This is a genomic window from Paenibacillus sp. PK4536 (assembly GCF_028594455.2).
GTDB classification, from domain to species: Bacteria; Bacillota; Bacilli; order Paenibacillales; family Paenibacillaceae; genus Saccharibacillus; species Saccharibacillus nuruki.
In genome coordinates this window covers 3,522,849-3,580,519 of the sequence record NZ_CP126313.1, presented here as the reverse complement: position 1 = coordinate 3,580,519, position 57,671 = coordinate 3,522,849, and the positions used below count along the sequence as shown (strand labels likewise).

The following is a 57,671-nucleotide window of genomic DNA, read 5'->3' as shown; positions in this document are numbered from 1 at the left end:
ATCGTAGATTCTTGATGATTCTGTATAGATACAACTTCATGAGATGTATTACTGTTTATTTCTTGAGATCGCAATGGTAATGAAACTGCTTGTTGAGGTGCTTCAATCCAGCACCTTTTCTGTTCAAAAGGATACGTTGGTAATGGTACACGTCGATAGTTCTTTTGGGCGTATACTTCTTGCCAAGCAATATCGGCTCCTTGTACATACTGTTCAGCTAATTGCTCTACAGCAAATAAGGTATCGATAGTCCCTTGATATTTAGAAGCAGAAGTTTGAATCAATTCTACTTTTCCTGCAAAAATCCCCGGCGCTGTTATTCCTTGTTGATGAAGTTGGGTTAACCGACTTAGGAGTTCGGTAGAAGACTGAGCTACGATAGCCACTCGATAATGTAAATGACTACGACCTGTATTAGCGGTATAACACACTTCATGTAAACGATCAGACATCGCAGGAGATTGTAAACATTCCGTATATTGCTCAATCAATTGTTGAAGTGCCTTTTCGGTTCGTGCTGATAATGTCAAAATCAAAGGATCGGTATTTATTTCTGTTCGATCCTGATCTTCAGGTTGTATATATTCTTCAAGTATCATATGGCAATTGGTACCACTGAATCCGAACGAACTCAACCCTGAACGTCTTGGTATACCATCCATAGATAGCCATGGTTGAAGCTTACGATTCACATACACAGGCGATTGTTCAAAAGCAATCTGCTGATTCGGTGTACGGAAATGAACCAATGGCGCAAGTTGTTGATGTTGTAACGACAAAACAGATTTAATGAGTCCTGCAATGCCTGCGGCTTCATAAAGATGACCAATATTACTTTTCACTGTACTGATTGCGCAAAATTGTTTCCGTGAAGTGTATGCTCGAAATGCACGACTGATGCCTTCGATTTCAACAGGATCACCTAAGCGAGTTCCTGTACCATGTGCTTCAATATAGCTAATCGTCTCGGGATCTATACCTGCATCTTCCCATGCTTGAGTAATCACTTCTGCCTGAGCCAATGCATTAGGAGCAGATATACCTACTGTACTTCCATCCTGATTGATTGCACTTCCTTTGATCACTGCTAGAATATGATCACCATCTATCTTCGCTTGTTCCAGAGACTTCAGAAACACCGCGCCTACGCCTTCTCCCCAACCTGTCCCATCTGAACTATCATCAAATGCACGTGCACGATCATCGGAAGATTCCATGCCTAGCCCTGCTTTTAATGGAAGCAAAATCGTTTTCACTCCACCAGCCAAAGCCATTTCACATTCGCCGCTTTGAATTGCTTTGCATGCCATGTGTACAGCTACAAGAGAGGAAGAACAAGCTGTATCAATAGTTACTGCCGGTCCTTTAAGATTGAGTAGATATGAGATACGACTTGGAATAATCGAAGATAGATTCCCTATCGCAAAATTAGAAATAGAAGCTGGTGTTACTTCACTAAGTAAACGCTCGTATTCAAAGCTTGTTTTGGAAAAGCCAACGTATACGCCTACCTTACGACCTGATAATATAGTGCCACCGTAACCTGCATTTTCAATCGTGCTCCAGACAGTCTGTAGAAATAAACGTTGATTAGGATCCATCAATGAAGCTTCACGTGGAGTTAATTTAAAAAAGGAATAATCGAACTTATCCACTTCATCTAAATAACCTCCATCTGCTAATTGCTGACTACGCCCCTCAGTATTCAATTGAGAAATAAAGAACTGTGCATCTGCTTGTCGTTGCTCGCTGTAACTCCCTACACAATCTTTGCCTTCCGCAATATTGCTCCAGAATTGTTCTAACGTTCTGGCTTGTGGGAATGTACCGTCCATTCCGATAATAGCAATATCTTTACTTGCGAGAGACGATGACATATTGGGTATAGACTTATGATCAGAAATATCTACTGACTCATCTCCATTTGCTAGATAATGAGCCAGTTTGGCTATGGTAGGATAGGAGAAAAAATCTGTGACTTCCACTTTCACATCGAATCGTTCTTCTAACTGATCTACGATTTGTACCATTTGTAATGAACTAACACCAATATCAAAGTAACTATCATGCACACCAATCGTATTTGTATTTAAAATATGCTGACAGATATCTACTAATTGGCGCTCCACTTCTGCTTGTTCTAGTGATGCGGATATAGAAGTGGGTAAAGAGATCTCCGATAGCAAAGAATCTGGTACAGTAGCAGATTGTAATAAATCTACTGGTAAAATAGTTTCCGCATCCTTTTGTTCTGGTATTTCTAATGTTTCTAATGGATGCAACAAAGGTTGTGTCATTACACTAGCAAATACACCTTGTGCATAATCTTCTGCTAATTTAAAGCGTTGCACTTTACCACTGGTTGTTTTGGGAATACGACGAATAGGCAATACTTCATGAACTTGCCATCCACCACGATAATTAAGATGGCTTTTCAAACGTTGAGCAATAGGGGCAAAATCAATAGACTGCTTTACATGCATCACAAATACAATCATTCGATCTTGTTGAATGCTCTCATCATAGACTCCACATACGGCTACTTTGCCGAGTTCAATGCCTTCAACTTCTTCTGCCACTCGCTCTACATCATGAGGATACACATTCTGTCCATTCACAAAAATAATATCTTTGGCTCTACCGGTAATAGTCAATCGGCCTGCGCACATAAAACCTAGATCGCCTGTAATTAGCCAACCATCTGAAGTGATCACTTTAGCAGTAGCTACAGGATTATTGTAATAGCCACTGGTTACATTTTTTCCACGAATATGAATATGACCAATATGAAGATCGGGTATAGGTTGATGATCTTGATCGCTGATACGTATTTCACAGTTTTCTAGCGCATATCCTACATCTGCAAAACTAATTCGATTCCGATCATTGTAAGCTACTTCAACAATAGCTTCTCCAATATTTAATTGATCTCGATGCAAATGGATAGATATTAATTCTTCATGAATCGGTGGATGACTAACACCCACACTTGCTTCTGCCATACCATATACAGCGATCATTGAAGATTTTTTTAAGTTATATTTGCTCATGGTTTCTAGAAATAGATCTGCTAATTCAATAGAGATCGGTTCTGCTCCATTTTGAATCATTTCTATCGTAGAAAGATCCCAATTCTGTGCATTTTCAGGTTTGTATTGAGCAAGGAAAAATTTGTAGCCGAAGTTAGGAGAGCAAATATGTGTCACTTGGTGCTCTGAAGATTTTTTGAGCCAAAGGGTAGGACGTCTTATGAATAAAGCAGTAGGCATAATATATTGGGTTGCATTCGAAACGAGACAAGTTAGATGAAAAGCAATCAATCCCATATCATGAGTTAAAGGCATCCATCCGAGATAAGCTTTGTTTTCGCCTAATTGAGTACCGTGGGCAATATCGCGTGTATTATAAATTAAGTTTTCGTGGGTAAGCATGACCCCTTTAGGGTCACCTGTAGATCCTGAAGAGAATTGAATAAATGCGAGATCTTCCGCTTGCACTTTCGCGGGGATTCCTGGCGTAAGATTTTTATAGTCTAGCGCATCAATAAATAATGTTTTATTGGCGATTTTCTGATAATCTTCACTTAATTCGTGTTGAACAGCATATTTTTCTAAATTTGAAAATGTTTTGGGGTCTGTGATCAGATAGGGATGATTTAACGTATTCCAAATTTTAAATAATTTCATTCGATGTTCTTCATTATTTCCAACCGTAACAGGTACAGGGATAATACCGCCTAGTAGACAGCCCCAAAATATATTCAAAAAAGAACGATTATCTTCGACTTGCATCAGTAACTCATCGCCTGCAACCATTCCTGCTGCTTGAAGTTCTCTGAGCACCAGTAAAGATTCTTCTTTTAACTGGCGATACGATTGATATTCTTCTACCGTATCCGCTGTAATATAAGTAATCCCATGGGATGCCAACCGGGCTTGATCTTCAAAAGCATCCAATAATGTCAGATAGTGCTTCATGCCAATCCCCCTACAAGCTGATGTATTAAAACGTCTTGTTGACTTGGTTTTTCACCTTTTTTGGTACGCAATATTTCAGTAAGACAACTAGACGCCTTTTCACGAATATTCGCTGCATGTAAATCATTCGTATTGGAGAGCGACACTTCGCTTAACATTTGTTTGAGTCGTTGAATAGGTTGAATTACACCTAATTCATATTCTTCTTCATTCCAATTGCAGTTAGGCAGAGATATGGATTGAGCAAGACATTCCTTAAGCCAACCATCTAAAGAATAATCTGTAATTAAGCGCTGTCTATCCTGATGTTTATCAAAAGCATAGCCGTGGGTCGTGGGAACAATATCCTCAGATAATCGTGTTAATATATTGCGCGGGCCGATTTCAATCGTTGTATGTACTCCCTCTGCTACCATGTATAACAGAGACTGTTGCCATTTGACTGCGCAAGTCATTTGATCTATTAATCCTTGCCGAATATGTACATCATTTGTGTATGGTTGTGCTGTAACATTAGAAATAATAGGCCAGCGACTTTGTTGAAATGTTTGCGTATGTAAAAAAGTTGCCAGGCGATCTGCTGCCTGTTCCATCAAAATAGTATGAAAAGGACCACTCACAGATAATAAATTCATCTGTACCTGTTGCTGTTCAAGTGATCTGTTTAACCTTTCCAGAGCCTGCGAGTGCCCTGCTACTACATGTTGAAGTTGAGAATTATAACAAGCAATCACGACAGGTTGTTCAGGTGTACTATGTTGTATACATAACCGTTCTAATTCATCGAGATCTATTCCTCGAATAGCGATCATGCTACCTGTACCATCTTTGGCAGTGTTCTCCATGAACTGACCACGTTGCTGAACAAGTCGTAATCCCTCTTGAAAAGATAAAGCCCCACTAGCAACCAGTGCTGAATATTCACCTAGGCTATGTCCGGCAGATAAAATAGGCTCTATTCCCACTTGGTGCATGTATGTTTGAAATGCGATCATACTCATCGTTAGTAACGCGGGCTGTGTGTAAGAAGTACGTGATAATTGTTCCATTTCGCCTGTAGAACATAATGTGTACATATCATAGCCAAGTATGTCGCTGGCTTCTTCCATGATCTGTTTTGTATGAGAGTCATATTTGTATGTGTTCACGCCCATTCCTTTATACTGCGAGCCCTGCCCAGGAAATAATAAAGCAATACCACTCATAACAAATCCCTTTCCTCTCTGTAGCACCCTATCTGTATCATTATAGATGGGCCTTTTTGCAAACAGTAAACATAACAGATAACGAGCTTTTTTAAATGACTCGCTATCTGTTTTTATTTTGAAATTATTTATTATTCCATAACAGTAGCATAATCTTGTTGTTGGTAATCCGTTGTTTGATGATCTAAATACTCAATTAAAGATTGTTTGATGATATTACATCCCTGTTGTAGATATTCAGTTTCTATCGTTAGAGCAGGCATCAATTTGATCACAGTATCATTACGACCTGCTCTCTCAATAATTAAGCCCAGTTCATAACAACGAGAAACCACGAATTTGGCGGCACCTTCTGCGTCTTTTAAACCACCAAGATCAATTCCCCAAATCAAACCAAGTCCACGAATTTCTATTGTAGAATGTAATATCGCTATCTCCTGATGTAAAAATGTATGAATCATTGCTTCTTTGCGTTTGACCACTTCTTCGAGATGAACAGACTCTCGATATTCCAAAGCTGCGGTTGCACCAATAAAAGCAAGTTGATTACCTCGGAAAGTACCATTATGCTCACCTGGTTTCCAAATATCCAGATTAGGTTGAATAAGTAATAATGACATCGGTAATCCATATCCACTGATTGACTTGGATAACACAACAAGATCGGGTTGTATACCTGCTCGTTCAAAAGAGAAGAATGAACCTGCTCGGCCACAACCTACTTGTATATCATCAACAATCATCAGAATTTCATGGCGCTTACATAACTCGCTTAAACGTTGTAGCCATTCAATAGGGGCAACAATCACGCCACCTTCAGCTTGTACCGTTTCCAAAATAATAGCAGCTGGCTTTTCTATGCCACTATTAGGATCAGTCAACACATTTTCTATGTATTCAATCGTATCAAAGCTCCCCATAAATCCATGAGGATAAGGCATAAAAGTTACATTTGGCAATGGAGCACCCGCTCCGTTACGGTTATAAAGATTACCTGTAACTGCCAAACTGCCGTAAGACATACCGTGAAATCCACCCATAAAAGAGAATATACCTGTACGCCCCGTTGTTTTACGCGCTAATTTCAAAGCCGCTTCAACTGCATTGGTTCCAGTAGGCCCACAAAATTGGATTTTATAATTCATTTCTTTAGGAATAAGAATAAGTTCGGTGAATGCATCAATAAATTTCCGTTTGGCTATTGTGTACATATCTAATCCATGAATAATACCATCTGATTCTAGATAATCAATCAACTGTTGCTTGATGAAATCAGGATTATGCCCATAATTTAGTGCTCCTGCTCCAGCAAAAAAGTCGATAAATTGTTTCCCTTCTTCAGTGACCATTGTTGAATTTTTAGCATATTGAAATACATCACCAAATGCTCTGCAATAAGACCTTACATTCGATTCCCAAAGCTCAAATGAATTCATTATTCATCCTCCATGTTTTTGGTATATTCAAAAGATTTTTGACATGTTGTGCCAAAATCGTAATACACATTTGCTTTAAATTAGATAGGATTAATTTTAGGAAGGTATGATAATTATTAGTGGAATAATTTAGCATGGGAAATAATACTCAAATGATTAAATAAAGAAATATTTAACAAATTAACTCATCTGCTAACCTAACTTGCATTCTTATGATAGATTAGTAACGAAGAGGATGTCAAACCATTAAATGGTAATTATTAATACTTATTTCATGTTCAAATAGCGTTTATAAGTAATTATTTTACATATAGTTTACAATGTCATTTTTAGAAAACATAAACAAAATAATAGACTTCTGACAATTCATGATATATACTCAAGCAGATCATTCCAGTATTTGGATAATAGAAAGGTGGATAATATGGCGAAGTCTATTGGTCATTATTTAAAAATTTTTGTTCCACTTGGTATTATTGCAGGCGTTTTGGTGTATGTATTAAATATGTTTGGCTTAGAAGTTCCGCTTGTTATTGGTAATAAAACTTATTATGGATCAGAAGCAGCTATCAGAGAATTAATAGCAGTTCCTGTAGGGTTTATTATTTTAGGCTTTATTGTAGGTATCCTTGTATACGCCTTCAGAAGCAAACAAACTTCTTAAATGTTCTTCTAACCACCTATTAATAACTTTTTTATTTAAAATCAATCGATCTGTTATGTACATAGCTAATTATTAAAAAAATCAGACAAATGGCTCAAATTGTCTGATTTTTTTATAATTTATTGACTATTATCTTTATTATAAATACTTTTATAAGTAACTATTTTACATATTTATCCTGTTAAATATATAAAAATATTATATATTTAATAATAAAAAGGATGTTATATTTCAAATTTATTCCTAATTTCATAGTGGATATATGGACAACATCATATAAAACTTTTGTCTCGTTATCATTAAATTAAAAATGCTTTTTCTAAACGTAATCGATCACGTTAGAAAAAGCATTTTTTAATAGTTAGTTCTATAGAGAAGATTGAATTCTAAAGGACAACTTAACATTAGAATAATGCGCTTGGTGATGTATTGATTTTCCAAAATCCGTTTACTAATTCGAACTTAACCAGCATACGCTCTACTGGATGTGCATCTTTAACATAAGGAACGGTCAAACGATATACACGAGCGGTATCAGTCATGCTGATCATTTTAGCAGTAGAACGGTTAAATTCTAACATACTAGCTTTTTCAGTGACCAATTGTGCAAGTTTACCATTGTTTTCGATGATATATTTTTGAATATACGCTTCACTCGCTTGTTGCGTATACGTTTCTTTCAAATAGGCTAACAATTTAGCATTTGTATCAATATCTGTAGACAAATAGCGATATGTTTTGTTATTTATAGAAAAAGTAGCGTTCGTTGTAGATGGTTTACCACCGGTGGATGTATATACATATCTTTTTTCAGCTTCGACAATCAGTGGAGTTACACTATCATGATTTAACTTTTTCACTCCAGTCCATACGCCATCTTTTGTATAATAAGAGACTGCTGGTGTTGTAGCAGTAGTTGTGGTGGATGCTGTTGCTTTAGATGCATTAGCAGCAGGTAATGCTGGAGTTGAAGATGCTGCTTGCACCGAATGTGCTGAATATAACGATGCCGTTACCAAAGCAGTAAGTGCCCAAGTGCCAATAGCCAGTTTGTTTACTTTTTTCATTATTTCATGTCCTCTCAAATGTGCTTTCTTTTATTTTGAAATCTGTAATCGTTACTATGTAACCTCTTTATTATGACATATACATAACCTATATACCACTTTCGCTCAATATTTAACCATTTATATCCATTAGGAGTAGTAAATGCAACTTTTTATTTTAGTTCACGTCTATTATAACGTTCTTATATTATAATTTACACATTTAGTCTACTAAAGGAGGTATAACAAATGATATATTCTATGATTCGCTCTACTGCCAAAATTGTTGCAATTGCCTTATTATCTAGCACTTTTTATGTCGTTCTATTCACTACTGTACATACAGATCAATCAGCAACTGCTTATGCTGAATCATCTACGTCTCAGTCTATTATTCAAGTCATGCTCAATGAAAGTAATATTACACAAGATCTTAAAACCTCACCTCTTATGATTCAAGGTTCAGTCTATTTGCCTTTGCGAGAAATCAGTCAAAAAGTAGGGATTCATACGTATTGGAATAGCTCTCAACATACCATTACACTAACTTATCCTAAATATTTAACAGAATTAAATCAGAAAAAAGGAACAGTGAAGATCAATAGTAAAATTAAAAATCTTCCACAAGCAATACGTACGATCAAAAATACTACGTATGTACCTGCCCGTATGATTGCAGAAGCTTCAGGTCAGCAAGTGATTTGGAATAGTAAAAAACAAGTCATTACATTCAAGTCCAATACCACCTATGCTAAAGCAAATAGCAAAACGGCTACTGTCTGGTTCAATAATCAAAATAATGAACTGTACTTCTCTTCTTCTTCTTTTGCCAAACCAGTTTTGGCAGGCAAATTGCAAGCCAAACTTGAACATCTGGTACGTCTTCAAGTCTATGATATCGGTACAAGCGGTCATACGGTTGAATGGTTAGATAATTTTGGTGAACCAATGATCAATTATGATTTTTATACAGCTTTTGTCAAAGATGATAAAATAGTTCGTCAGGCACACGCTGATTACTGGCAAAGGTATGATCAAAATGTTATCCAATACAAAGACAATGCTGTACTTGTTAATAAAGATACACTTGAATTTTTAGATTTTTCAGGCAAAGTCACTTCTCGTTATAACTTAGCCACCCTCACAGGTATACAAACTAATTACTCGGTAGTTGGAATCACTGATACGTATTTAATTGTTCGTCCTAATCATACAGGTCTTCTTACATTAATTGATTTACGAGATAAGTCTAGTGTTCTTCTATATAAAAAGTTGTTGAATAAAGAAGAACAAGAGTATTGTGAACTTAATGATGTGCCTTATCATGGAGATGATCTGATATTTACAGGTGAAAATACAAATGGAGCTTTGACTTTTGAAAATCATGGTTATTCAAAAAGCGGAGTGAAAAAGTATGTATATGTGATGAAAGATTGATATTACCCGTTTAGAAGAGATAGAATAATTGGATTCACTACAATCATTACTTTTTAGATTTTATGAAAAAGATAAATAAAACAAATTGCGTTATTATCAAAAAAATCGGCGATATCCAATCTATTCTTAAAGGAAATACCATTAATAGAATAAAAGCAAGATATAACCCTTGTACAATTGAAAATCTAACCGATTTCATATTGTTAAATAAAGAATCTACTAATATAGTCAGTAAAAAGAAAGATATGATAATAACACCAAAAAAGCATATCATGTTAATTTTTGCTGACCAACCGATAGTTTGAGAAACATTAATATATATAAAAATACTTAAAACGAAATACATAAGTACTACCATTACAGAAAATACGGGTCTAACTATTTTAATTGAAAACAATATAAACTGCTCTACAGTAGATACTTCTTGAATAGCTATAGGCATTTTATTTACCTCATTTTTAATAGCTATTTTTATCACATTCAAAGTCGCTTCTGAACGGTTACTATAGAATAATTCTATTTTGCTCCTTAATTTATAATCAAAATAGATGATACATTCGGAAAGCTTATTAATAAGTTCATTTTGATCTTGAAGGCTTCTACTGCTTTTTTCATAAATAGATAAACCTGCTTGTAACTTATAAAGTAATTCGTTCTTTTTAATAGCTACTGCCTGTATATTTTTATCATTTTCAGCATACATAGTCGCAAATGTTTTGTACATAAATACAAAAAAAGTCGCTACACCTGCAATCATAAATTTAGTACTGGCGCTCAATGTATTAAATTGCTCATACACCGCTTGAATATCGATCATCTGCATATTGTATCCCCTACTCTTATGTATTTATTATATTCACAGCAAAAAGGAATTGAATAAGAGCTATTCAATCCCCTCTACTATGCTTTTCTAACAATAACTTTGCTGTTCACTAAGTCATTTCATATGGGTACATATTAACTTTATTTATTGTATTAAGGTAACAACTGCTCAACAGCTTGACGAACATCGGGTTGATCGAGTTCTCGACCAAAGATTGATACGCTTCCGCTATCTTCACGGGAACGAATTAAGCGTCCCATACCCTGGCGAAGACGAAGTAACATATAAGGCATATCGACTTCTTCAAATGCATTAACAGCCTCAGCACGACGTGAAGCAAACAGTGGATCGTTAGATGGGAATGGTAATGACCAGACAATCACATTGGACAATGATGGTCCCGGAATATCTAATCCTTCCCATAGGGTGACTGCACATAATACACTGGTCTCATCTTGTTGGAAAGCAGAGATCAAATGACTAATTTCAGCCGATCCTTCGTACAAAATCCGATACTTAGCATATCCTGTAAGACTTTGTGTACTTTGACGGAAAGCGGCTAATTCTTCGATAGACGAGAATAAAATCAATGCACGTCCACCCGATTGATCTAACAATTCCAGTACACGTTCAGACTGAACATGGACTGCATTCAAGTCGAGCAATCCCAAAGAAGCTCCAGAAGTTGTTGTCACCCCTGGTAATACAGGCATTAGATTCGCTTGCATCTGCTCTTTGTAATCATAAGGAGATGCTACCGAGAAGGACAAATATTTATCAATTCCTAGACTATGCGCAATATAATCGAAAGAACCTTCTACCGATAAGGTAGCTGAAGAGAAAATAACAGGCATTTTTTTAGCAAATACTTTCTCATTCAGAATTTCTTTTACTTTTTTCGGCATAATCACTAAGGTAAGATCAGCTTCTTCCCCTGTCACCCAAGAGATCAATTGATCTTGTCTACGGCAAAGGTTAAGTGCAATTTGAATCATTTCTAGATGTTCTTCTACAATCTTCAACTGATAATCATCCAGTGTAAATAATGCACTTTCAAATACCAATTCTTCTTCAATGACAGCAATCTGTGCTTGCACACGTCCTACTTGATTCATAAGATCGGTATTCCAGTTGATTTCTTTCCGATCCGATGCAGGTACAGGCTGGCTATACTTCGCTAACTTCTCGAATAAGATATCACTTTCCAAAATCACTTCTTCAACAGCTAGCGCTAACGTCTCACGAACTTCGCCTTCTAACAAACGCACTACAATACTTTCAAAAAGCGAATGTTTTAATTTGTGTGTGAGTGCATTTTGAGCCGCTGTTTCAAGCAAATGCCCTTCATCAAAAACAACAGAGCTATGATCAGGTAGCAAAGGAAGTTGTCCTTCACGTTTACGTGCATCATATGTCCAGACATGTTCCATATAAAAGTCATGCGAACAAATAATCAAATCAGATGATTTGCGATAATGTTCACGCGATAATGTTTGCCCACAGCGATGACGTTGCGGACAGACCAGACAGTCTTGGAATACATCCCAACCAATTCGGCTCCATTCGCCATCGGTTAATTCAGGATATTCTTTACGATTCCCATACGGGTAAAAAGATTGCATCGTATCTGGATAGTGAACAAATTCAGGCAAACCTGCATAGATATCACGATAGACATCACTTTCAGTTGCATCGTCACGTACGACATCCAATTTGTTCAAGCAAATGTATTGGTCTGGCGATTTCCCAAGACGGGCATCGACGACCAAGTTCAAATGCTTAGCCAGTTTGCTAATATCGCCTTCTGGTTTTACCAACTGCTCGATCAACGACTCATCTGCACAAGCAATAATAGCAGGCTTACGTGTATACCGGGCATAAGCAATCGCATACAAAAGATACACTAATGTTTTACCTGTACCTACGCCAGCTTCTGCAAAAATAGTTTTCTTTTCGGCATATGCTTTTTCCAATTGAAAAGCCATATAAATCTGTTCGTCTCTTACCTCAAAGCCGGCTTCGGGTAAAATATCATAAAATACATCCGCGATCCAATCACTCGCTTGCTTAATAAATGGTTGTCCGGGATCAAATGTAAATGGATAAGTGTTCAATCCGTGTATTCCTCCAAATGATCTAATTTAGTGCATCCTTTCATTATACCTCAAATGTGAACAACAAGGTACAACTGATTATGAACAAATTTTTCACATTTCAAATCTTCTCTCTGCATATCGCAAAAAGTCGCACGATTCAGCGAATCATCCACTGAAAAGCACGACTTTTGTTTAACTTATATTCTTATTGAAATTAGCTTGCAAGAATATCTATTATTAGTGAATACCTCTTATTTCAATAATCCTTTTTGCTGTAAAAAGGCGGTTGCTACTTCAGATGCAGGCTTCCCTTCGACATCTACCTGATAATTCATGGCACGCATTTCATCATCAGTAATCTGACCGGATAAGCGCTCTAATGCTTCTGCCACTTCAGGATATTGCTTTAATGTCTCATCACGCATCAATGGGGCACCTTGATAGGGTGGAAATAATCCTTTGTCATCTTTGAGCACTTTTAGCTTATACCGTTGTAGTTCACTATCTGTCGAATACGCATCCATCAATTGAATATCACCGGATGCGATCGCACTATAACGGAGTTTGGGCTCCATCGTTTGCAAATTAGGGAAAGTGAATCCGTATAATTTGGTTATCCCAATATATCCATCATTACGATCGGCAAATTCGCGTGTAAATCCAACTTTAACTTGTGAAGATACATTTTGCAGATCAGACATGGTTTCCAATTGGTTCTGTTCTGCATATGCCTCTGGTACAGCTAATGTATACGTATTGTTATATTTCATCGGTGCTAGCATATCCATATTGAACTTTTTGGACATGCCTTCTTTGGCTTGATTGTATACTTCTGTACTATCTGTACTGACAGCATCTTCTTTAAGGAATTCTGCCAGAGCTGTACCTGTAAATTCAGGATAGATATCAATATTTTTATTTTTTAAAGCGTTGAATAAAAATGTAGTTTTACCCATGCCTGGCTTTAGTTCAACTGTTAAGCTTGTATCTTGTTCAATCAATTCTTTGTACATATTAATCAGAATTTCTGGTTCTGCACCCAGCTTACCTGCAATCACCAAATCTTTTTGCGTATTGTTGAACAACGGAATCACACTAACTGCAATTACAATTAATGCTGTAGCAGATAACCAGATGATCGATTGTCGGAATGATCTTTTTTCAATCACACGTAGTAATAGATCGAATATAATCGCAAGTAACGCTGCCGGTACCGCTCCTAAGATCAGTAATGCTGTATCATTGCGATCGATCCCTAGTAAAATAATATCTCCTAACCCACCTGCACCAATCAATGCAGCCAGTGTAGTTGTTCCAATAATAAGAACCATTGCTGTACGAATACCTGCCATAATAACAGGCATCGCTAAAGGCAACTCGACTTTGAACAATCTCTTCATTGGTGTCATACCCATAGCATCTGCGGCTTCGATTAAAGAAGGATCGACTTTTCGAATACCTGTATATGTATTACGCAAAATGGGCAACAATGCATAGATCACTATCGCTACAATAGCAGGTACAATACCAATCCCTAGTAACGGAATCAACAGACCAAGCAAAGCCAGTGAAGGAATCGTCTGTAATACAGCGGCAACGCCTAGCACTCCTTCTGATATTTTCAAATGACGAGCGATATAGATCCCTAAAGGAATGGCAATAATCAAAGCACATAATAGCGCTACAAAAGAAATCAGGATATGTTGAGTTAATGCTTGTAATAATTGATCCTGACGCTGAATCATGACTTCCCACAAATTATTCATTATTCAGCTTCTCCTTTGCTATATACAGACGTTTTTTGGAGTAGTGAAGGTAATGGATTGGATTCTACTTGTACCGAACCAAAAAATTCACTAACAAAAGGATCTGCTGGATGATGTAACAATTGTTCTGGTGTATCCGCTTGAATAATATGTCCTTCACGCATCACACCAATACGATCTCCTAATTTGAGCGCTTCTTGAATATCATGAGTTACAAATACAATCGTTTTCTGAATGGTCGCTTGTAGTTCTAACAGATCATTTTGCAATCGTTCTCTCGCCAAAGGATCAAGTGCACTGAAAGGTTCATCCATCAAAATAACGGGTGGATCAGCAGCCAGCGCACGTAATACACCAATCCGTTGTTGTTGCCCTCCAGATAATTCATCTGGTTTACGTGTACGGAACACTTTAGGATCAAGTCCAACCATATGAAGAAGTTCATCGATTCGTTGATCTGTTTTTTTACGATCCCATCCGCATAATTCAGGTGTGATCGCTATATTTTCTTCTACTGTCATATGTGGAAATAAAGCAATCTGTTGTAGCACATACCCTATTCCTTGTCGCAATTCATGTACAGGCATATGGTTCACTTGTTGGTCGTTGATTTCAATCGATCCTGAACTTGGTTCAATCAATCGATTGATCATTTTGAGTGTTGTTGTTTTACCACATCCACTAGGCCCAACCAGTACAAAAAATTCTCCTTTTTGGATATGTAAATTCATCGGATGTACAGCAATCGTACCGTCTTCATATTGCTTCGTGACTTGTTGTAACTTAATCATAAACGTGCCTCCTCTTTATCATCTATCTGATCTTTATAGGTTATGTATAATATCAGCGCCGAACCACTACATTCGACCGAGTTTTCATACAAAAAAATTTTGCGTAATCAAATAATGGCATATTGACTATATTTCACTTCTTTTACTATTACCCAAGTTATATCTAATGGAACACTTAAACAGAAATACGAAAAAAAGACTCTACAAGCGATTAGCTTATAGAGCCTTTTAAAGCATTAACGATACATAGCTTTATTATTGTTGTCTCAATAGTAACGACTTATTTTCTAGGTAAGTTCAACGGATCGCGCTCATCGCCAACTCGACCATCATTTAAATCAGGATCAACATTTACGTTATCAAGACCTGTTCCTGTTGTGGAAGCAGTCGTTGTTGTATCTGTATCATAATATCTAGTATTAGAAGCTTGATTTTTGCGGAAGATATCATATACAGTCACTTGACGACCTGTCTGCTCATCAACCAACACTAGAATTTGTCCTTCTTTTACATTGTTTTCGTATTCTTTTGCTTGATCTTCAGGAATACCCAGTCCGATAAGTCCACCAACAAGTCCGCCACCAGCAGCTCCTGCTGCAGCTCCTGCTAATGTTACTGCGATTGGACCTGCTGCCATGATAGGACCAAATACGGGAATAGCCATCATTCCGATACCTGCAAGAAGTCCTGCAACACCACCGATAGTACCGCCTGCTGCTGCTCCTGTTGCAATACCTTCAGGTGCTTTTGTTCCTGTTTCTTCACTAATATGCTTCAAGTCTTTTTTGTCTTTAGCAATAACAGAGATATTGTCTTTGTTAATACCGGATGCTTTTAGATCTTCGATAGCTTGACTCGCTTGTTGCTCGGTTTGAAATACGCCTACTAATTTATCGTTGTTCAATTCGTTGTTGTTTGTATTCAAATTATTGTTTTCCATGATGTTATCCTCCTTGGGATGTATACCAAATTTGTATTTAGATTTCGTGTGACTCTGATATAGATTTAACCGTATAAAAATATTTAAAACACTTAATTTGGATTATTTAGAATTATTTTGTAATTCATAAATGATATTTTTTGTTCATATAACAACGTATTTATTATCGTTGATTACGATGTAAAGGGTTAGTTGTATTCGCCGCTACATCTTCTTTGATAACAGGCTCATTGTCACGTGCTAGAAGTTCTTCTTGACGTAAACGTAGCGCTTGCTCTTCTTCTGTTACTTGTGAACGATCATGATTTGTGTGATCTGTTGTTACGGTATGATCCACAGGTGCACTTAAATGATCAGTTGTTGGGATAGTCGGAGAAGCTGAATCTTTGCGACCATAAAATCGACTATTTGAAGCATGGTTCGTGCGGAAAATATCATGAATTTGATCACGATGACCTGCTGACTCATCGACCAAGACTAGAATTTGTCCTTCATTAACATTGTTCTCGTATTCTGCTGCTTCATCTTCAGGAATACCAAGTCCAATAAGACCTCCTACTAGACCACCAGCACCGGCGCCTACTGCCGCACCTGTCAAAGCAACTACGATAGGGCCTGCTGCCATAATCGGTCCAAATACAGGAATAGCCATCATTCCTAAGCCTGCAAGAAGTCCTGCTGTACCGCCTAGTAATCCTCCAGCTGTTGCGCCTGTTGCAATACCTTCAGGAGCTTTTGTTCCTGTTTCATCACTAATATGTTTTAGATCTTTTTTATCTTTAGCAATAACAGAGATTCGATCGGTAGAAATACCTGCTGCTTTCAATTGCTCGATCGCTTGAGTCGCATGTTGCTCATCTACAAACATTCCTACAACTTTGTCATTTGTTTGTTCGTTATTCATCTCATTTACATGGTCATGGTTCATCATTTTCATTCGTCCTCCTCAGGATCAATACACATTTTGGAAAACCAGATTGTCATGAATATGTTTAAAATGTAGTTATAATTGTGCAAACAATAATATGCACTTTTTTTATATATGTTTTGGGTGTCTATTATAGTATTAACCGTATAAAAGTGATTAAATCAGCTAATATTGGTTTATATAGGCGGTATTTTGATCCTGTTGTTATCATTTTGAGCTTACCTATGCAGGTTCTCTGTTTAATGAGTATTTATAATTTTCGCTATTTATTTCCGTAATATTATACAAATACGTTCATAATTTATCTTTCATTTCTACTTTATGTATCCATAAAAATACGACTCTATAAAAAAAAGCGACAATCAATTCACTATATTATAGACAAAAATTAAATATTTCAATTTTGTCATTTATAGTGATAGATTATCGCTTTATCATATGGCTAATGATTAGGAATTTAAGCCTTTAGTCAGATCTTCTATTAAATCTTCTATATCTTCAATCCCTACAGAAATCCGTACAAGACCTGGCGTAATACCTAGCTCTGCTCTGCGTTCTGCTGGAATAGAAGCATGCGTCATACGTGCAGGCACCGAAATTAAGCTTTCCACTGCGCCTAGACTTTCAGCTAATGTGAAATACGTTAATTTTTTCAGTAATGCCGCTGCTTTCTCATCGCTACCTACATCAAATGAAATAATACCGCCAAAGCCAGCCGTTTGCTTTTTGGATAATTCATGTTGAGGATGAGAAGTAAGTCCGGGATAATACACTTTGCTTACTGCTGGATGCTCTGATAAAAAAGTAACAATTTCGTGTGCATTACGTTCTATCGCTTCCATACGTAGTCCTAATGTTTTGATACCCCGAATCAATAACCATGCATCTTGAGGACCCAAAATTCCACCAACAGCATTTTGAATAAAATGAATATCTTCAGCTAGCTTTTCATTATTGACAACGACCAAGCCTGCTACAAGATCACTATGACCACCCAAATATTTAGTCGCCGAGTGAAGTACAATGTCTGCACCTAAAGGAATCGGATTTTGCCAGTATGGTGTCGCAAAGGTATTATCGACTACAAATAATAGATCATGTTCATGAGCGACATCAGCTACTGCGCGAATATCGGTTACTTTAAGCAATGGATTGGTTGGTGTCTCCACATAGATTGCTTTCGTATTGGGCTGGATCGCTTGACGAATCGCTTCAAGATCAGTCGTATCTACAAAAGTAGACTCAATCCCAAGACGGGCCAATACTTTGGTGAAAATCCGATACGTACCGCCATAGACATCATCAGTTAACAGCACATGATCCCCTGTATTGAACAAAGTGAATACGGCATGAATAGCCGCCATACCTGAACCAAAAGCAAATCCTTTGAATCCTTCTTCCAAATCTTTGATCAATTCTTCTAAAGCAAATCGAGTTGGATTACCTGTACGTGAATACTCATATCCTTTGTGTACACCGATTTCTTCTTGCTTGTACGTACTGACTTGATAAATAGGAACGTTGACTGCGCCTGTATGTGGATCGCCGGAGATACCGCCGTGAATTAATTTTGTTTTGCGTTTCATAGTTAAATACCACCTTCATAAATTTGTTTACTCAAATAACGTTCACTGCTATCCGGAAAAATAGTAACAATATGTGCACCATCAGGCGCTGTTTCAGCTTCTAGTAGTGCTGCATGTAACGCTGATCCTGCGGAGCTTCCGATTAGTAGCCCTTCTAAGCGAGCCAATTCAGCGACACGGTTAAAAGCATCTTCATCACTGATGGTATGAATCGCATTGAAATAAGATTTATCCATAAATTCAGGAATCATCTCCATGCCAATGCCTTCTGTTTTGTGCGAACCGGATTCGCCACCATTGATAATAGAACCTTCTGGTTCAACGATCACTGTTTTAAGATTGGGATTTTGCTCTTTCAAATAACGACTTGTGCCCATAAATGTACCGCCTGAACCTGCACCGGCTACAAAAACATCAACTTTCCCTTCGAGATCGTTCCAAATCTCAGGTCCCATCGTTTGATAATACGTTTTGGGATTATCAGGATTGGTGAATTGTCCCGGACAATAAGCCCCGGGAATCTCTTCAACCAGTTCACGTGCTTTGTCGATTGCACCACGCATACCTTTAGCTGTCGGCGTATGGACAATTCGAGCGCCTAAAGCTTTCATAAGCGTCTGCTTTTCAATACTGAATTTCTCAGGCACTGCAAAAACAACAGAAATATCTTCATGGATCGCTGCCATCGCTAGACCGATCCCTGCATTTCCTGCTGTCGCTTCTACTAATGTACCGCCCGGTTTGATTTTGCCTGTAGCTAGTGCTTCATGAAGTAGTGCTTTACCTACACGATCTTTAACACTGCCTCCCGGATTCATAAACTCCAACTTAGCGAATAAACGAATACCTCGTGGTAATGTATAGGCATTGATCTCCACAAGAGGTGTATTTCCGATCAAATCCATCGTACTGCGATATAAAGCCATTCTATTTTGCTCCTTTAATTACGTAATCATTATATGATGTTATATGAACAATAATAACGAATATTACATTTTAAACCACTGGTCAATAAATAGAAAAATAAAAAAACCCATTAAACAAATAGGAATTATAAATCTATATTCTGAGTGTAGTAAGATTACGATTAAAAGTCAAATATCTTTACACTTATTCTCACTATGACATAAACTATTCAGCTCACTTTTAGAATTAAAAAAGGTCTATACACATTCACTATGTTACAGCGAATGTGTATAGACCTTTTGATAACGCACTCTTTTCAAGCCATCCTAAAGCTATTTCTCTTCTCCCGGAGAACGTCTGGCAAAATCAACAAATTGAAATTTGTCCAAGCGATGTCTGGATTCTGTGTACTGAAAAAGAGTCGTATCTTCCAAATGCACATAATTACGTACAACCACCACATGAGTGTACTGTTTTAAATCTAGCAATTCTTTATCCTCCGCTGTGGCATCTTCAACCGAGATCACTTTTTTGGCATAACTGATCTGCAAATCCAATTCATTTTCCAGATAAGCATAGATCGATCCACTCGCGATTTCCTTCGTTAGCAACGGGACAATATCTGAGCGAAAATAATCTTTGTCTAAAATGACTTTCTCGCCTTCAATATTGCGCGCGCGAATCACTTGCCATACCGTTGCATGTTTGTCAGTTTCCAGATGACGAGCTACAGCATGAGGAATAGGAATATGCTCTGTCGTATACACAATCGTTTGCGACTTCCGTCCAATCCGTTCTGACATTTCTTTAAAACTAACCAGACCACTTAATGGAAAGTTCATTCGCCCAAGATCCAAGACAAATGAACCTTTCCCTTTGATTTTATGAATAAAGCCATTCTCTGAAAGCAATTGAAGTGCTTTACGAACAGTTTCACGGGAGATACCATATTCTCTGGTTAGATCATTTTCAGACGGAAGCTTGGTGCCTGCGGCTATCTCGCCGGATTGTATACGTTCTGAATAATCATGATAAATTTGTAGAAAAATATTAGTATTCACTTGTCATCACCACATTTATTGTAGCACTTTTTAAATGATCTGAAATCAGCAAATTATTTTCTCCATTTTACCAACTGATTAATTCTACAGATTATTATTTAAGATGAATTTTTAAAATAAGAGATTGTAAGTCATTTACTGCACCAGGTAGTTCTTCAATCGACTCAATCATATCTTGACCATCAGGCACGATAATAGGAGTAATAATAGGATACCCTGCGGCACGAATCGTATCACGATCGAATTCAAGCAATAACTGCCCTGCTTCTACTTGATCACCTGTTGCTGCATGAACATTGAAGCCTTCGCCTTTGAGACCTACCGTATCAATCCCTACATGAATCAGAATCTGTACTCCTGTCGCATGCTCAAGAATCATCGCATGTTTACTGTTTGCCATAATATGAACGACGGTTCCAGCAAAAGGAGCTACAATCTTCCCATCTGTCGGTTCAATTGCGATCCCTTGACCCATTTGTCGCTCTGCAAAAGCAGGATCAGGCACTTGTTCCAACATCACAGCTTCACCTGTTACAGGAGCGAACACTTCCAAAACATCGACAGCATCTGCATCGCTTGTAGCTGTAGGCTTAGAACCAGATAATGCTTGTTGCGCAGAACCTTTTACCGATTCAGTAGTAGTTGGCATTGTTGCTTTGGATACTGTTTGGTTATCCTCTGCTGAAGCCTTATTTTGCTGACGACGTACTATAATCTTGCCGTAAATCAACGTTAACGTAAATGGAACGATCAATACAATCGCCATCCCGATAAAGAAGATGCCCCATTGATCCGGGAAAATAGACAAGAATCCAGGAATACCGCCGACCCCGATCGAATACGCCAATACATGATTAATCGTAAGCAATACACCTGCTATTGCTGAACCAATCATACCGAATACAAATGGATATTTGTAACGGATATTGACTCCAAAGATCGCGGGTTCTGTTACACCAAGAAAAGCAGACACAGACGATGTTATCGCTAGACCTTTACTTTTTTGATCTTTCAAAATCAATACCATCGCTAGTGCACCTGCACCTTGAGCAATATTAGACAGTGCTAACATCGGCCATAAGAACGTACCACCTTGTGTTCCGATCAACTGTACATCAACCGCAAGGAAGGTATGATGCATTCCTGTAATGACAAGTAGTGCATACAATCCACCATAGATCAGACCACCTAGAGCAGGCACAGTGTCAAATACATAAACAAAGCTACTTGTAATTACATTACCGATTGCAAAAGTAACCGGACCGATCACTGTAAACGCAAGGAAACCTGTAATTAACAACGTAATTGGAGCTAATAATAATAGCTTGAATGAATCGGCTATTCGCTTATTTAAAAAGATTTCAATACGTGATAATACGTAAGCGGATACAAGTACAGGCAACACTTGCCCTTGATAACCGATTTTGTTAATTTCCCAACCAAATAGATTCCATACAGGAACTGTACCGCTATTAACTGCATCAGCGTATTTGTAAGCACTCATCAAATCTGGATGAACCAGAATCAGACCGAGCACGATCCCGAGTAATGGACTACCGCCAAACCTCGTGGTGGCTGACCAACCAATCAGTACAGGTAGAAAGGTAAAGGCTGTACTTGCTATCGTATTTATAATAGAAGCAAAATCTTTCCACTGCGGATAGACATCGACCAAAGATAACCCTTCAAAGAAAATACCTGCACCGGTCAGAATATTATTAATCCCTAATAACAGACCTGCTGTCACAATCGCTGGCAAAATCGGAATAAATATATCTGCTAGTGTTTTGATGGCACGTTGGATCGGGTTTTGCTTTTTACTGGCTGCACTTTTAACATCGTCTTTGGAAGCACGGTTACCGCCCGTAATCGCTATCATTTCGTTGTACACTTTATCTACTAACCCCGGGCCAATAACGACCTGATACTGCCCTTGCGAAGAAAATTGCCCTTTTACCAGATCATTTTGATCCAGTGCATCTTTATCTACTAGACTATCATCATGCAAAGCAAATCGTAATCGTGTTACACAATGTGTAGCGACTTCGATATTTTCTTTGCCACCAACTGCGGCTATAATCTGCTCTACACTTTTTTTATCGATATCTGCCAACTGACCCCACTCCTTCAATATATCTACATTTCAATATACTAACCAAGTAGAACAGAAAGAATCTGCTCTACTTAGCTTATAACCATATACTTTGTTAATGGATAAGCCACATATAAGAAGCATAAGGTTCCAAAATCAGCGAATAACTTAGAGACGGCGTAGCCATAGTGTTACCAATTAATAAGCGAGCGGACTGTAATGATTCTGCACTATATTGTTGTGTGATCGAATCAGGTAGATTAAATATGGCTTGTTGCTCACTAAAATTAGAAATAACAATCATTCGCTCATGCTGATTACAACGTGTATACGCAAATATCTGAGGATGAGACTGATCTAATCGTTCATATGTACCATCCGTAAGCACTTCAATCTCCTGACGAAGTGTAATCAATTGACGATAATGATGATAGACGGAGAACGGATCATGAATTTGAGATTGTACATTAATGTCTGGATAACGCTCATCGACTTTGATCCACGGTGTTCCTGTCGTGAATCCTGCATGAAGACTATTATCCCATTGCATCGGTGTACGTGAATTGTCGCGTGAACGCTCACGAATAATGTCTAACGCTTCGGCTGCTGTTTTGCCTTGTTCCTGCAAAATACGATACATATTTGTAGACTCAATATCTCGAAATTCTTCAATACTGGACCACTGCGGATTAGGCATACCAATTTCTTCACCTTGAAAAACATAAGGTGTTCCTTGCAAACCATGTAAAGTGGTTGCTAATAATTTGGCGCTTTCTACTCGATACTGATCGTCATTCAAGAATCTTGATAAAGCTCTAGGTTGATCATGATTGTTGAAAAATAGAGCGTTCCATCCTCCTCCTTGTTGCATACCTATTTGCCAGTGGGATAATAACGATTTTAACGCTTCAAAATCATACGGCATTAATTCCCACTTCTGCCCTTGCGGATAATCAACTTTGAGATGATGAAAATTAAAGGTCATCGAAAATTCATTCTCTTCAGGATTAGAATAACGAATACAATGTTCTAATGTTGTAGATGACATTTCCCCTACCGTTACCGCTTGATAAGGTTCAAATACTTTCTCATACAACTCTTTCACATACTCATGTACTCGTGGCCCATCGGTATAAAATTTACGACCATCTCTTATCGCTAGCTCACCTTCGTCTGTATCGGTTGGGAAATTCTGATCTTTGGAGATCAAATTAATCACATCCATCCGAAATCCGCTAACACCCTTATTTGCCCAAAATGTGAGTAAGTTAATCACTTCTTGTCGAACTTTAGGATTTTCCCAGTTGAGATCTGCTTGCGTTTTATCAAATAACGTCAAAAAATATTGTCCACTTTGCTCATCATATTGCCATGCTGAACCGCCAAATTTGGACTGCCAGTTGTTAGGTACTCCACCATCTGGAGCAGGATCACGCCAGATATAATAATGACGATATGGATTATCTTTGGATTTCAAAGCTTCTCGGAACCAATAATGTTCTGTTGAGGAATGATTAACCACAATATCGGTCATCAAATACATATCTCGTGCTTTAATTTCGGCTATCAATTCTTCCATATCTTCCATCGTTCCATATTGAGGGTTGATCTGGTAGTAATCAGCTACATCGTAACCGTTATCATTTTGTGGGGAAACATATACAGGTTGCAACCAAACAATATCAATACCCAGTTGCTTCAAATAATCTAACTTTTGGGTTACGCCTTTGATATCGCCTTTGCCTTTACCTGTCGTATCATTAAAGCTTTGTGGATACACTTGATACACGACCGATTTACGCCACCAGTCTTTGCGAGTGATCTCTATAGATTGTGTAGATAAAGCATTCATAGTCTATTTCTCCTTAAGTAAGGTCACTATAGAATTTCTACAATAAGAACTTCTACAACAGCGCTTACAGTCAACTTGTATATACAGGATTATATTCTTGTATATACAAGTTGTCAACGACTATTTATTTTGTATATGTAGAGGGTATATCAGATTGCTAGATAGCAATCCATCAAAAAAGACGATCATACAGTTAACTTCCCTGTACAATCGTCTTTGGATGATCTTTATTCTTTACATTTCATCATATTGAGCATTAGAAGCATTATTTTTGCGGAAAATCTCGTAGATTTCGGCTCCACGTCCTGTTGATTCATCGACTAAGACTAATATAGCTCCTTCATTCACACGTTCATCATAATGGCGCGCATCTTCTTCAGGAACACCGTATCCTACTAATCCACCAGCCAGTCCACCTGCGCCCGCCCCTACAATCGCACCTGTAAAAGTAGCGGCTATCGGCCCAGCTGCCAGAATAGGACCTATTCCGGGAATGGTTAGTGCTCCTAATCCGATCAATAACCCTGCTACTCCACCTAACACTCCGCCTGTAGCGGCACCCGAAGCCATTCCTTCTGCGGTATCCATTTGAGTATCTTGTTCAATACGTTCAATCTCTTCATGATCTTTAGCAATCACAGAGATATCTTGTTCTGTAAATCCAGCCGTTTTCAGATCTTCTAATGTACGACTCACTTGAGTTTCATTATCAAATACCCCTACGATTTTATCCAACACTTTATCATTTTGATCCATGATTATCATCCTTTAGTGATCGAATTTAAAATATGTATTATACGAACTCAATAGATATATACCGTTACAAGGTATGGAGATATTTTAAACATAACCTCCTTTGGCTAAACATATAGCGATATACCATCATTAACCTTACATGTGTAAACGCATACAACTAACATTGATTATTTTTATTCATTTTGTAAGCGTTATTATATTTATAAAATAAGAATTAACTACTTTTTTAGCCAAAATCACTAATGATATGACAGCAAATTTTACATACTTATTGATCTTTTTAGAACCTATACCTACCCACTCTAACGTCTACAAACCCAGTAATGACAAGGAATATGCAGATTTTGCTGCACTACTTCATGATTCACATATTTACGCTTCACCGGTTATCTTCCTACAATAAGAGTATACACATAGCGATATACCGCTTCTTTATTATTCTACTGTTCCACAAGAAAGGAGGACTATGATGCAAAGAAATGTATCGAATACAATTCATAACGACTCGATTTCTGAAGTGACTGTCACTGAGCGACGCAAGTCTCTTTGGAAAAGAATTACACGTAATTGGGAATTGTATCTATTGATTGCTCCTGCGTTTTTGTACTTTCTTATCTTTCATTATGGACCTATGTATGGTATTCAGATCGCCTTCAAAAACTTTCTTCCTGCACGAGGTATAGCCGATAGCCCGTGGGTAGGCTTTACTCATTTCAAGCGTTTTTTTGAATCTTATTATTTCTGGGATTTATTATGGAATACATTAAGTATCTCCTTATACGAATTAGCAGTTGGTTTTCCTTTACCTATTTTATTAGCACTCGCTTTTAACGAAATTAAAAATGGATTTTTCAAACGTACGGTACAAACGGTAACATATGCACCTCACTTTATCTCAGTTGTAGTTATGGCTGGAATTATTATTACCTTCCTGTCTCCTTCTACAGGTATCATTATCAAATTTATAGAATGGGCAGGATTTAGTGCACCGAGTCTACTAACAGATCCCGCATGGTTCAAAACGATGTATGTCTTATCCGGTGTCTGGCAAAGCACAGGCTGGGGGACTATCATTTACCTTGCTGCACTGTCTGCGGTCGATCCACAGCTTCATGAAGCCGCTATTATGGATGGTGCAAGCCGTTTCCGCCGTATTATCAGTATCAATATTCCTACGATTATCCCTACGATTACGATTTTATTGATTTTGAGTATAGGAAGTATTCTCGGTGTTGGGTTTGAGAAGATTCTATTATTGCAAAATGCACTGAATATGAGTTCTTCTGATGTTATTGATACGTTTGTATATCGAACTGGACTCATTAATGTACAATACAGCTTCTCGACTGCGGTAGGTCTGTTTAATTCCGCTATCAATGCGGTTCTGTTGATCACTGTCAATCAGATTGCTCGCCGTACAACCGAGCACAGTCTATGGTAATGTACTGTTCACGAATACGATACTAAGGAGGATACGCTATGGCTGCTGTGATCAAAGAATCGAAAACAGATCGTCTGTTTCTGATCTGCAATTACCTCTATGTAGCGATTGCTTTTGTGCTTGTTCTTTACCCTGTCGTGTACATTTTAAGTGCTTCGATCAGTACACCTTCTTATGTGAATTCAGGTGAAATGTGGCTACTCCCTAAAGGAATTACATTTGAAGGATATATGAGAGTTTTTGAAAATAGTAAAATCTGGGTCGGTTATGGCAATACGATTTTGTATACGGTCGTCGGTACGCTAATCAATCTATTGGTCACTTTACCTGCTGCCTATGCTCTAAGCCGTAAAGATTTTGTAGGACGTGGCTTTTTTATGGGAATGTTTCTGGTCACGATGTTTTTCAGCGGTGGTCTTATTCCGACCTATCTGATTGTCAAACAATTAGGGTTGGTCAACTCGATGTGGGCATTAATTTTACCAGGGGCTGCTTCGGTATGGAACATTATTGTGGCTCGTACGTTTTTCCAATCTACTATTCCGATCGAACTACAAGAAGCGGCTCATATGGATGGTTGTACCAATCTACGATTATTTCTAAAAATTGTTGTTCCTTTATCCACTCCGATTATTGCCGTTATGGCTTTGTTCTACGGTGTAGGTCATTGGAACAGTTATTTTAACGCTTTGGTTTATTTAAATGATCAATCCAAATATCCGCTGCAAATGGTATTAAGGCAGATTCTAGTCTTGCAAGAAATGTCTACTTCAGCTCAAGGAGCAGCCACCAGTGGTGAAGCCGCAATGGCGATGAATGCCAAAGCCGATATGGCAGCATTACTGAAATATGCAGTCATTATTGTTGCTACATTGCCTATTATTGCTGTCTATCCTTTTGTTCAACGTTATTTTGTACAGGGCGTTATGATAGGATCAGTGAAAGGGTAAGCGCTTACGATCGAAAGTCTACTATCATTTACAAGGAGGATTATTATGACAAATCAATCTCCATTCCGAGTCCGTTCAACCTTTATGCGTAAAACAGGTACAGTCGCATTATCGTTGGTATTAGGCACCACCCTACTTGCTGGCTGTTCGGGCGGCAAAACCGAAGAAGCCACTAACTCCAACTCGGCTGCCAATGTAAGTAAAGAAGGCTTCCCGATTGTTAAAGAACCGATCACATTGTCGATGATGGGACCGGATGTTGGGCTACAGAACTGGAAAGACATGCCTGCTTTTAAAGAAATGGAAAAGTTAACGAATGTTTCATTTACCTTTGAGAATCCACCACTGGATAGCTTTGAAACGAAAAAGAATTTGGTCTTTGCGAGTGGCGAATATCCCGATATCTTCTATGCTTCTTCTCTAACACAAGCTGATGAAGTCAATTACGGAAATCAAGGTATTCTTGTACCTCTAGAAGGTCTAATCGATAATTATGCACCGAATCTCAAAAAGATTATGGATGAAGACCCTTCTATTCGTAAATCAATCACTACACCGGATGGTCATATCTACTCTTTACCGGTTATCAATCAACAAAGTATCTGGTATCGTAGCCCGATGTGGTATAACGGTGACTTCTTAGAAGCATTGAAAGTAAAAGATTTACCAACTACTACAGAAGGACTGTATGACTTACTGGTTCGTTTCCGTGATGAAGATCCGAATGGAAATGGCAAAAAAGATGAAATTCCGTTATCTTCTGTTAAATTAGACGATATTCGTTCATGGTTATTAGGCGCATGGGGCATCTATGGCGAAGATATCTACAATGATGCCGATGGCAAAGTCCATTTTGCTCGTACCGAAGATGGCTATCGTGAATTCTTAACGTATATGAATCGTCTCTGGAGTGAAAATCTGCTAGATCACGAAGCATTCTCACAAACACCGGATCAGAAAAAAGCCAAAGGGGCTAACAATCAACTGGGTCTGTTCCAAGATTGGCATGCGTATTTCACCCATGGCGGTAAGCCAACGACCAAAGACCCGATGTTCGTTCCTGTGAAAAGTGATGCGGTAGACAAACCAGCCGTTGCTATTCATCCCGGATTATCGACAGGTTCCTTTGCGATTACAGAAAGCAATCCTTCCCCTGAAGCGTCAATGCGTTGGGTAGATTATATGTACAGCTATGAGGGCGCTATGCTGTTTGATAAAGGACCCGAAGGTCTTATGTACGAGACTGTCAATGAAAAAGACCATACGAAGAAATGGAAAGAGCTACCAAGTCAGTACAACAGCCGTGAAGATTACCGTGGCACATTAACACCAAACTATGGTACACCTGCTCCTACTCTACTAAGCCCTGATTTGCAAAAAGGGTTAAAAGAAGATTTTGATACATGGGTAGACAAACAAAATGATGAGAAAATTCTGGCGTATGATCCACAGCCACCATTTCCTATTCTGTATCTAACACAAGAAGAACAAGCTGAAATTTCTAGTCTACGTGCGGATATGGATACGTATATTGAGCAAATGGAAGCCAAATTTGTCACTGGTCAAGAGCCATTAACAAGTTGGGATACGTATCTAGCCACCATCAAGCAAATGGGTGGAGATCGAGTTGTAGAGATTTATCAGGGAGCTTATGATCGCTGGAAATCAAGCTAACTTAGCCGTTCCTCTCTCATACTTTAATGTACAACAATAAACACACCAAAAGACCTCTTTCGCATAACATAGCGATTGAGGTCTTTTTTTCAAAAAAATACGCACTATGCTTATACTTTAACCGGTACTATTATTGATCGGTAGATTCTGGTTTTCATTCTGTACACTTTGCTTACGGTATTGTCCGGGTGTACAGCCTGTTTCTTTTTTAAATTTACGAATAAAATTAGCTGTATCCAGATAACCGACACGTAAAATAATATCTTTGAGCGGATCATTGGTATCATTCATCTGCCGGATCACTTCATCCATACGTAACTGCCAGACATATTGAGAAAAGGTATAGCTCGTCTTTTCTTTGAACGTACGGCTGAGATAGGAGCTAGAAATAGAAAACTGTTGAGCCACTCCTTCTAGACTAAGAGCATAATCACAATATTGTTCTTTGACATAAGCAATCACTTGATCCATCAGCGATAGTTGCTTGGTTTCTTCTTTGTACTCTGCACATGTACAAATTCGTGCAATCAGAAGATGTAACTGTTCTTCTAACTCTTCTGTTCTTTCAAACGAAGCCAACTTCGGCATATCGCGTATACTTCGGATTAATCCCACTTCTGAAGCGGCTTTGAGTACTGTATTTAATAGATCAAATAAAACGCAACGCATCAAGGAAAGAGGTAAAGCTTGAGAGCGCACATTCGCTACAATCGTCTGCACCATATGCGAAGCCACCATAATATTACCTTGCTTCAAGCTTTGAGATAATTTCAACAACGACTCATTAGTGATCCAATAATGCTCACCTGAAGGACGATCCGCTTCACTATTCAATTGATCAAAATAGGTGACACTGTGCTGTGTATCTGTCAAACGATATTCCATCGCTGTAGCCGCTTCGATAAACGATTGATTCAACTCATCTAAGCGCTCATAACTGGTTCCTACTCCTACTGTAGGCAACGTATAATAATGTTCAAATACAATTTCTCTAATCGCTTCTACAATCTGCTTCATCTGTTGCTGACGTTCAACCTCGCCGATATGATTCCAGCAGACAGCCAAAGCTAACCGATTTCCAGAAGAATACTCGATTCCGTAAATATGCGCATCTAGATGAGGAAGGTCAATTTCAGCTAAAATATCCGGTAAAAATAAATAAGGATCTAGTAATTTGTCTAATCGCTGTGTTTCTATCACATCAAGATCTGTGTCCTGAAGCGTAGGAGTGTACCTTCTTTCTGACAACATATCACTGGCGACAATCATTACAAAGTATTGCTGATGATCTGCTTCTAATCCCAGACTATCAATTAAACGGATCGTTTCTGGGTCTTCTGGCTTGCCATGCTTCATTAAGAGTAACAAACATTGATGACGGACATATGGTTCTTGCATATCCATCTGATGACGATAATCATGAAGCGTATTTTTGATCCATGTCCATTCATTCGAAGTAGAATTGGATATCGAAGGAATAGTGGCATGATTGGTTTTCTCTTTGGCAAATTCGACCAGATCACGTAATGGATGATACTGTCTACGGGCTAGCAGTACAGCAATCGGAATCCCTGCTATAGCAATCAAGGCAAATACCAGCACAATTAAAGTCTGAATATGAAAAATCCGACTAAAAAATTGATCACTTGGCATTGTAGTCACATATGTCCATCCATTTTGCGCAGATGTAACGGCTACTACAGATTGCGGTTTGCCGTTAAGCATCATATTGTGAATCCCTTCTCCCAATACTGAAAGCGTATTCAATTCTTCATTCTGCACAGGTTGATCATGATTGTTGACCGTAAGTACCTGCCCTTTATGATCGAAAATATAACTATTCCCTTTAAAATCATTCAAAATCGAATCCATCATACCTGTTAACTTGGATTCTTCAATTAAATAGACTACAGAAGCATACGGATACGCATCCGTCGGCTTGATCGGAACAATATGTAACAGCATCGATCGCTGGCGAGAATGAGTACCCAATTGCTCGGTTAAACGGGTCATTGGATAATTGATTTTGTTCAGATCGTGATTGATCTGCGCTTCTGTCCAATTGTTAAATTGATACGTTCGACCAAACACCACATTTACATTACTCAATCCTTGTGAAGAATAGATGACAGTATCATCATGAAAATAAAGAAACAGCTCATCCACAATCGAACTATTTGCCCGATATTGAGCCAGCGTATTAATCGATTCACGGCTGTAATAAGGATGCTTAACCATGTAAGCCGTTAGGTTGTTGTCATAGCTAATTCGAGCAGCAATATCACTTAATTCTTTCATCCGTCCGTCAATCGTCATACGCACCTGACTTAATTGATTGACATTGGATTGTTCTATTTCTGTACGCAGACTTTTGACTGCACTTTGATAGACTAGCACCGTAATCAAAATCAGAGGAATCAGAAAAATAAGCAAATAAGACAACATGTAACTACGTAACAACCTTGAACTTGTACGCTTTGGATTCATCTGTTCCCTCCTCATATCAAACGCAATTACGTCATGATTATTGGATCATCTATATCACTTTTACATGTATTCAACAAATGTTCACCTTTCAATTGTAACTTATTTTGCTGGGCTGAAAAGGTATTTTTGTGATTTGACTACAAATTTAGTTCTTTTTGATCATAAATAAATGCTAAACAATGCTCTTAAGATTACATGACATTTACAATAATAGTTATGTTTATACGTATCTTAAATTTTCTCTGTTCCTTTTTATCCATTTTCTGTTATACTGTTGGTGAAATCCCGAATAGAAAGGATGATTCATAATGATGACTATTGAACGTACACCCCATCACACGCCGTATATGACCTATTTCCAATCGGGAGAAATGCGCGGATAACGTAAACAAGCTCCCGATACTACAAAGGAGCTAATTCAATTGAATATTAATAATTATGGATATAACGATGATTTCGCTACATCATTTGCCCAACAGGAAACGTCTGAACGTTTGATTCCTGCACGTATTAGTGCTGTGTTCAAACATGTATACCGGGTGGTATCAGAAGACGGAGAACAACTTGCTAAGCTCAAAACGTCTTCGTTTCGTGATGCTACTCGTGTAGATCGCCCTTCAATCGGCGATTTTGTCGCTCTTGAAAGCCATCCTGGTGACACTTCGCTTATACATGGAGTATTAACGCGAAAAACTATTATTTTGCGTGATGACCCTGATGTAGGTGAACAAGTGGTTGCAGCTAATTTTGATTACTGCTTATTGGTATGTTCAGCGAATGATGATTTTAACCTTAATCGGATCGAACGGTACTTAACGATTGCATGGAATAGCGGAGCACAACCTATTATTGTCGTAACCAAAAGCGATCTAACCGATCAATTGCATGATTATCTCGACCAATTAGAAGTTGCTAGCTTCGGTGTTCCTGTGTATCCAGTGGATAGCATTCATGGCGAAGGACTGAATGAACTGCAAGCACACTTTTCTGCTGGTGATACACTGGTATTACTCGGTTCTTCGGGAGTCGGCAAATCTTCACTGGTGAATGCACTGGCTGGCGAATACAAAATGAAAACAAATGAAATTCGTGAAGACGATGCCAAAGGTAAACACACCACTACCCATCGTGAATTACATTTGCTTCATAACGGCATCATCGTTATCGATACACCGGGAATGCGTAGCCTTGGTATCGGACAAGCTTCGACTGGACTGGAAGAAACGTTCCAAGACATCGAATCCTTAGCCGAACAATGTCGCTTCTACGACTGCGCTCATACCTATGAACAACCGGACTGCGCTGTCCAACAAGCATTAACAGACGGCACCCTTCCACAAAAACATTACAACAACTGGCTCAAACTCAAAAAAGAACTAGCTTACAACGAACGTAAAAATAACGTTACTCAATTACTCGAAGAAAAACAAAAATGGAAAACAATCATCAAAGCCCATCGTGACAATCCCAAAAAACGAACCAAACGTTAATATCGTTTGTCACCTCATCGATCTCGATGATCCAATCAATATAACCAAACAATTTTCATATGCTAAAATCACTCATCATCCATCATATCTATACAATGTTCCACCCAAGCTGTCTGTCCCAACAGACAGCTTTTTTCAGTATATTTTTATCATCTCACCCCTCCTAAAACACGCAAACACCCTCATCTTTTCCTTTACTACCTCCCCCTCCTCCCTGACTTTAATTCCTCCCACAATCCACCGTCAGAGCGAAGCCAATAGAATCGTTCTGAAAGAGCGAAGCGCTCGCCTTTGCAATGAAATCCCCACCGCAAAGCGGTATATTCAAGGGATTCCATTGCAACAGCGACGACAAGAACGATTCTATTGGCGCAGCGTTACCCACCCCCACCAGAATTAAAATCCCCTTTTTATACATTTTCATTGACTAACCCCTAAGAGAAGCGTAAAATTTATGATTGCGATTATATTGTACGTTAGTGCCAAATTAAAATTTTTATATATAGGGTGATGAATATGTCTACGAGTCCATACCGGATTTTATTATTTTATAAATTTGTCAAAATTGATGATCATGAAGCACTTGCCGCAGAACATTTGAAATATTGCAAAAACCTAGGAATCAAAGGAAGAATTCTAATCGCACCAGAAGGCATTAACGGTACATTGTCAGGTGATTTTGAACAAACAGAGCAATACATGAAAGACTTGCTTGAAGATCCACGTTTTGCTGATACCGTATTCAAAATCGATGAAGCTGAAGAACATGCTTTCAAAAAAATGTTTGTCCGTCCCAAAGATGAGTTAGTAACGTTCCGTTTTGAAGAAGAATGGGATGCGAGTGAATTTACAGGTACACACCTTTCACCTAAAGAATTCTATGAACAGCTTCAACAAGAAGATGTTATTGTTCTAGACGGTCGTAACGATTATGAATACGATATTGGTCACTTCCGTGGAGCGATTCGTCCAAATGTGGAATCTTCTCGTGAATTTCCTGAGTGGATTAGAGAAAACATGAGCGAGTTCAAAGACAAAAAGATTTTGACGTATTGCACAGGTGGCGTACGTTGTGAGAAATTGACTGGCTTTCTAATGAAAGAAGGCTTCAATGATGTAGCTCAATTAGAAGGCGGAATTGTAACCTACAGTAAAGACCCTGAAGTACAAGGACGATTATTTGATGGGAAATGTTATGTGTTCGATGAGCGCATTTCGATTCCGATTAATCATACAGACGAAGATGTTATTATCGGTAAATGTTATCACTGTGCAGCACCAACAGATGATTATATTAACTGCCCTACTTGTAATTTACAGCATGTTGTATGTGAATCTTGTAAAGAAGAACACGAACACTTCTGTTCTGATGCTTGCCGTGAGCAAGTCGCAGTTCCTGCTTCTAACTAATTGATTGCATCACAAAAAGCCATTGATCTTTATACGATCAGTGGCTTTTTGCTGTATCTTATTGTATTACACCAGATGACAAGCTACCCAATGCTCTCCACCCATATTCCGAAAAACAGGGACTTCTTCAACACATCTTTGTTCTGCAAAAGGACACCGTGTATGGAATTTACAGCCTGAAGGTGGATTGGCAGGGCTTGGAATATCGCCTTTCAACACAATCCGTTCACGTTTTAACTTGGGAATCGGGATCGGTACAGCAGATAATAATGCTTTGGTATACGGATGTAACGGGTGACGAAACAATTCGTCTCTTGAAGCTGTCTCCACCATTGAACCTAAATACATCACACCGATTCGTGAACACAGATGCTCGACTACGCTCAGATCATGGGAAATAAACAGATAAGTTAGCCCTTTACTTTCCTGCAAATGACTGAACAGATTAATAATCTGTGCTTGGATGGATACATCTAGAGCAGACACAGGTTCATCTGCAATAATCAATTCAGGATTAAGCACCAGTGCACGCGCTATTCCGATCCGCTGACGTTGTCCTCCTGAAAATTCATGTGGAAACCGATCAATATGATATGAAGACAATCCACATGAAGCTAACACTTCTTTGACGATATCACGAATCTCTGAAGCAGGCGCAAGTCCATGATCGAGCACAGCTTCACCGATGGCTTCTCCAATACGTACACGAGGATTAAGCGAACTGTATGGATCTTGGAAAATCAATTGCATTTTCGGACGTAACTGACGTAATTGCTCGGGTGGTAAACTGTAGATATCGGTTCCTTTAAATCGTACTTCACCTGCGGTTTTGTCGGTTAAACGAATCGCTGTACGTCCTACTGTACTTTTGCCACTACCCGATTCTCCAACCAGACCAAAGGTTTCGCCCGGTTGAATCGTAATACTGATATCATCGACTGCTTTGACTTGTCCAACGGTACGGCTAAGTAGACCTGCTTTGATAGGAAAATACTTTTTAAGATTTTGGATATCTAGTAAGGCTTCAGACATGAACCGCTGCCTCCTTTTCGTATAACCAGCAAGCGGTTTTTTGACCATTTTCTACATCGCGTAATGGTGGCTCTTGTGTACGACAGATATCCATACAATGCTCACACCGTTCGTGAAAATAACAGGACTCCTGCAATTCAAGCGGATTGGGTACATATCCTGGAATCGAATACAGTTCTTTTTGCCGCTGGTTGATAATAGGCTTAGAACGTAACAATCCTTGCGTATACGGATGACGAGGATTAGCGAATAGCTCGACCACTTCGCCTTCTTCTACAATTTTGCCTGAATACATAACCACAACATAATCTGCCATTTCAGCGACTACACCTAGATCATGCGTAATCAATAGTATCGACATATCGGATTGACTGCGGAACTCACGCAACATGTCCAAAATCTGTGCTTGAATCGTGACATCCAGCGCGGTTGTCGGTTCGTCTGCAATCAACAATTTGGGATCACAAGAGATGGCTATGGCGATCATAATCCGTTGTAACATCCCTCCGCTTAATTCGTGCGGATATGACTTAGCAATCTGTTCAGGACGTGAAATACCTACTTGAGTGATAAGCTCTAATACTCGCTTCTGAGCTTGTTTTTTATTCATTTTTTTGTGAATTATTAATGGCTCACTCATTTGTTCACCGATCGTAATCACTGGATTAAGTGAAGACATCGGCTCTTGGAAAATCATAGCGATATCATTACCACGAATACTTCGTAAATGATTTTTACTCAAGCTCAATAAATTTTGCCCGTCAAAGTCTATTATACCGTCTGCAATCCGTCCGGTAGGCGCTTCGATCAATCCCATCACTGATAAAGCAGTAATACTTTTACCACAACCGGATTCACCTACAATACAGACAATCTCACCCGGGCGAACATGCAGACTGATATCATCGACAGCTTTGACAGTCCCTTCATCAGTGTCAAAATAGGTGCTTAAATGCTGAATATGCAATAAAGAATGAGTACTCATGTTGATTCACCTACCTTTTTTGTTTCGGATCAAGTACATCTCGCAATCCATCTCCAAAAATATTAATAGCAATGACTGTTGCAAAAATAGAAAATCCCGGCGGAACCCATAACCACGGACGTTCTTGAAAATCAATCATATTATTTGCCGCATCAATCATATTGCCCCATGTCGGTGTCGGCGGCATAACGCCAAGCCCGAAGAAGCTCAATACGGATTCACTTAGAATTGCGCCTCCGATATTTAGCGTAGCAATCACAATTAACAACGGTACCAGATTAGGTAATAAATGATTGACCAGCTTACGACGGTCACGCAAGCCCAGTACAATCGTCGCTTGCATAAATTCCCGCTCACGTAGTGATAATAATTGTCCTCTAACCATTCGTGCCAGTGAAGGCCAGCCCACCAGACTCAAGATCAGCATGACAATATACATGCGGTAATCTGTAGGCACTTTCCATTCTGATAATAAGGCTCCGAAAATAAACAATAGCGGTAAACTTGGAATCGTGAGCAATAGATCAGCAATACGCATAATCACTTGATCGACAATGCCACGGTAATACCCTGCTATCGCCCCTAATAGGGTTCCGATAAATACAGACAAAACCATTGATGCAATCCCTACCGTTAGTGAAATTCGACCGGCTTGCATCACACGGGTAAGTACATCCCGACCTAATTTGTCTGTGCCTAGCCAGTGATGAATATTAGGCGATTTGTTCATCATCGTCATATTCACTTTATTGTCTGTATACGGTGAAAACAGAGGGCCGACAAAACAAAGTAAAAACATAAATACAACGACTGCAAATCCACCTACAGCCAATTTGTTTTTTAATAATTTACGAATCGATTGTCTCCATAAAGACGATTTGACCACTTGAGGTCTATTTGTAGCTACATTCGTCACTTCAGCCTGTATAGATGGCATATGATCCTCCTTATTCCGCTAGATTTTCACACGCGGATCAGCGACATGGTACAAAATATCAGATAATAACGTACCGATGACGGTTAGTACAGCAATAAACATCGTAAAGCCCATCAATAATGGATAATCTCGTACTGTAAATGATTGCATATATAGCTGACCGATACCCGGCCAGTTAAAAATCCGTTCAATAATTAATGAACCACCAAATAGGGCAGGTAATTCAAATCCAACCAGTGTAATCGCAGGTAGTAGCGCATTACGTAAAGCATGTGTAAATAACACTTTGCGTTCGCTTAAACCTTTGGCACGGGCGGTACGAATATAATCTTGCTGAATCACATCGATCATATTACTGCGGAAGTAACGGGTTAATGATCCTACTCCTAATAATGTCATTACAATCACAGGTAACGTCATATGATGGATAACTTCTTTGAGATAAGCAGCTCCTGTTGCATTGCTACCTGTCGTTAACATCCCTCCAGGCGGCAACCATTTAAAGTCCACCGCCAGTATTTTGATCAGAAATAGTCCAATAAAAAAGGAAGGAATCGACATCGCTGCAAAAATACCCACCATGACGAATGTATCAAACCATGAATATTGCTTATAAGCGGCAATCACAGCGATAATTACAGCAATAAGCCATGTTAGAAATGTAGAAACAATCGCTAGTAAAAATGAATTCCATACATACTGATTGAACAACGTTAACACGGGTTGCTGCTTATCTAGCGAATATCCAAAGTTTCCATGAAACGCATTATTCATCCAGATCACATAACGTTCTAATAGCGGTTTATTTAACCCGTACAATTCGCGCAATTCTGCTTTGCGTTCAGGGCTTAATTTGATATTACCTGTTATAAAATCACCCGGAGTCAGCGCATACAGGCAAAAGATTAATAACGATGCTGCTAGTAAAATAAACAGGGTATACCCGAGACGCTTCATTAAATAGCTACTCATATGCTCAACTCCTAGTTACGGTTTACTTCAAAGTCCATTGTGGAACACTCGACGCAATACCGTTAAATGGACTGACAGTTAAGTCTTGAATACGTCCGTTGTAGGCATAGACTACTTTTTTGTAATTGGTAAAAATAACAGGTAGATCGTCATTTAACAATCTGAAAATATCGCCGTAGATTTTTTTACGTTGTTCAATATCATTTGTCGCTAATGCTTCGTTATACAATTTTACAAATTCAGGATTATCATACCCTTTAATTTCTCCATCTAGAAATTGCACTAATCCATCTGAAGGATCAGTCAACATCGGGGTAGAGAATGAAGCTAGATCGTAATCTCCACCTTCTACTTTAGAAGCAAGCGAGTTAAAATCTGCAAATACTTCTGGTTGGAAATCAACACCGATCGCTTTAAAGTTTTCGGTAGCTACAGCGATAAAAATATCGGTTTGTGGGCTTTTGGAACCCAGATAATGAAGTGTCAGTTTTTGACCGTCTTTTTCACGAATACCATCTGCTCCAGCTACCCAACCTGCTTCATCCAGTAATTGATTTGCTTTTTCAGCGCTATACGCATACGGATTAATACCTTCTGTGGTGTATGCCCATGAGATCGGAGCCGCAGGGATATTGGCAATCTCACCTGCACCTTGATTAGCATCCACATAGATACTTTGACGATCCAGACCGTATGCAATCGCTTGACGTACTTTTTTGTCTTTCAATGCTTCATGTTCTAGATTAGCTTGTAAAAAACTATACGTACTCGGTGTGTACGGCAAGATATCGACAAAGCCTAAGCTTTTCAACTTATCAATATTTTCCTGTGTAGCACTAAAGGAAGCAAAATCGATCTCTCCTGTCTCCACATACTGCCATGTATCCCCTTCAGATGTTTTGTAGATAAAGTTTTTTGTTTTGGGAGCGCCTTTGAAATAATTCTCATTGGCAGTGAAACGTACTTCTTGTCCGGGAATAAATTTGGTCAATACATAAGGCCCATTTCCAAGCGGAGTCTGGTGTAACTTTTTGATATATTCCAATTCACCGAACTTGTAGTCTTTACCATAATAGGCTTTGGACAATACATCGCTACCTAGTGTTAACAATGCGGTTGCATTAGGCTTAGCAATCGTTACAGAAATGGTCTGTGGATCAATCACTTTAATCCCTGATACGGTAGATGCTTTACCTGCTTTGTACTCTGCTCCGCCTACGATTCCTAGAGTAGGAATAAGTGAATCATTGTCATACGATTTGTCATGCAGAATTGTCCATGTGAATGCTACATCATCTGCGGTTAAAGGTGAGCCATCGCTGAACTTCAAATCTTTATGTAAATGAAATGTATATGTACGTTGATCTTTAGACAAATCCCAACTTTCAGCAAGATTCGGGGCTGGCAATCCTTTGTCATCTGTGGTGACCAATGGGGCATACAAGAGCGAAGATACATTACCATCGTATCCACTTTGATGGAAATAAGGAGTAAACGCTCCTGCTGGATCGGTTAACGCCATAATAATCGTATCTGTACGTTGTTGTGCAGTAGCAGGTAATTGGGTAAGATCAGGTGCTTTGAACAAACTGGTTAAAGCAGGTGACTGCTGGGCTTGAGCGGTTCCTTTTTCGGCGGAAGAACTGCTATTATCAGCTCCTCCATTAGAGCATGCTGTAAATAACAACGAAGCCATCAGCACACCAGATAGTAAAGCTACACTTTTTTTCATCATACATTCCCCTAATATTTATTATTCCGACCTGTTAACTATGCTATTAGTCGGTAAAGCTATTATAGGAATCTAAATCGGTTCTGTAAAGAGAGAACTTAAAATCATTTCCGAAAAAAGTTAATATTTAGAATTTAGCTGATCCTATATCTACAGGATAAAATTTATGATCGTATGCCATAGCAAAAAGACCGTTTCTTTTTCGAAACGATCGGTATTTTTTAACTATTTTTATAATTTGGATTTATTGGCTATCATTGTGCTCTATAAAATTCATTAACATATAGGGCAGATCTTGAATCGCCTGTGTTCGCAAACTGTATACGGTTAACGTTTCTCCTTGAATATGAGCATGAAGCAAGCCTGCACTACGTAACTTGGTAACGTGATCATGAGTAATTCCTTTGGATAGACCCAAATAACGTACAATTTCGATAAAACTACGTGGCCCTGCATACAGATATTTTAATATTTTCAAACGACTCTGTTCAGCCAGTGCTCGGAGCACACGATATTCATAAGGCGGTAATTCAGAAGAATCGCCCAAATGAAATCTAGCAGGATAATGACAGATCATAAATGAATTGTACGCATAAATAATATTAAGTGGCTTAAAGTGATAATGGGGTACAAGAATAAGATGTTTACATTCCGCTTGAGGCTCAAAAACAATCCCATGGGTCACTTCGTCTATAAAAATAGAAAGATCATTACTTTGCTTAAGCATATCCTGTCTATATTGAGACTCTTTCTGTAGCCCCTGTACAATCTGCGGATCAATCTGTGAAAAGTAATATTGATTCCATTGTTGGAACAAAATTAATATCCGACTTCGTAAACGAGCGATACTAACAGTCGGCAAAGACGTGTGTTGAGCAATCAGTTGTTCTAACTGTTCGATGCTCATCTGTTCGATCCATTGTACAAATTGTTCAGGAGTCTCTTCAGGGCAACAATAGACGAGCAAAACGATTAATCTCCATTCAGCATCTATCCCTGTTTGCGCTAATCGCTCTGCAAATTTAGTAGGTAATTGCTCTTCTATCGATTTGGCCCAAGAAGGGTCAAGGTCGATCTTTTTATAAGACGGACGACATATATACGTATGCAAGCTATTAAGACATTCATATAACGGATTAAATTGAAGTTCAATCGTATAGGGTATTGGCTTAGGAACAGCTATCTGATCACTCAATAGAAGCACAACCTTTCTTGGGCGTATTTTATCGTATAGAAGACAACTTTGGCAATCGACTCTCCTTATTTATTTGCATATGACGTTGGAAAGCACAACAAAAAGCTGTTTCTTTGATAATCATAGCCTTTGTTCATGACTACTTTTTACCAGAAGAAACAGCTTAAAGTTTATACCGGATTGAAATGAAGTTTAAGATGTGGATAGACTACTTTGTTGTTCGACTTGAGCCAATGCATTACGCGCTGTATTCGCCAAAAATGTAGCTGTTCCACTTAATGCACGTTCATCTACATCAAACGACGGATGATGCCACTCCTGCGGACCTGACGTACCGACAAAGATAAATACCCCGGGTACTTCTTTTTGATAAAATGAAAAGTCTTCACTTGCAGGTGATACCGCAGGTTCGACGACTTGTAGCTGACTTTGCTCGGCGGCTAACTTGGCTACACCTGTCCATTGTCCATCATTCAAAACAGGCGGTGGCCCTGCTAACCATTTGACTGTGGCAGAGGTACCAAAAGCAGTCCCTACCCCTTCTACTACTTGTTCAAATCGGGACAATACATGCTCACGGACTTGTTCATCAAAGGTACGAATCGTTCCTTGCAAGACCGCTAGATCAGGAATCACATTCCACACATGTCCGCTATTCAACTGAGTCACACTGATTACAGCTCCTTGCTGAGAACCTACATTACGGCTGACGATCGATTGCAGAGCAGTCACAATATGTGCAGAGACAACAATAGGATCAATCCCGGCCTCTGGTACAGCTGCATGTGTACCTACCCCTGTCACTTCTACAATAAATCCATCTGCTGCTGCCATCAATGCCCCTTCTCGAATACCTACTGTACCTACAGGTAAATCCGGCTTATTATGCAATCCAAAGATCGCTTGTACGCCTTCAAGGGCGCCACTTGCAATCACTTGCTGTGCTCCTTTGGCTTTTTCTTCAGCAGGTTGAAAGATCAGTCGCACTCTTCCCTGAAGATGATGCTCTTGTTCTTTGAGCAGATAAGCTGCCCCTAATAACGAAGCTGTATGAAAATCATGACCACATGCATGCATTTTACCAGCTATTTCTGAAGCAAAAGGAAGCCCTGTCTCCTCTTGAACAGGTAATGCATCAATATCAGCACGCAAAGCAACTAATGATTCTCCTGTACCAATCTCTGCAATAACACCTGTAGCCAAATCAGGAAAATTAAGAATCCGAATATCAGCCGCTTCTAACCATTCACGAATATCAGCTGTCGTCTGTACTTCTTCCCCTGATAATTCAGGATGACGATGAATATGTCTTCGAATATCGATCAGTTGCTGTTGAAGCCCTTCAGTCAACGGCATACGTATTTACACCTCCAATGAAGCTTCTACCTCTGCATGTACAAAGGCTTGTTGCAATAATTCAAATGAACGTACACGCTTATTAAAATTCTGAATCACTGTATGCACTACTAATTCTTGTATACCATATTGATGTCGAATCGTTGCTAATTGTTGATATACAGACGTTGGTGAACCTTTCACCACTTTAGCTTCTTTCACTTCGATCCGATATTTTTCCGCAGATTGTCGACCGAATTCTTCAGCTTGTTCGACTGTACCTACTGTAAGTACTTTACCACTTTCCAAATGAATTTTAACGGATAGATTTTCGCCAGCTAATTGGGATGCTTCTTCTTCCGTCTCTGCCACGATTACAGATAACGCTAGAATCACATGTGGTTTCGGATATTCGATAGAAGGAACAAATTGCTCACGATACACCTTCACAGCGGTCAAAGCCACTTCTTCATCCCCATTAATAAATTGAGAAAATACATAAGGTAGTCCTAATTTGGCGGCTACTTCTGCGCTATTGGTACTCGCTCCAAGCACGAATAGATCGGCAGGTTGTGCAGGATTCGGGCTAACCTGTATGCCAGCTAGCGCATGATCATCAGCGATTCGATTGTAGATGTAATTGCGAGTTTCTGTAATTTTATCAGTTAAGCTCAAAGCACTTGAGCCATTCTCCCCTTGTAAAGCACGTGTTGATCTCGGTAACCCGCCGGGTGCACGTCCTATCCCCAATTCCACTCTACCCGGTGCAAGGGTTGATAACACATTGAAATTTTCCGCCACTTTATACGGGCTGTAATGCTGTAACATTACTCCACCTGAACCAATCGTAATCTTTTTGGTTTTGGCAAGCAAATAGGAGATCAAAACTTCAGGTGAAGAACCAGACACATTGGCAGAATCGTGATGTTCAGATACCCAGAACCGCTGATACCCTAGTTCTTCTGCAATCTGAGCCAACTCTATTGTATGTCGAAAAGCATCTTCAGCCGTCTCTCCTGCAAATCGTGGACTTTGATCCAAAATACCTATCGGAATACTCATATTCTGTTCCTCCCTGAATCGATCTATGTGTACTATTTTGTGATTGCAACGGTCTTGATTAACTAATCTATTCTGCTCTTTTCTAAATTGAATACGTGGCTTGTGGTGTTATACGACTTAGGAATTGACGGGTACGCTCTTCTTTGGGACGCTGGAAAATCTCTTCCGGCGTTCCTTCTTCAACCACTAACCCACCATCCATAAACACCACATGGTTAGCAACATCTCTTGCAAAATCCATTTCATGGGTCACAACGATCATAGTGATGCCTTCTTTCGCTATTTTGCGAATAACACTCAGTACTTCACCGACCAGTTCAGGATCAAGCGCTGAAGTAGGCTCATCAAACAAGATCACTTCCGGATTCAAAGCTAAAGCACGTGCAATGCCTACACGTTGTTGCTGACCCCCGGATAGCTGTACAGGATAATGATCTAATTTGTTGCCAAGCCCTACTTTTTCCAGTACTTGTACGCTGATTGCGCGTGCTTTGTCTTTTGGCATTTTACGAACAATCGTTAATCCTTCCATAACGTTTTCAAGTGCTGTTTTGTGCTTAAATAGATTATATTGTTGAAAAACCATTGCTGTTTGCTGACGCAACGCATGGATTTCTTTTTTGGTTGGATGCTTGGTATCCACTTTGAGGTCGCCGATTGTAATCTGCCCTGCATCTGGCTTTTCCAAATAATTGATGCAACGTAATAATGTCGTTTTACCGGAACCACTCGGTCCCAAAATAACAACGACTTCTCCTTTTTTGACTTGTAAATCAATACTTTGTAACACTTCCTGTTTGCCAAATGATTTGGATATCTGCTCCAGTTGAATCATATTACATGACACCTCCACGATGATAAGCGTTGAGACGTTTTTCTAACCAACCACTGCCTCGTTCGATCAATAAAGTTAATCCCCAAAATAAAACCGCTGCTGCAATATACGCTTCAAAGTATTTCCAGTTATTCGCTGCAACCACCAATGCTTGTGCATTAATTTCGACCACAGAGATTGTATACGCCAGTGTGGAACCATGTAACATCCCAATCACTGAATTAGACAAATTCGGTAGGCTGACGGCTAATGCTTGTGGTAACACGATTCGGCGCAAAGCTTGCGGTGTCGTCATTCCAATCGAATGAGCCGCTTCGATCTGTCCTCGATCCACAGCAACAATGCCTGCTCTCACCACTTCAGACATATACGCTCCTGCGGTTATTGAAAAAGCGATAAACACAAATCCAATCAATGGAATCGATGCCGAAGTAAATGACCATTCCCACTTAGCCGCTAGACTATCGATCAGAATCGGTAAGCCAAAATAAATGATCAACAAATGCATCAACATCGGTGTACCGCGTATAAAAGTCACGTAAGCGGTAGAAAGTTGAGACAATCCAGGTATTCGATAAATACGACATAATGCCACCACCGTTCCTATGAATAGACCACAGATGACAGAAACAAACGTAATCATCAGTGTAGTCGGTAATGCTTTGAATAGACTTAGAAATGCTGTCCACATAAATGACGGATCAAGTGTCATCCACTTCGACCTCCTTTGCTAAGTGCAGATACAGGGCGTGTCAGCCATTTGCGACGGATTACAGCAGAAGTCTGTTTTACCCCTGCTTCATGACGATGTAGACGACGTTCTAACCAGAGGAATCCTTGTTCCAAGATCATACTGATCACAAAGTAGATTAAAGATAATGCGATATACGTCTCTACAAAATGTTGTGTGGCTGTTCCTAGTGTCTGCGATCTGCCTGTCATCTCCATAACGCCTAACGTAAAAGCAAGTGAAGTGTCTTTCAGATTACCAATCACTAGATTACCGAATAACGGAATACTAATTGCTAATGCTTGAGGTAAAATAATACGTGTAAATGTCTGGTATCCGCTCATGCCTATCGATTGGGCGGCTTCAATCTGTCCTCGATCGACTGCACTGACAGAAGCTCTGATCATTTCAGAGACAAAAGCTCCGCTGTTCAGTGCATATGCTAAAATCACAAAATACAATACAGCTACTCTCGAAATATCAATATTGATCCATTGCAGAATCGTGGGTAGTCCATAATAAATCAGAAATAATTGGATCAGAATCGGGGTGCCGCGAAAAAAAGAAACATAGACTTGAGACACACGCTTGAGCACCGGTACATTGTATAACCGGGGTAAAGCAACCAACATTCCAATAATAAGACCTAGTAGAATCGAGCTGCCTACAATGAGCAGTGTAATGTTGAGGTAAGCCAATAACTTGGGAATAAAATCAAATACATACGTCATATCGAATCTTCTGCTCATGTATGATTTGCTCCTTTCTACTAGCTATTCATCGTTTATTTTGCAACTTTAGCTTCTTCAAGTGTTTGGGTGAAGTCATCGCCTAACCATTGCTCGCTTAATTTTTTTAATGTTCCATCTGCTTTAATTTCAGTGATCGCTTTATCAATCTCGTCAGAAAGAGGTTGTTCATCTTTGCGGAAAACAAAAAATACATTGGATTGATTTAACGGTTCGCCTACTGTTTTGAGTGCCACATTTCCATCAGCATCGGTATTAAAACGATTCGCAAAATCAGTCGTAATCGTTGCATCGACACGTCCCGATACAATTTGCTGTACCGTATCGTTTGCCGCACCACTCGTATAAACAACATCTATACCGTTGTTATGTGTCTTGTTGTATTCATTAAGTAGGTAAGCCGCATTACTTGTAGCCCCTGTGAGCACTTTTTTACCCACCAGATCATCCAATCCTTTAATCGTATTATTGTCTTTAGCCACAGTTACACGGTTAAGGAAAATGCTATATGGTACTTTGTTAAATAGATATTTTTGTTCACGTTCAGGATTGGTCTCCATCTGGTGAGCGACAAAATCAATTTTGTTCGTTTCTAAGCTTAATAACAGATTTGAGAATTCCATCGTTTTAAATTCAAATTCTACATCGGGCAAGCGCTTGTCGATCTCACGTACCAATTCAACGTCATAACCAGTCAGCTTTCCATTCTCATCAATAAAGCAGACATTGGGGAATCCTGTACCTGTACCGACGATGATCTTCTTCACACCGCCTGTAGAAGCTGTTGCGTTATTACTATCTGATGCAGAAGATGTTCCTCCTGCGGAACCTCCACTGGATTCACTAACGGATGCGCACCCTGATAGTACCAGCATCAATATAGCTACCCATAATGTTAGTACAGTTACTCCTGTTTTTCTTCTCATATTTCTCTTCCCCCTAATTCATATCAACTTAATCGGATTTAGCATGTGATAAATCTATCATCGTCCTCCCGTAGCGTCAATGACTTGAACAATAGGAAAGTTCTATCGGTGTATTGAACAAATCAATAGGTGGAGGGGGAAAAATTGTAGAGGTAAAGTGGTGCAATAGAGTTACAGACGCTATGAGGGTAGATTCTTCTTGTCGTCGCTGGTAAAAGAATATCCCTTGAATTTACCGCTTTGCGGTGGGGATATTCTTTTAAAGGCGAACGCTTCGCTCTTTCAGAATGAATCTTCCCTCTTCGCTTGTGCATTGGTGGGAGGATGATGATCAATAATCACACATAGGTGGTGCATTTTTTCCCTTGTGGGGAGGGTAGCAGTAAGAATTAAAGATGATGTTAGTTTCGATACATTAATCTTGAATGATTAGGCGAGTACTGGTTTAGATAGAGTGTTTATAGAATAGAGCTTATTGTTTGAGAGTAATGATTAGTATAATAGTTTTGAAAATGGGATATTCTTTTTATTATCTTTTTTCTTTTCTATTTACCTTTGTTCCTTTTCTATAAATGAGCGTATACTTGAGTGATTTTTGGTTTGATTTTTGGTTTAATCTTTGTATTGATTTCTTCTATAGGTTACTGATTCGCTATGAAATATGGGCTTGAATTGGTGTGGTTTGTGATTACTTTTGGTGTTCTGTATTTGTTATTGATTTTCAGAAAGATGGCTTTTGGCTTTTATCTCTTCTTCTACTTTATTTGTTAGATAGTTGAGTGAAGCAGAGAATGGTCGGGTTGTTGGCTACGGAAGTAGTCGTTTTCGTGTAGTAATTCGGCTAGTGTTGTGGCGAATGTAGATGGTTGTTCTTTTAGTGTGATTAGGCTGGTTTGTAGAGAGATACCTGTGACTTCTGGAATATAGATTGGTACTAGATCGCCACGCATCACTTCTTCATGGACACTTAGTCCGGGTAAGAAGGCTATGCCTGCTTTTTGGAGTACTAATTTTTTGGCGGTTTCTGAATGATCGACGTGAAAAGCGATATCCGGTGGGAATTCGAGTGTTTCAAATACACGATGAATTCGAAGCCAGTCTAATGATCCACATTCGAAGAAAATCAAAGGTTGTTCTTGTAATGATGCTATAGTAGCACGTCCTTTTTGCACAAAAGGATGATCTTTATAGACGTATAATGAAATCGGATCTTCATAAAAAGAAACGGTGCGAATCGCAGGATGCATGACTTTGCGTACAAATCCGATATCGATTTCTTTGTTCATTAATTTATGCAGTAGTTGATCGGTTGTCGAGGTGATCAACTTGAAATTGGTTTGTGGATATTTTTGTTTGAGTTTGGGAAGCAGTTCAGGGATGACGTAATTAGAGACTGCTACTGTACAACCAATCGTCAGCTCCTGTGGTGTTGCTTTGGCTGTCTGGATACGTTGTTTGCCTTTTTGGATCACTTGCAATACTTGTTGGGCATAAGGTAGAAATCTTCTGCCTTCTTCTGTCAGCAGAATCTGTCTACCCAGACGTTCGAATAATTTGCAGCCAAGTTCTCTTTCTAATGTCTGGATACGTGCGGATACAGACGGTTGAGAAAGGAATAATACTTCTGCTGCTTTGTTAAAACTTCCATAATGGTTGATATAGACAAATGCCTCTATATTTTCAATATTCATCATTCCATCCCCTTTCTTACTTTTCCCATTAACTAACTTGGTTTTATGTATCATATTCCCTGTTTTGACACTTGTCAACGGGATAGCAAGCGATTTGAAATAACCCGCAACCCCTTATGACCACTGGGATCAGGAGTAACGGGCACTTCTTGGACTTATAATCATTTTGGGAAAATCATTGACCTTTTTATTTCAGTTCATCTATTAATCAAAATACGATTTAGACATTAACCGTTTTCGTCTGATATCGATTCTGTGGAATAGGCACGCCTAGATTTTCGCGTAAAGTCTCATATTCATAATCTTGACGATAAATACCTTTGGCTTGCAGAAGCGGCACAACCAAATCTACAAAATCATGTAGACCACTTGGAAGATCGGAGTGAATAATAAATCCATCTGATCCTTTGCGTTCAAACCATTCTTCGATCTGATTAGCCACTTGTTCCGGTGTACCGATAAAGTTCCCACGCGGTGTCGCTGCTTGTAATGCTACTTCACGTAAAGTCAGCCCACGCTCACGTGCATCTTTTTTAATCTTGTCTGTTCCACTGCGGAAGCTATTACTACCAATATCATTTAACTCTGGAAAAGGTTCATCTAACGGATATTGAGAAAAGTCATGATGGTCAAAAAAGCGTCCTAGAAAATCAAGAGCTTTATCAATCGTTACCAGATCGGCGATCTCCCGATATTTCTGCTCTGCTTCTGCTTCCGTTCTGCCAATAATCGGTGAGATACCTGGCAAAATCAGCAACTCCTCTTCATTTCGCCCATATTGAATAGCACGCTTTTTCACATCTTCATAGAATGCTTGTGCATCCGCTAGTGTCTCCTGACCGGTAAAGATCGCATCTGCTGATTGTGCAGCTAAGTTTTTGCCATCTTCCGAAGAACCTGCTTGGAAAATAACAGGTTGCCCTTGACGAGATCGTCCGATATTAAGCGGCCCTTGTACTGAAAAATATTCACCTTGATGATTAAGAGTATGTAGCTTCTCAGGATCGAAAAACACACCAGACTCTTTATCCCGTACAAAAGCATCTTCTTCCCATGAATCCCACAATCCTTTGGCCACTTCCAGATATTCTACCGCAATCTTGTATCGTTCTGGATGAGAAGGATGATCGCCACGACTATAATTGCGTGCTGATCCTTCCAGTGGCGATGTCACTACATTCCAGCCAGCACGTCCCCCACTAATATGATCAATTGAAGACAATTGACGGGCTATCGTAAAAGGCTCGCTATAACTGGTCGAGATCGTTCCCACTAATCCAATATGAGAAGTAACTGCCGCCAAAGCAGATAATATCGTTACCGGTTCAAAGCGATTCAAGAAATGAGGCAATGACTTTTCATTGATAAACAATCCATCTGCAATAAAGACCAGATCGAACTTTCCTTCTTCTGCTTTGAGCGTCTGCCGTTTGTAAAAGTCAAAGCTTACACTCGCATCGCTCTGTACCTCTGGATGACGCCATGTAGACATACTGCCACCAATCCCGTGTACAATCGCTCCAAATTTCAGTTGTCGCTTATTTTCACTCATTCTTGTTCGCCCCTTTTACTCTATTATTTTAAAATCATAACCAGATGGATTATCTATACTTAGCCTGAATCTATTTCGTATATCTATTAAAGTCTGATCGTTAAGCAATCTCTACGGAAGAATGGGCTGCTTCTGCTTCTTCTGCTAACAAACGAGCCAGCCCTTCTAGATCTGTTTCTAAAAAAGCTGTATAGGTTCCATTGCGACCAACCTCGACCACAGGCACATGACGAATACCATATTTAGCTTCTAATACATCCCGTAGACCATCGTTGTCAGCTACATCGAGATTGATATAATGATGATGATTTAGTTCCAAATAATTTTTGATCTCACCACAGAAATGACACCCTGTTTTACTCCACAAAATAATATGTTGACCTGGATTCACGGTTGTTTCAATCGTTAATGACATATCTGTATCCTCCTCTAATATAGGTTGTACATAAAATAAACATAAACTTGAATTACATTTCATACCTGATAATTCCGACCAATTAAGTCGGTTAAGATGATATAAAGTCTAGCACCCTCTGGTCTATAGCGTCAATTGGTTACTATATCAATACATTCTATACATATATCCAAAATTTCTATCACTCTACTCTATTGTTGAATATCGACGGTTTCACCTCCACCTAGCGATTGATTTTTCACTTTTCAAAACCCATCCTGATGATGAAGAAAAAAGGGTTGTGTTACGATATAGTTGAATATACTGCATAGGCATAATAACTGTTAGCAAGATCGTGTTATATTTAAATCTAAATCGTTTCAATAGAAATGATAAAATAAAGATACGTATTAGATTTGAAAGGAAGTATCCTGTTGCAAAAATCACAAGATTTCTCCAAATATTTATTTTTATTTCGATTGTTACTCTCTATGATTATTATTTATAATCTTACTATTTATTATATGGATCATTCTTTTCTAGTCTGGTTGATCTTTTTTATAACGATGTGTTTTTATGTAGCTATGCTCTGGTCTAATTTTAGACTTACGATTATGCATATTGTCATCTTTACCGTATTTTTATTTTCAATGATCTGGCTTTCTGCTTATATATCCAAAGAACCTCAAGATTATAACTCCGTGCTCTGGGCATGGTTTGTTATTCTAAGCTTTATCTCCAGTCGTGAACAAAAAGTCGCTACAGTGGTTCTGATTATTGTCGGCTTGGTGATGTTGAATTCTGGCTTGGATAATGGTTATCCGTACAGTCTAATTATCGTATTAGCAAGTATTTATTTTGGGATTCATAGTCTTAGCCGTTATATTAGAGTATTAAAAATCAACAGCGAACAACTGACAGAATTGGAACAAGTTCATCTGGAATTACAACGAACCTATAAAGAATTACAAGACAGCACCGTACAATCGATACGGTATGCAGCATTGACCGAACGTACACGGATTGCTGGAGAAATTCATGATGGATTAGGGCATCATTTCACGTCTCTTATTGTACAAATGCAAGCGCTGAAATGGATGATCAAACAAGATCCTGATCGTGCTGAATCAACAGTCGATCAATTGCTAGATGTCTCCAGACAAGGTCTGGCTGAAGTACGTAGCGTGGTCAAAGATTGGTCTGTTCATGAAGGTGGCGTAGAAGGTCTGCAAGAATTAGCATCTCAGATTACTCATCGTGCTGGATTAGAACTACATTTTGATAGTCAGGGTACTTTTAGCATCTGGGGCGAAGTGATTGATAGTGTACTTTATCGTGTATTACAAGAATCGTTAACCAATATTATTCGTCATGCAGAAGCAAGTACTGTAGATGTTACCATTACTGAAACTGCTCAACATGTTCAGCTATCCATCGCAGACGATGGTAAATATCGAAGAGAACATCCTTTACAGTATGGATTCGGTATTCAAAATATGATTCGTCGTTGTGAAACGATTCATGGAAATTGTACATTTGCTGCTCGCCCGCAAGGTGGTCTTTGGATCAAAGTGACATTGCCACTATCCAATACATCTCTACCCAAAAATTAAATGAATCAAGGAGAATCTCTATATGAGTTCAACAGAGCCTATACGTATTATGCTAGCAGATGATCAAGCTCTTATCCGTCAGGGGATTCGTTATGTACTTGATCTACAAACAGATATGCAAGTTGTCACCGAAGCAGCTACCGGCCAAGAAGCGATCGATTTGGCTTTGCGTTATCGTCCACATCTGATTCTTATGGATATACAAATGCCCGAGTTATCAGGTATAGACGCAACCCGTCATATTCTTTCAGTGCACCCAGAGATTAAAATTATTTTACTAACAACATTTGATGTTCAAGATTATGTAATCGACGGTATACGTGCAGGAGCTTCAGGCTATTTGCTCAAAGATATTGATATGAATGAAATGATTGTAGGTATTCGCTCCATTCTAGCAGGTGGCGCAATCTATAACAGTACAACTGCGGGTGGAGCTCTAATTCAATTGCTTGGTGAAAATGAATCGGCTTATCCACCTAATTCTTCTTATATCCCTGCACCTGTACTGGAACCATTAACTGATCGTGAGTTAGAAGTGTTGCAAGCGATGGCATATGGTCGACGTAATTTTGAAATTGCCGAAGACTTATATGTATCTGAAAGTACAATCAAAACGCATGTCCATAATATTATCCAGAAGCTAGGTGTCAAAGACCGTACACAAGCTGTAGTCACTGCTATTCGTCAACAATTAGTAAAATAGTATATGTAGTACGGTTGCTTCCCGTATAGTAGTCCAAGTATTCGTTTAGTAGAATATATCCCAAAAAGCCAGTTCACCTTGAGTATTGAACTCTTGGCAAACTGGCTTTTTAGTTATACTTCCTATGCGTACTACATGCTAAATTACCCTTTAACAGAACCTGCTGTCATTCCTGTAACGAAGAATCGTTGTAAGAAAATAAACAATATCACCATAGGAACTGCGGTGATGACCACTCCGGTTAACAGCAATGTGTAATCTGTAACATATTCACCACGGAACTGCATTAGAGCTAGTGGTAATGTTAATTTGTCGGTACTGTTAATCAATAACATTGGTATCAACAGATCATTCCAGACCATAACGAACAAGAACGCTGCTGTTGCTGCAAGTGAAGGACCCGATAATGGCAAGATTAAGCGCCAATAAATTTTCCATTCGCTTGCACCGTCTATACTGCCAGCTTCCATCATTTCTTTACTCAACATTTCCATAAAGCCGGTTAATGTGAATACAGTCAAAGGCAATAACCCTGCTGCGGTCACTAGAATCAATGCTCCCAGATTATCAGACCAGCCCAGTTGTCGTACTAATGAATACAAAGGCAACATACTTACTTGTGAAGGGATAATCAATCCAGCCACAAAATAAACAAAAGTATATCTTCCCATACGTCCACCCAAACGAATAATCGCATAAGCGATCAGACTACCTAGAAATAGATCTAGCGCAACTGTACTCAGTGTGACACGGGCACTATTCCAGAAATATTGCCACATCGGTTGAGCATCAAAAATGGATACAAAGTTTTGAATCGTCCACGGATTCGGCCAGCTTAACGGATTAGCAAAAAACGCCTGACTGGTTTTGAACGAAGAAGTCATTACAAAATATAGGGGTGCAGCTACAAGAAGAGCATACAGCACCATAATTATACGTCCGATCCATTTCATCGCAGATCACCATCCTGCTGCTTGTCTATTCGGTGTTCTATCATCCGTTAGCACCGCCTCTACGCAGAGCTTTGAATTGCGCCATCGTCAATAGACCTAGAAGAACAAGGAATATCATTGAGCCTGCGGAAGCTAGACCGAATGAATAGTTAGAGAAGGCAAGATGATAAATATAGGTCGTCAGAATTTCTGTTGCATAGTTCGGTCCACCATCTGTCATAACAAAGATCAAATCAAACGCTTTGAATGATTGAATCGTTGTGTAAGATACCACAATGGTTGCAGATGGTGCCAGTAATGGCCATGTGACTTTGCGGAAAATCTGAAAACGTGTGGCTCCATCAATACGTGCTGCTTCCATCAACTCTTCCGGAATCGCATGCAGACCGGCAATAAAGACGATCATCATCTGTCCAGCATGTGCCCAGATTTGTACAAAAGCAATCGCATAGAGCGCAATATTGGCGTCTCCTGTCCAGCTAGCTGTAAATTGCTCCAGTCCACCACTTGTTAATGCCGTATTCAATAATCCTAAAGAAGGATCATAAATAAATGACCAGATTAACCCTACAGATACCGAAGATAAGATCGCTGGAAAAAAGTACAACGCACGTAGAAATACACGGGTACGCGTATTTTTAGCCAAAATAAGCGCAAGAATTAACGATACGATCGTCTGAATAATAACAACCGTCAACATAAACTTTACATTATTAAAAAATGCTTTACGGAATACAATGCTATCGAAGCTATCTTTGTAATTCGATATACCTACAAAATCATACGAAGTCGAGACTCCATCCCAATTAGTAAATGAATAAAATAAGCCAGATAGAGCCGGGTAAATAAATAGCCCTGTATACAATAACAGTCCGGGTAGCATAAAGAACCAAAGTGTTTTGCGATTCATCATAAGTCCTATTACCTTGCCCTTCAGCGCTTTAATATGAACAAGCGCGTTTTATTTCTCCCTTATACGTTCATTATATGTTCATCATTTATTTAATTTGTTGATCAATAATCGCTTGTGCATCCTGTGCTGCTTGTTCAGGTGTTGCTCCGCCCAGTACAGCTTGAATTGAATTCGTCACTGCTTTTTGATTTTCCGAATTTAAAATCGTAAAACGAGGTTGGAATAATGTTTTCTTATCTGCCCAATCGCCTGCAATGTTCAATTCTGGACTATCGTATTTGATATCTTTTAAGGTTACATTTTGTCCGGTTTCATTTGCATACTGACTTGCTACATCCGGTTGGCTCAAAAATTCAAGGAATTTCTTCGCTTCTGTTGGATGTTTAGAACGGCTATTAACACCTAACATGAATGTACTGGTGTGTACACCTTCATATTTGGCTTGATCTGCCGATACAGTAATAGGTGCTAATAATGCTTGTTTGAGCTCTGGATTCTGTTTCGCATTTTGAGCTAATTGATAAGAACCGCTAGCTAACATAGCTGCTTTCCCTTGAATAAATAAAGCCCCTGCTGCTGCATCTTTTGTACCGAGTGAGTTCTCTTGGAAGTAACCATTATCATTTAACTCTTTAAATTGAGTTAGCGTTTTGACCCAGAATTCATCTGTTAGCTTAGCTTGCCCAGCTTCCACCTTGGTGAAAATATCTTCGCTAGGTTCATTATTCATAACCATTGTATTCATAAATTGCCCTGGTCCAATATCTGCTCCAGCAAAAGCAATCGGAATAATTCCATTTTGTTTGAGTGTTGCACATAATTTAAGGAATCCATCCCAATCGGTTGGAGGCGTCAAATTATATTTTTTGAAAATTTCAGTATTATAAATAGGTTGGTTGTAGACCAGTTGGTAAGGAACTGCCCATTGTTTTCCATCTTTAGCGCCAACATCAATAAGGTCAGCGTTATAATTTTTCAAAAACGATTCGTTGGTTAAATCTGTATATAGACCTGCTTTGGACAGAGCTGCATATTGTGCACCCGGGAAAGAGGCAAATACATCGCCGACTGAACCATCTGTTAATTTAGCTTGAGCTGTGGATTGATATTGATCTGAAGTTAAAGTCTGCATATCTACTTTGATATTTGGATTTTTAGTTTCAAATTGATCAATAATTTTCTGGAAAGCTTGTGTATCTTCCCCACGCCAATGTAAAAAGCTAATCGTTACTTTACCATCTGCTGAGCTGTCAGAGCTATTTCCGCAGGCAGATAGAAACACTGTAAGTAGTAAAGTAAGTGCCAAGACAAGAGAAGATTTCATTTTCATGTTTTTCATTATACGTCCTCCATCTGCTGTTTAGAATCTATTGGTACATCAATGAAAATGATCAATCTTATGAAAACCCATCATTTTAGTAGGAATACCATGATTTAGATCATAGCAATTTGATTGTAAACGAACAATGTCATTTTGTCTTGTATTATTTTGTCATTATGTAGTATATAATAAAGAAGTTAGATTATATTTGGAAAGGATGAACGTTCAATATGCTTCGTTCTATTGAAACAAATCGTGAAGTGGTTGAACGGTTTCTTATTTCTCCTTCCTTATTCTCACAATCCGGAGGATTAAGAATTGCTCAAGCAGGTCGTTATTTTTTAAAGGCTCAAAGTAGGCGGTTGTTTACAGGCATCGACAATTGCTTTTGGATCGCTAATCGACATGGTGGAGTTATTATTCATAAAGGGCAAAGCTATATTCTTGGTTCTTACAATGTATGGTGTATTTCTCCCAATGAACCTTTTGAATATATTAATAATATGGATGAAGACTTGGAAACGTATTATATTTGTTTTACAGGTCCTCAAGCCAGGTTACTTATAGAACAAAGTGGTATGCATCAAGGGTATAGTGAAGTGAGTGCAGAGTTATTTGATCAACTGGAAGAAAAGTTCGAACGTATTCTATCTACCAATGAAGATTCGAATCAATTCAGTAGCGAATTACGACGATTGGAATTGTTATATAGTATTTTTGCCGAATTATCCTCGGATCATCCTTCTCATATTAATCATTATGTAGCGGATACTCTATCTTCTACCACTTCATGGATGGAAGAAGCTATCGCTTATATTCATAGTCATTATGATCGCGGAATTACGGTTGCGGATGTAGCAAGTCATGTGGGCGTGCATCGGACTCACTTTAGCAAACAATTTCATCTAGTTCATCAGACCCCGCCTGCTGAATATATTCGTAGTCTAAAAATGAGTAAAGCACGGCAATTACTCACTGAAACCAACTATTCTCTAGCTGAAATTGCTTATTCTGTCGGTTATCCTGATTTATTCTCATTCTCCAAAGCTTTCAAAAAGCATGCAGGAATCACGCCCAAAAAGTATCGAACCGATCGCTTTTAAGTAAAATGGCAACTGAATACCTTCTGGTAGGAGTTTGCTATCTATTACCCGATATCATCAGCAAAAAACCTTCTGTCTACAAAAGACAGAAGGTTTTTTTATAATGCATTATAATTGTTGAGTT

At 38.9% G+C, this 57,671-nt stretch carries 46 protein-coding genes (1 of these 46 only partly in view); 10 read left to right on the top strand and 36 right to left on the bottom strand.

The annotated features are described in order from the left end of the window. From PO903_RS16015 to ectB, 3 genes are all read right to left on the bottom strand, one after another. A protein-coding gene (locus PO903_RS16015) for a non-ribosomal peptide synthetase (RefSeq protein WP_273593923.1) crosses the window boundary here: on the bottom strand, positions 1 to 3,977 show its beginning. The gene continues 8,836 nt to the left of window position 1, outside the view; 3,977 of the gene's 12,813 nt are visible here — the first part of the coding sequence; it begins with the start codon at positions 3,975 to 3,977; its stop codon lies beyond the left edge, outside the window. Continuing rightward, complete coding sequence (gene fabD / locus PO903_RS16010) at positions 3,974 to 5,182, bottom strand: ACP S-malonyltransferase (RefSeq protein WP_273593922.1); 1,209 nt, start codon at positions 5,180 to 5,182, stop codon at positions 3,974 to 3,976. Before fabD ends, PO903_RS16015 begins: the two co-directional genes overlap by 4 nt. 131 nt (positions 5,183 to 5,313) lie before the next feature. Further along, on the bottom strand, positions 5,314 to 6,618 hold the full coding sequence (gene ectB, locus PO903_RS16005; protein ID WP_273593921.1) for a diaminobutyrate--2-oxoglutarate transaminase: 1,305 nt from the start codon (positions 6,616 to 6,618) through the stop codon (positions 5,314 to 5,316). Between the two features lie 424 nt (positions 6,619 to 7,042). Here ectB and PO903_RS16000 point away from each other — a divergent pair, with 424 nt between their 5' ends. Continuing rightward, on the top strand, positions 7,043 to 7,282 hold the full coding sequence (locus PO903_RS16000) for a hypothetical protein (protein WP_069327641.1): 240 nt from the start codon (positions 7,043 to 7,045) through the stop codon (positions 7,280 to 7,282). A gap of 404 nt (positions 7,283 to 7,686) precedes the next feature. Here the strand turns inward: PO903_RS16000 and PO903_RS15995 are convergent, their stop codons facing one another. Continuing rightward, entirely contained in the window at positions 7,687 to 8,349 is a 663-nt protein-coding gene (locus PO903_RS15995; RefSeq protein WP_273593920.1) for a DL-endopeptidase inhibitor IseA family protein, read from the bottom strand. 228 nt (positions 8,350 to 8,577) lie between these two features. On the opposite strand from PO903_RS15995, the gene PO903_RS15990 reads away from it, so the two are divergent. After that, positions 8,578 to 9,765 (top strand): copper amine oxidase N-terminal domain-containing protein, encoded by a 1,188-nt coding sequence (locus PO903_RS15990; RefSeq protein WP_069328267.1) that lies wholly within the window; start codon positions 8,578 to 8,580, stop codon positions 9,763 to 9,765. A gap of 46 nt (positions 9,766 to 9,811) precedes the next feature. Here PO903_RS15990 and PO903_RS15985 read toward each other — a convergent pair whose 3' ends face one another. From PO903_RS15985 to PO903_RS15930, 12 genes are all read right to left on the bottom strand, one after another. Beyond that, positions 9,812 to 10,588 (bottom strand): hypothetical protein, encoded by a 777-nt coding sequence (locus PO903_RS15985; RefSeq protein WP_273593919.1) that lies wholly within the window; start codon positions 10,586 to 10,588, stop codon positions 9,812 to 9,814. Between the two features lie 152 nt (positions 10,589 to 10,740). Beyond that, positions 10,741 to 12,702, bottom strand: a complete 1,962-nt coding sequence (locus PO903_RS15980) for an ATP-dependent DNA helicase (RefSeq protein ID WP_069328265.1) — start codon at positions 12,700 to 12,702, stop codon at positions 10,741 to 10,743. A 233-nt stretch (positions 12,703 to 12,935) separates the two neighbouring features. Further along, a complete protein-coding gene (locus tag PO903_RS15975) occupies positions 12,936 to 14,450 on the bottom strand; it encodes an ABC transporter permease/substrate-binding protein (protein ID WP_137224192.1) in 1,515 nt (504 codons plus the stop codon). After that, positions 14,450 to 15,241, bottom strand: coding sequence for an ABC transporter ATP-binding protein (locus PO903_RS15970; protein WP_069328263.1), 792 nt, complete (start codon positions 15,239 to 15,241; stop codon positions 14,450 to 14,452). The genes PO903_RS15975 and PO903_RS15970 overlap by 1 nt, the downstream gene beginning before the upstream one ends. Positions 15,242 to 15,521: 280 nt before the next feature. Continuing rightward, entirely contained in the window at positions 15,522 to 16,181 is a 660-nt protein-coding gene (locus tag PO903_RS15965; protein ID WP_069328262.1) for a general stress protein, read from the bottom strand. A gap of 163 nt (positions 16,182 to 16,344) precedes the next feature. Continuing rightward, positions 16,345 to 17,112 carry a general stress protein gene (locus PO903_RS15960; protein ID WP_502921648.1) on the bottom strand — a complete coding sequence of 256 codons (768 nt, stop codon included), beginning with the start codon at positions 17,110 to 17,112 and terminating at the stop codon, positions 16,345 to 16,347. A 446-nt stretch (positions 17,113 to 17,558) separates the two neighbouring features. Further along, positions 17,559 to 18,695: a bifunctional cystathionine gamma-lyase/homocysteine desulfhydrase gene (locus PO903_RS15955; RefSeq protein WP_069328260.1), complete on the bottom strand. Its 1,137-nt coding sequence runs from the start codon at positions 18,693 to 18,695 to the stop codon at positions 17,559 to 17,561. Between the two features lie 2 nt (positions 18,696 to 18,697). Continuing rightward, positions 18,698 to 19,621: a PLP-dependent cysteine synthase family protein gene (locus tag PO903_RS15950; protein ID WP_069328259.1), complete on the bottom strand. Its 924-nt coding sequence runs from the start codon at positions 19,619 to 19,621 to the stop codon at positions 18,698 to 18,700. A 312-nt stretch (positions 19,622 to 19,933) separates the two neighbouring features. Then, positions 19,934 to 20,662 (bottom strand): trehalose operon repressor, encoded by a 729-nt coding sequence (gene treR, locus PO903_RS15945; RefSeq protein ID WP_069328258.1) that lies wholly within the window; start codon positions 20,660 to 20,662, stop codon positions 19,934 to 19,936. 94 nt (positions 20,663 to 20,756) lie between these two features. Next, on the bottom strand, positions 20,757 to 22,775 hold the full coding sequence (treP, locus tag PO903_RS15940) for a PTS system trehalose-specific EIIBC component (RefSeq protein ID WP_273593918.1): 2,019 nt from the start codon (positions 22,773 to 22,775) through the stop codon (positions 20,757 to 20,759). 94 nt (positions 22,776 to 22,869) lie between these two features. Then, the gene (gene treC, locus PO903_RS15935; protein ID WP_273593917.1) at positions 22,870 to 24,606 is read right to left on the bottom strand and encodes an alpha,alpha-phosphotrehalase; all 1,737 of its coding nucleotides are present in this window, start codon (positions 24,604 to 24,606) and stop codon (positions 22,870 to 22,872) included. A 234-nt stretch (positions 24,607 to 24,840) separates the two neighbouring features. Continuing rightward, a complete protein-coding gene (locus PO903_RS15930; protein WP_273593916.1) occupies positions 24,841 to 25,362 on the bottom strand; it encodes a general stress protein in 522 nt (173 codons plus the stop codon). A gap of 469 nt (positions 25,363 to 25,831) precedes the next feature. On the opposite strand from PO903_RS15930, the gene PO903_RS15925 reads away from it, so the two are divergent. From PO903_RS15925 to PO903_RS15915, 3 genes are read left to right on the top strand one after another with little or no spacing between them, the layout of a single operon-like run. Next, entirely contained in the window at positions 25,832 to 26,803 is a 972-nt protein-coding gene (locus PO903_RS15925) for an ABC transporter permease (RefSeq protein ID WP_069328254.1), read from the top strand. 38 nt (positions 26,804 to 26,841) lie between these two features. After that, complete coding sequence (locus PO903_RS15920) at positions 26,842 to 27,753, top strand: carbohydrate ABC transporter permease (RefSeq protein ID WP_069328253.1); 912 nt, start codon at positions 26,842 to 26,844, stop codon at positions 27,751 to 27,753. A 45-nt stretch (positions 27,754 to 27,798) separates the two neighbouring features. Continuing rightward, positions 27,799 to 29,427: a type 2 periplasmic-binding domain-containing protein gene (locus PO903_RS15915; RefSeq protein ID WP_273593915.1), complete on the top strand. Its 1,629-nt coding sequence runs from the start codon at positions 27,799 to 27,801 to the stop codon at positions 29,425 to 29,427. Between the two features lie 117 nt (positions 29,428 to 29,544). Here PO903_RS15915 and PO903_RS15910 read toward each other — a convergent pair whose 3' ends face one another. Continuing rightward, entirely contained in the window at positions 29,545 to 31,914 is a 2,370-nt protein-coding gene (locus tag PO903_RS15910; RefSeq protein WP_273593914.1) for an AraC family transcriptional regulator, read from the bottom strand. A gap of 422 nt (positions 31,915 to 32,336) precedes the next feature. Between PO903_RS15910 and rsgA the strand changes: the two genes are divergently transcribed. Continuing rightward, positions 32,337 to 33,404 carry a ribosome small subunit-dependent GTPase A gene (gene rsgA, locus PO903_RS15905; protein ID WP_273593913.1) on the top strand — a complete coding sequence of 356 codons (1,068 nt, stop codon included), beginning with the start codon at positions 32,337 to 32,339 and terminating at the stop codon, positions 33,402 to 33,404. A gap of 220 nt (positions 33,405 to 33,624) precedes the next feature. Here rsgA and PO903_RS15900 read toward each other — a convergent pair whose 3' ends face one another. Continuing rightward, positions 33,625 to 33,828: a hypothetical protein gene (locus PO903_RS15900; RefSeq protein ID WP_273593912.1), complete on the bottom strand. Its 204-nt coding sequence runs from the start codon at positions 33,826 to 33,828 to the stop codon at positions 33,625 to 33,627. 92 nt (positions 33,829 to 33,920) lie between these two features. Here PO903_RS15900 and trhO point away from each other — a divergent pair, with 92 nt between their 5' ends. Beyond that, a complete protein-coding gene (trhO, locus tag PO903_RS15895) occupies positions 33,921 to 34,814 on the top strand; it encodes an oxygen-dependent tRNA uridine(34) hydroxylase TrhO (protein ID WP_175425189.1) in 894 nt (297 codons plus the stop codon). A 66-nt stretch (positions 34,815 to 34,880) separates the two neighbouring features. Here trhO and PO903_RS15890 read toward each other — a convergent pair whose 3' ends face one another. From PO903_RS15890 to PO903_RS15820, 15 genes are all read right to left on the bottom strand, one after another. Further along, positions 34,881 to 35,846, bottom strand: a complete 966-nt coding sequence (locus PO903_RS15890; protein WP_137224178.1) for an ABC transporter ATP-binding protein — start codon at positions 35,844 to 35,846, stop codon at positions 34,881 to 34,883. After that, the gene (locus PO903_RS15885) at positions 35,839 to 36,831 is read right to left on the bottom strand and encodes an ABC transporter ATP-binding protein (RefSeq protein ID WP_069328247.1); all 993 of its coding nucleotides are present in this window, start codon (positions 36,829 to 36,831) and stop codon (positions 35,839 to 35,841) included. The genes PO903_RS15890 and PO903_RS15885 overlap by 8 nt, the downstream gene beginning before the upstream one ends. A 10-nt stretch (positions 36,832 to 36,841) precedes the next feature. Further along, the gene (opp4C, locus tag PO903_RS15880; RefSeq protein WP_273593911.1) at positions 36,842 to 37,768 is read right to left on the bottom strand and encodes an oligopeptide ABC transporter permease; all 927 of its coding nucleotides are present in this window, start codon (positions 37,766 to 37,768) and stop codon (positions 36,842 to 36,844) included. Positions 37,769 to 37,786: 18 nt separating this feature from the next. After that, positions 37,787 to 38,740: an ABC transporter permease gene (locus tag PO903_RS15875; protein ID WP_273593910.1), complete on the bottom strand. Its 954-nt coding sequence runs from the start codon at positions 38,738 to 38,740 to the stop codon at positions 37,787 to 37,789. Between the two features lie 22 nt (positions 38,741 to 38,762). Further along, entirely contained in the window at positions 38,763 to 40,472 is a 1,710-nt protein-coding gene (locus PO903_RS15870) for an ABC transporter substrate-binding protein (RefSeq protein WP_273593909.1), read from the bottom strand. Positions 40,473 to 40,716: 244 nt separating this feature from the next. Then, on the bottom strand, positions 40,717 to 41,667 hold the full coding sequence (locus PO903_RS15865; protein WP_273593908.1) for an ArsR/SmtB family transcription factor: 951 nt from the start codon (positions 41,665 to 41,667) through the stop codon (positions 40,717 to 40,719). Positions 41,668 to 41,859: 192 nt separating this feature from the next. Further along, positions 41,860 to 43,023, bottom strand: coding sequence for an amidohydrolase (locus tag PO903_RS15860; protein ID WP_273593907.1), 1,164 nt, complete (start codon positions 43,021 to 43,023; stop codon positions 41,860 to 41,862). Positions 43,024 to 43,029: 6 nt separating this feature from the next. Then, positions 43,030 to 44,064, bottom strand: coding sequence for an LLM class flavin-dependent oxidoreductase (locus tag PO903_RS15855; RefSeq protein ID WP_137224164.1), 1,035 nt, complete (start codon positions 44,062 to 44,064; stop codon positions 43,030 to 43,032). Between the two features lie 82 nt (positions 44,065 to 44,146). Then, a complete protein-coding gene (locus tag PO903_RS15850) occupies positions 44,147 to 44,899 on the bottom strand; it encodes an amino acid ABC transporter ATP-binding protein (RefSeq protein ID WP_273593906.1) in 753 nt (250 codons plus the stop codon). A 1-nt stretch (position 44,900) separates the two neighbouring features. Next, positions 44,901 to 45,611: an amino acid ABC transporter permease gene (locus PO903_RS15845; protein ID WP_069328240.1), complete on the bottom strand. Its 711-nt coding sequence runs from the start codon at positions 45,609 to 45,611 to the stop codon at positions 44,901 to 44,903. Further along, positions 45,608 to 46,378, bottom strand: coding sequence for an amino acid ABC transporter permease (locus PO903_RS15840; RefSeq protein WP_273593905.1), 771 nt, complete (start codon positions 46,376 to 46,378; stop codon positions 45,608 to 45,610). Before PO903_RS15840 ends, PO903_RS15845 begins: the two co-directional genes overlap by 4 nt. Before the next feature lie 35 nt (positions 46,379 to 46,413). After that, positions 46,414 to 47,304, bottom strand: coding sequence for a transporter substrate-binding domain-containing protein (locus tag PO903_RS15835; RefSeq protein WP_069328238.1), 891 nt, complete (start codon positions 47,302 to 47,304; stop codon positions 46,414 to 46,416). A 767-nt stretch (positions 47,305 to 48,071) separates the two neighbouring features. Continuing rightward, the gene (locus PO903_RS15830) at positions 48,072 to 48,995 is read right to left on the bottom strand and encodes a LysR family transcriptional regulator (RefSeq protein ID WP_069328237.1); all 924 of its coding nucleotides are present in this window, start codon (positions 48,993 to 48,995) and stop codon (positions 48,072 to 48,074) included. A gap of 220 nt (positions 48,996 to 49,215) precedes the next feature. Further along, on the bottom strand, positions 49,216 to 50,547 hold the full coding sequence (locus PO903_RS15825) for an LLM class flavin-dependent oxidoreductase (protein ID WP_273593904.1): 1,332 nt from the start codon (positions 50,545 to 50,547) through the stop codon (positions 49,216 to 49,218). 100 nt (positions 50,548 to 50,647) lie between these two features. Next, complete coding sequence (locus PO903_RS15820) at positions 50,648 to 50,962, bottom strand: glutaredoxin family protein (RefSeq protein WP_273593903.1); 315 nt, start codon at positions 50,960 to 50,962, stop codon at positions 50,648 to 50,650. A gap of 413 nt (positions 50,963 to 51,375) precedes the next feature. On the opposite strand from PO903_RS15820, the gene PO903_RS15815 reads away from it, so the two are divergent. After that, positions 51,376 to 52,554 (top strand): sensor histidine kinase, encoded by a 1,179-nt coding sequence (locus PO903_RS15815; RefSeq protein WP_137224157.1) that lies wholly within the window; start codon positions 51,376 to 51,378, stop codon positions 52,552 to 52,554. A gap of 22 nt (positions 52,555 to 52,576) precedes the next feature. Further along, entirely contained in the window at positions 52,577 to 53,257 is a 681-nt protein-coding gene (locus PO903_RS15810) for a response regulator transcription factor (protein WP_069328233.1), read from the top strand. A gap of 143 nt (positions 53,258 to 53,400) precedes the next feature. Here the strand turns inward: PO903_RS15810 and PO903_RS15805 are convergent, their stop codons facing one another. The 3 genes from PO903_RS15805 to PO903_RS15795 form a co-directional block, all read right to left on the bottom strand. Further along, positions 53,401 to 54,210 (bottom strand): carbohydrate ABC transporter permease, encoded by an 810-nt coding sequence (locus PO903_RS15805; protein ID WP_069328232.1) that lies wholly within the window; start codon positions 54,208 to 54,210, stop codon positions 53,401 to 53,403. Between the two features lie 40 nt (positions 54,211 to 54,250). Continuing rightward, positions 54,251 to 55,123 carry a carbohydrate ABC transporter permease gene (locus PO903_RS15800; RefSeq protein WP_069328231.1) on the bottom strand — a complete coding sequence of 291 codons (873 nt, stop codon included), beginning with the start codon at positions 55,121 to 55,123 and terminating at the stop codon, positions 54,251 to 54,253. 85 nt (positions 55,124 to 55,208) lie between these two features. Then, the gene (locus tag PO903_RS15795; RefSeq protein ID WP_273593902.1) at positions 55,209 to 56,462 is read right to left on the bottom strand and encodes an ABC transporter substrate-binding protein; all 1,254 of its coding nucleotides are present in this window, start codon (positions 56,460 to 56,462) and stop codon (positions 55,209 to 55,211) included. 212 nt (positions 56,463 to 56,674) lie between these two features. Here PO903_RS15795 and PO903_RS15790 point away from each other — a divergent pair, with 212 nt between their 5' ends. Further along, entirely contained in the window at positions 56,675 to 57,547 is an 873-nt protein-coding gene (locus PO903_RS15790) for an AraC family transcriptional regulator (RefSeq protein ID WP_137224155.1), read from the top strand. Positions 57,548 to 57,671 lie beyond the last annotated feature (124 nt).

Coding starts and splice junctions, on each gene's coding strand:
- PO903_RS15840 (WP_273593905.1), bottom strand. CDS start 46,378: ATGAGCAGAAGATTCGATATGACGTATGTATTTGATTTTATTCCCAAG.
- PO903_RS15955 (WP_069328260.1), bottom strand. CDS start 18,695: ATGAAACGCAAAACAAAATTAATTCACGGCGGTATCTCCGGCGATCCA.
- PO903_RS15950 (WP_069328259.1), bottom strand. CDS start 19,621: ATGGCTTTATATCGCAGTACGATGGATTTGATCGGAAATACACCTCTT.
- PO903_RS15900 (WP_273593912.1), bottom strand. CDS start 33,828: ATGAAAATGTATAAAAAGGGGATTTTAATTCTGGTGGGGGTGGGTAAC.
- PO903_RS15855 (WP_137224164.1), bottom strand. CDS start 44,064: ATGAGTATTCCGATAGGTATTTTGGATCAAAGTCCACGATTTGCAGGA.
- PO903_RS15885 (WP_069328247.1), bottom strand. CDS start 36,831: ATGAGTACTCATTCTTTATTGCATATTCAGCATTTAAGCACCTATTTT.
- PO903_RS15820 (WP_273593903.1), bottom strand. CDS start 50,962: ATGTCATTAACGATTGAAACAACCGTGAATCCAGGTCAACATATTATT.
- PO903_RS15800 (WP_069328231.1), bottom strand. CDS start 55,123: ATGATGAATCGCAAAACACTTTGGTTCTTTATGCTACCCGGACTGTTA.
- PO903_RS15870 (WP_273593909.1), bottom strand. CDS start 40,472: ATGAAAAAAAGTGTAGCTTTACTATCTGGTGTGCTGATGGCTTCGTTG.
- PO903_RS15805 (WP_069328232.1), bottom strand. CDS start 54,210: ATGAAATGGATCGGACGTATAATTATGGTGCTGTATGCTCTTCTTGTA.
- PO903_RS15795 (WP_273593902.1), bottom strand. CDS start 56,462: ATGAAAAACATGAAAATGAAATCTTCTCTTGTCTTGGCACTTACTTTA.
- PO903_RS15925 (WP_069328254.1), top strand. CDS start 25,832: ATGCAAAGAAATGTATCGAATACAATTCATAACGACTCGATTTCTGAA.
- PO903_RS15850 (WP_273593906.1), bottom strand. CDS start 44,899: ATGATTCAACTGGAGCAGATATCCAAATCATTTGGCAAACAGGAAGTG.
- PO903_RS15810 (WP_069328233.1), top strand. CDS start 52,577: ATGAGTTCAACAGAGCCTATACGTATTATGCTAGCAGATGATCAAGCT.
- PO903_RS16000 (WP_069327641.1), top strand. CDS start 7,043: ATGGCGAAGTCTATTGGTCATTATTTAAAAATTTTTGTTCCACTTGGT.
- PO903_RS15915 (WP_273593915.1), top strand. CDS start 27,799: ATGACAAATCAATCTCCATTCCGAGTCCGTTCAACCTTTATGCGTAAA.
- opp4C (WP_273593911.1), bottom strand. CDS start 37,768: ATGCCATCTATACAGGCTGAAGTGACGAATGTAGCTACAAATAGACCT.
- PO903_RS15790 (WP_137224155.1), top strand. CDS start 56,675: ATGCTTCGTTCTATTGAAACAAATCGTGAAGTGGTTGAACGGTTTCTT.
- PO903_RS15960 (WP_502921648.1), bottom strand. CDS start 17,112: ATGATGAACCATGACCATGTAAATGAGATGAATAACGAACAAACAAAT.
- PO903_RS15875 (WP_273593910.1), bottom strand. CDS start 38,740: ATGAGTAGCTATTTAATGAAGCGTCTCGGGTATACCCTGTTTATTTTA.
- PO903_RS15910 (WP_273593914.1), bottom strand. CDS start 31,914: ATGAATCCAAAGCGTACAAGTTCAAGGTTGTTACGTAGTTACATGTTG.
- PO903_RS15920 (WP_069328253.1), top strand. CDS start 26,842: ATGGCTGCTGTGATCAAAGAATCGAAAACAGATCGTCTGTTTCTGATC.
- PO903_RS15845 (WP_069328240.1), bottom strand. CDS start 45,611: ATGACACTTGATCCGTCATTTATGTGGACAGCATTTCTAAGTCTATTC.
- PO903_RS15930 (WP_273593916.1), bottom strand. CDS start 25,362: ATGGATCAAAATGATAAAGTGTTGGATAAAATCGTAGGGGTATTTGAT.
- PO903_RS15835 (WP_069328238.1), bottom strand. CDS start 47,304: ATGAGAAGAAAAACAGGAGTAACTGTACTAACATTATGGGTAGCTATA.
- ectB (WP_273593921.1), bottom strand. CDS start 6,618: ATGAATTCATTTGAGCTTTGGGAATCGAATGTAAGGTCTTATTGCAGA.
- trhO (WP_175425189.1), top strand. CDS start 33,921: ATGTCTACGAGTCCATACCGGATTTTATTATTTTATAAATTTGTCAAA.
- PO903_RS15970 (WP_069328263.1), bottom strand. CDS start 15,241: ATGATTAAGTTACAACAAGTCACGAAGCAATATGAAGACGGTACGATT.
- PO903_RS15965 (WP_069328262.1), bottom strand. CDS start 16,181: ATGGAAAACAATAATTTGAATACAAACAACAACGAATTGAACAACGAT.
- fabD (WP_273593922.1), bottom strand. CDS start 5,182: ATGAGTGGTATTGCTTTATTATTTCCTGGGCAGGGCTCGCAGTATAAA.
- PO903_RS15860 (WP_273593907.1), bottom strand. CDS start 43,023: ATGCCGTTGACTGAAGGGCTTCAACAGCAACTGATCGATATTCGAAGA.
- PO903_RS15825 (WP_273593904.1), bottom strand. CDS start 50,547: ATGAGTGAAAATAAGCGACAACTGAAATTTGGAGCGATTGTACACGGG.
- treC (WP_273593917.1), bottom strand. CDS start 24,606: ATGAATGCTTTATCTACACAATCTATAGAGATCACTCGCAAAGACTGG.
- PO903_RS15890 (WP_137224178.1), bottom strand. CDS start 35,846: ATGTCTGAAGCCTTACTAGATATCCAAAATCTTAAAAAGTATTTTCCT.
- PO903_RS15985 (WP_273593919.1), bottom strand. CDS start 10,588: ATGCAGATGATCGATATTCAAGCGGTGTATGAGCAATTTAATACATTG.
- PO903_RS15830 (WP_069328237.1), bottom strand. CDS start 48,995: ATGAATATTGAAAATATAGAGGCATTTGTCTATATCAACCATTATGGA.
- PO903_RS15995 (WP_273593920.1), bottom strand. CDS start 8,349: ATGAAAAAAGTAAACAAACTGGCTATTGGCACTTGGGCACTTACTGCT.
- PO903_RS15990 (WP_069328267.1), top strand. CDS start 8,578: ATGATATATTCTATGATTCGCTCTACTGCCAAAATTGTTGCAATTGCC.
- PO903_RS15975 (WP_137224192.1), bottom strand. CDS start 14,450: ATGAATAATTTGTGGGAAGTCATGATTCAGCGTCAGGATCAATTATTA.